The organism is Halorubrum lacusprofundi ATCC 49239, from assembly GCF_000022205.1.
In the GTDB taxonomy this organism is placed as follows: Archaea; Halobacteriota; Halobacteria; order Halobacteriales; family Haloferacaceae; genus Halorubrum; species Halorubrum lacusprofundi.
The window spans coordinates 2,694,697-2,735,295 of the sequence record NC_012029.1; the positions used below are offsets into that span (position 1 = coordinate 2,694,697).

At 68.0% G+C, this 40,599-nt stretch carries 46 protein-coding genes and 1 tRNA gene (1 of these 47 only partly in view); 21 read left to right on the plus strand and 26 right to left on the minus strand.

What is annotated here, in order from left to right; all coding sequences use genetic code 11:
• Both HLAC_RS13415 and cgi121 read left to right on the plus strand, forming a co-directional pair.
• Positions 1–1,867: the 3' portion of an ATP-dependent DNA helicase gene (locus HLAC_RS13415; protein WP_015911383.1), read on the plus strand. Its footprint begins 608 nt before the window's first position; the window shows 1,867 of its 2,475 coding nt (coding positions 609–2,475); its start codon lies beyond the left edge, outside the window; the stop codon is at positions 1,865–1,867.
• Positions 1,864–2,463 carry a KEOPS complex subunit Cgi121 gene (cgi121, locus tag HLAC_RS13420; RefSeq protein WP_015911384.1) on the plus strand — a complete coding sequence of 200 codons (600 nt, stop codon included), beginning with the start codon at positions 1,864–1,866 and terminating at the stop codon, positions 2,461–2,463. The genes HLAC_RS13415 and cgi121 overlap by 4 nt, the downstream gene beginning before the upstream one ends.
• A 177-nt stretch (positions 2,464–2,640) precedes the next feature.
• Here the strand turns inward: cgi121 and HLAC_RS13425 are convergent.
• A tRNA-Gln gene (locus HLAC_RS13425) sits at positions 2,641–2,713 on the minus strand.
• A 187-nt stretch (positions 2,714–2,900) separates the two neighbouring features.
• Between HLAC_RS13425 and HLAC_RS13430 the strand changes: the two genes are divergently transcribed.
• Positions 2,901–3,509, plus strand: coding sequence for an IMP cyclohydrolase (locus tag HLAC_RS13430; protein ID WP_015911385.1), 609 nt, complete (start codon positions 2,901–2,903; stop codon positions 3,507–3,509).
• A 197-nt stretch (positions 3,510–3,706) separates the two neighbouring features.
• On the opposite strand, the gene HLAC_RS13435 is transcribed toward HLAC_RS13430, so the two are convergent.
• From HLAC_RS13435 to HLAC_RS19990, 4 genes are all read right to left on the minus strand, one after another.
• On the minus strand, positions 3,707–4,084 hold the full coding sequence (locus tag HLAC_RS13435; RefSeq protein WP_015911386.1) for a helix-turn-helix domain-containing protein: 378 nt from the start codon (positions 4,082–4,084) through the stop codon (positions 3,707–3,709).
• A 75-nt stretch (positions 4,085–4,159) separates the two neighbouring features.
• Complete coding sequence (locus tag HLAC_RS13440; RefSeq protein WP_015911387.1) at positions 4,160–4,402, minus strand: DUF8001 family protein; 243 nt, start codon at positions 4,400–4,402, stop codon at positions 4,160–4,162.
• Positions 4,403–4,461: 59 nt separating this feature from the next.
• Positions 4,462–5,148, minus strand: coding sequence for a DUF5828 family protein (locus HLAC_RS13445; protein ID WP_015911388.1), 687 nt, complete (start codon positions 5,146–5,148; stop codon positions 4,462–4,464).
• 57 nt (positions 5,149–5,205) lie between these two features.
• Positions 5,206–5,499: a DUF8007 family protein gene (locus HLAC_RS19990; RefSeq protein WP_015911389.1), complete on the minus strand. Its 294-nt coding sequence runs from the start codon at positions 5,497–5,499 to the stop codon at positions 5,206–5,208.
• A 135-nt stretch (positions 5,500–5,634) separates the two neighbouring features.
• Here HLAC_RS19990 and HLAC_RS13455 point away from each other — a divergent pair, with 135 nt between their 5' ends.
• The gene (locus tag HLAC_RS13455) at positions 5,635–6,015 is read left to right on the plus strand and encodes a cupin domain-containing protein (RefSeq protein ID WP_015911390.1); all 381 of its coding nucleotides are present in this window, start codon (positions 5,635–5,637) and stop codon (positions 6,013–6,015) included.
• Complete coding sequence (locus HLAC_RS13460) at positions 6,008–6,658, plus strand: DUF8052 family protein (RefSeq protein WP_015911391.1); 651 nt, start codon at positions 6,008–6,010, stop codon at positions 6,656–6,658. Before HLAC_RS13455 ends, HLAC_RS13460 begins: the two co-directional genes overlap by 8 nt.
• A 59-nt stretch (positions 6,659–6,717) precedes the next feature.
• On the opposite strand, the gene HLAC_RS13465 is transcribed toward HLAC_RS13460, so the two are convergent.
• From HLAC_RS13465 to HLAC_RS13480, 4 genes are all read right to left on the minus strand, one after another.
• Positions 6,718–8,571 (minus strand): carbon starvation CstA family protein, encoded by a 1,854-nt coding sequence (locus HLAC_RS13465; RefSeq protein WP_015911392.1) that lies wholly within the window; start codon positions 8,569–8,571, stop codon positions 6,718–6,720.
• A gap of 216 nt (positions 8,572–8,787) precedes the next feature.
• On the minus strand, positions 8,788–9,813 hold the full coding sequence (locus tag HLAC_RS13470; RefSeq protein ID WP_015911393.1) for an ArsA family ATPase: 1,026 nt from the start codon (positions 9,811–9,813) through the stop codon (positions 8,788–8,790).
• On the minus strand, positions 9,813–10,109 hold the full coding sequence (locus HLAC_RS13475) for a DUF7990 family protein (RefSeq protein ID WP_015911394.1): 297 nt from the start codon (positions 10,107–10,109) through the stop codon (positions 9,813–9,815). The genes HLAC_RS13470 and HLAC_RS13475 overlap by 1 nt, the downstream gene beginning before the upstream one ends.
• A gap of 61 nt (positions 10,110–10,170) precedes the next feature.
• On the minus strand, positions 10,171–10,377 hold the full coding sequence (locus HLAC_RS13480) for a hypothetical protein (RefSeq protein WP_015911395.1): 207 nt from the start codon (positions 10,375–10,377) through the stop codon (positions 10,171–10,173).
• A 119-nt stretch (positions 10,378–10,496) separates the two neighbouring features.
• Between HLAC_RS13480 and HLAC_RS13485 the strand changes: the two genes are divergently transcribed.
• The 5 genes from HLAC_RS13485 to thrC all read left to right on the plus strand — a co-directional run bounded on the left by HLAC_RS13485 (position 10,497) and on the right by thrC (position 14,524).
• Complete coding sequence (locus tag HLAC_RS13485) at positions 10,497–11,792, plus strand: CobW family GTP-binding protein (protein ID WP_015911396.1); 1,296 nt, start codon at positions 10,497–10,499, stop codon at positions 11,790–11,792.
• Between the two features lie 64 nt (positions 11,793–11,856).
• Complete coding sequence (locus tag HLAC_RS13490; RefSeq protein ID WP_015911397.1) at positions 11,857–12,093, plus strand: DUF8107 family protein; 237 nt, start codon at positions 11,857–11,859, stop codon at positions 12,091–12,093.
• A gap of 88 nt (positions 12,094–12,181) precedes the next feature.
• Complete coding sequence (gene upp / locus HLAC_RS13495) at positions 12,182–12,859, plus strand: uracil phosphoribosyltransferase (protein ID WP_015911398.1); 678 nt, start codon at positions 12,182–12,184, stop codon at positions 12,857–12,859.
• A gap of 72 nt (positions 12,860–12,931) precedes the next feature.
• Positions 12,932–13,150 (plus strand): DUF7569 family protein, encoded by a 219-nt coding sequence (locus HLAC_RS13500; protein WP_015911399.1) that lies wholly within the window; start codon positions 12,932–12,934, stop codon positions 13,148–13,150.
• A gap of 90 nt (positions 13,151–13,240) precedes the next feature.
• On the plus strand, positions 13,241–14,524 hold the full coding sequence (gene thrC, locus HLAC_RS13505; protein ID WP_015911400.1) for a threonine synthase: 1,284 nt from the start codon (positions 13,241–13,243) through the stop codon (positions 14,522–14,524).
• A 16-nt stretch (positions 14,525–14,540) separates the two neighbouring features.
• On the opposite strand, the gene HLAC_RS13510 is transcribed toward thrC, so the two are convergent.
• The 3 genes from HLAC_RS13510 to serA form a co-directional block, all read right to left on the minus strand.
• Positions 14,541–15,854, minus strand: a complete 1,314-nt coding sequence (locus HLAC_RS13510; RefSeq protein ID WP_015911401.1) for a hydroxyacid-oxoacid transhydrogenase — start codon at positions 15,852–15,854, stop codon at positions 14,541–14,543.
• Entirely contained in the window at positions 15,851–16,657 is an 807-nt protein-coding gene (locus HLAC_RS13515) for an N-acyl homoserine lactonase family protein (RefSeq protein ID WP_015911402.1), read from the minus strand. The genes HLAC_RS13510 and HLAC_RS13515 overlap by 4 nt, the downstream gene beginning before the upstream one ends.
• Before the next feature lie 190 nt (positions 16,658–16,847).
• Positions 16,848–18,452 (minus strand): phosphoglycerate dehydrogenase, encoded by a 1,605-nt coding sequence (gene serA, locus HLAC_RS13520; RefSeq protein WP_015911403.1) that lies wholly within the window; start codon positions 18,450–18,452, stop codon positions 16,848–16,850.
• Between the two features lie 213 nt (positions 18,453–18,665).
• On the opposite strand from serA, the gene HLAC_RS13525 reads away from it, so the two are divergent.
• Entirely contained in the window at positions 18,666–19,982 is a 1,317-nt protein-coding gene (locus tag HLAC_RS13525; protein WP_015911404.1) for a hemolysin family protein, read from the plus strand.
• A gap of 15 nt (positions 19,983–19,997) precedes the next feature.
• Here the strand turns inward: HLAC_RS13525 and thpR are convergent, their stop codons facing one another.
• Both thpR and HLAC_RS13535 read right to left on the minus strand, forming a co-directional pair.
• Positions 19,998–20,570, minus strand: a complete 573-nt coding sequence (gene thpR / locus HLAC_RS13530; protein WP_015911405.1) for an RNA 2',3'-cyclic phosphodiesterase — start codon at positions 20,568–20,570, stop codon at positions 19,998–20,000.
• A 202-nt stretch (positions 20,571–20,772) separates the two neighbouring features.
• Positions 20,773–22,551, minus strand: coding sequence for an excinuclease ABC subunit C (locus tag HLAC_RS13535; protein ID WP_015911406.1), 1,779 nt, complete (start codon positions 22,549–22,551; stop codon positions 20,773–20,775).
• A 160-nt stretch (positions 22,552–22,711) separates the two neighbouring features.
• Here HLAC_RS13535 and HLAC_RS13540 point away from each other — a divergent pair, with 160 nt between their 5' ends.
• Both HLAC_RS13540 and HLAC_RS13545 read left to right on the plus strand, forming a co-directional pair.
• Complete coding sequence (locus tag HLAC_RS13540) at positions 22,712–24,382, plus strand: methyl-accepting chemotaxis protein (protein WP_049933611.1); 1,671 nt, start codon at positions 22,712–22,714, stop codon at positions 24,380–24,382.
• A gap of 78 nt (positions 24,383–24,460) precedes the next feature.
• Entirely contained in the window at positions 24,461–25,870 is a 1,410-nt protein-coding gene (locus HLAC_RS13545) for a cytochrome P450 (protein ID WP_015911408.1), read from the plus strand.
• 317 nt (positions 25,871–26,187) lie between these two features.
• Here HLAC_RS13545 and HLAC_RS13550 read toward each other — a convergent pair whose 3' ends face one another.
• On the minus strand, positions 26,188–26,766 hold the full coding sequence (locus HLAC_RS13550; protein ID WP_015911409.1) for a 2'-5' RNA ligase family protein: 579 nt from the start codon (positions 26,764–26,766) through the stop codon (positions 26,188–26,190).
• Between the two features lie 3 nt (positions 26,767–26,769).
• Positions 26,770–26,973 (minus strand): DUF7554 family protein, encoded by a 204-nt coding sequence (locus HLAC_RS13555; RefSeq protein ID WP_015911410.1) that lies wholly within the window; start codon positions 26,971–26,973, stop codon positions 26,770–26,772.
• Between the two features lie 124 nt (positions 26,974–27,097).
• Between HLAC_RS13555 and serB the strand changes: the two genes are divergently transcribed.
• The 5 genes from serB (at position 27,098) to HLAC_RS13580 (ending at position 30,761) form a co-directional block, all read left to right on the plus strand.
• Positions 27,098–27,742, plus strand: coding sequence for a phosphoserine phosphatase SerB (serB, locus tag HLAC_RS13560; RefSeq protein ID WP_015911411.1), 645 nt, complete (start codon positions 27,098–27,100; stop codon positions 27,740–27,742).
• A gap of 115 nt (positions 27,743–27,857) precedes the next feature.
• Complete coding sequence (locus HLAC_RS13565) at positions 27,858–28,667, plus strand: lycopene cyclase domain-containing protein (RefSeq protein WP_015911412.1); 810 nt, start codon at positions 27,858–27,860, stop codon at positions 28,665–28,667.
• Entirely contained in the window at positions 28,660–29,760 is a 1,101-nt protein-coding gene (locus HLAC_RS13570; protein ID WP_015911413.1) for a Brp/Blh family beta-carotene 15,15'-dioxygenase, read from the plus strand. The genes HLAC_RS13565 and HLAC_RS13570 overlap by 8 nt, the downstream gene beginning before the upstream one ends.
• 71 nt (positions 29,761–29,831) lie before the next feature.
• A complete protein-coding gene (locus tag HLAC_RS13575) occupies positions 29,832–30,425 on the plus strand; it encodes a GNAT family N-acetyltransferase (protein ID WP_015911414.1) in 594 nt (197 codons plus the stop codon).
• A 42-nt stretch (positions 30,426–30,467) separates the two neighbouring features.
• Entirely contained in the window at positions 30,468–30,761 is a 294-nt protein-coding gene (locus tag HLAC_RS13580; RefSeq protein WP_015911415.1) for a DUF7861 family protein, read from the plus strand.
• Between the two features lie 48 nt (positions 30,762–30,809).
• Here HLAC_RS13580 and HLAC_RS13585 read toward each other — a convergent pair whose 3' ends face one another.
• Both HLAC_RS13585 and HLAC_RS13590 read right to left on the minus strand, forming a co-directional pair.
• Positions 30,810–31,697, minus strand: coding sequence for a YkgJ family cysteine cluster protein (locus HLAC_RS13585; protein ID WP_015911416.1), 888 nt, complete (start codon positions 31,695–31,697; stop codon positions 30,810–30,812).
• Positions 31,698–32,130: 433 nt separating this feature from the next.
• On the minus strand, positions 32,131–32,808 hold the full coding sequence (locus HLAC_RS13590; RefSeq protein WP_015911417.1) for a class I SAM-dependent methyltransferase: 678 nt from the start codon (positions 32,806–32,808) through the stop codon (positions 32,131–32,133).
• Between the two features lie 118 nt (positions 32,809–32,926).
• Between HLAC_RS13590 and HLAC_RS13595 the strand changes: the two genes are divergently transcribed.
• Positions 32,927–33,370 (plus strand): membrane protein, encoded by a 444-nt coding sequence (locus tag HLAC_RS13595; RefSeq protein ID WP_015911418.1) that lies wholly within the window; start codon positions 32,927–32,929, stop codon positions 33,368–33,370.
• Positions 33,371–33,409: 39 nt separating this feature from the next.
• Here HLAC_RS13595 and HLAC_RS13600 read toward each other — a convergent pair whose 3' ends face one another.
• A complete protein-coding gene (locus tag HLAC_RS13600) occupies positions 33,410–33,925 on the minus strand; it encodes a magnesium transporter (protein WP_049933777.1) in 516 nt (171 codons plus the stop codon).
• Between the two features lie 97 nt (positions 33,926–34,022).
• Positions 34,023–34,595, minus strand: coding sequence for a magnesium transporter (locus tag HLAC_RS13605; RefSeq protein ID WP_015911420.1), 573 nt, complete (start codon positions 34,593–34,595; stop codon positions 34,023–34,025).
• 150 nt (positions 34,596–34,745) lie between these two features.
• On the opposite strand from HLAC_RS13605, the gene HLAC_RS13610 reads away from it, so the two are divergent.
• Positions 34,746–35,324, plus strand: a complete 579-nt coding sequence (locus HLAC_RS13610; protein WP_015911421.1) for a DUF7090 family protein — start codon at positions 34,746–34,748, stop codon at positions 35,322–35,324.
• Between the two features lie 24 nt (positions 35,325–35,348).
• Here HLAC_RS13610 and HLAC_RS13615 read toward each other — a convergent pair whose 3' ends face one another.
• Together HLAC_RS13615 and HLAC_RS20075 are read right to left on the minus strand one after the other, a co-directional pair.
• Positions 35,349–36,218 carry a DUF7089 family protein gene (locus HLAC_RS13615; protein ID WP_015911422.1) on the minus strand — a complete coding sequence of 290 codons (870 nt, stop codon included), beginning with the start codon at positions 36,216–36,218 and terminating at the stop codon, positions 35,349–35,351.
• Complete coding sequence (locus tag HLAC_RS20075) at positions 36,218–36,307, minus strand: hypothetical protein (protein WP_422652234.1); 90 nt, start codon at positions 36,305–36,307, stop codon at positions 36,218–36,220. The genes HLAC_RS13615 and HLAC_RS20075 overlap by 1 nt, the downstream gene beginning before the upstream one ends.
• Before the next feature lie 110 nt (positions 36,308–36,417).
• On the opposite strand from HLAC_RS20075, the gene HLAC_RS13620 reads away from it, so the two are divergent.
• Positions 36,418–36,843, plus strand: coding sequence for a hypothetical protein (locus tag HLAC_RS13620; protein ID WP_015911423.1), 426 nt, complete (start codon positions 36,418–36,420; stop codon positions 36,841–36,843).
• Positions 36,844–36,873: 30 nt separating this feature from the next.
• Here HLAC_RS13620 and HLAC_RS13625 read toward each other — a convergent pair whose 3' ends face one another.
• From HLAC_RS13625 to HLAC_RS13640, 4 genes are all read right to left on the minus strand, one after another.
• The gene (locus HLAC_RS13625) at positions 36,874–38,055 is read right to left on the minus strand and encodes an aspartate kinase (RefSeq protein WP_015911424.1); all 1,182 of its coding nucleotides are present in this window, start codon (positions 38,053–38,055) and stop codon (positions 36,874–36,876) included.
• A 540-nt stretch (positions 38,056–38,595) separates the two neighbouring features.
• Positions 38,596–39,318, minus strand: a complete 723-nt coding sequence (locus tag HLAC_RS13630; protein ID WP_015911425.1) for a Zn-ribbon domain-containing protein — start codon at positions 39,316–39,318, stop codon at positions 38,596–38,598.
• Positions 39,319–39,735, minus strand: coding sequence for a DUF2073 domain-containing protein (locus tag HLAC_RS13635; RefSeq protein ID WP_015911426.1), 417 nt, complete (start codon positions 39,733–39,735; stop codon positions 39,319–39,321).
• The gene (locus tag HLAC_RS13640) at positions 39,735–40,376 is read right to left on the minus strand and encodes an Era-like GTP-binding protein (protein ID WP_015911427.1); all 642 of its coding nucleotides are present in this window, start codon (positions 40,374–40,376) and stop codon (positions 39,735–39,737) included. The genes HLAC_RS13635 and HLAC_RS13640 overlap by 1 nt, the downstream gene beginning before the upstream one ends.
• Positions 40,377–40,599 lie beyond the last annotated feature (223 nt).

Here is a 40,599-nt window from a genome sequence, read left to right on the forward strand (position 1 = left end):
CATCGACCTCCGGATGGGCGTCCACTTCGGCAACGCCATCGACTTCGCCGACGGCAGCAAGCGGGAGGTACCCGTCGAGCGCGGCGAGGACCAGACCGCCCGGCTCGTCGCCGACGCGCTCGACACCGAGGAGGACGGACAGGGCGGCTCCTCGCTCGTCTTCGTCAACTCCCGGCGCAACGCCGAGTCCTCCGCCCGGAAGCTCACCGACGTGACCGGACCCCGACTCACCGACGACGAGCGCGATCAGCTCCGCGAACTCGCCGACGAGATCCGGTCCGGCTCCGACACCGACACCGCCTCCGACCTCGCGGACGCGGTCGAGCAGGGGTCTGCCTTCCACCACGCGGGGCTCCGGAGCGAGGACCGCGCCCGCGTCGAGGACGCGTTCCGCGACCGCCTGATCAAGTGCATCTCCGCGACGCCCACGCTCGCCGCCGGCGTCAACACCCCCGCCCGTCGGGTGATCGTCCGCGACTGGCGACGGTACGACGGGGAGTTCGGCGGGATGAAACCCCTCGACGTGCTGGAGGTCCACCAGATGTGCGGGCGCGCGGGCCGCCCCGGCCTCGATCCGTACGGGGAGGCGGTGCTGCTCGCGAACGACGCCGACACCAAAGAGGAACTGTTCGAGCGGTACCTCTGGGCCGACCCGGAGCCGGTCCGGTCAAAGCTCGCCGCCGAGCCCGCGCTCCGGACCCACGTCCTCGCCACCGTCGCCTCCGGGTTCGCCTCCACGCGCGACGGGCTGCTCTCCTTCCTCGACAACACCCTCTACGCGACCCAGACCGACGACGAGGGACGGCTCGCGGCCGTTACGGACACCGTCCTCGACTACCTCGCCGTCAACGACTTCATCGAGCGCGACCGCGACGGCGGGAGCGAGAGCCTGACCGCGACCGGCATCGGTCACACCGTCTCGCGGCTCTACCTCGACCCGATGAGCGCGGCCGAGATGATCGACGGACTCCGGTCGGTGGCTCGGGACGCCGCCGACACAGGCGCGAGTGCCGAGGCCGACAACGGCGAGTTCGTCAGAACTGGCGACGCAGACGACGCGAGCGGCGGCGACGAACCCGGGTTCGGGACCTACACGCGGGCCGGCGACGACGAGTCGGGCGAGAGGGAAACGGAGAACGAGGAGACGGACGAAGAGGAGACGGAGGCGTCCGAAGTCACCCCGCTCGGCCTCTATCACCTCATCAGCCGCACTCCCGATATGTACGAGCTCTACCTGAAGTCGGGGGACCGCGAGACGTACACCGAGCTCTGCTACGAGCGCGAGACCGAGTTCCTCGGCGACGTGCCCTCCGAGTACGAGGACGTGCGTTTCGAGGACTGGCTCGCCTCGCTGAAGACCGCCCGCCTGTTAGAGGACTGGGTGAACGAGGTCGACGAGGACCGAATCACCGAGCGGTACGGGGTCGGTCCCGGTGACATCCGCGGGAAGGTCGACACCGCCGAGTGGCTCCTACGCGCGGCCGAGACCCTCGCACGAGACGTGGAGGGGGTCGACGGCGACGTGGTCGTCGCGGTCCGCGAGGCCCGGAAACGCATCGAGTACGGCGTTCGCGAGGAGTTACTCGATCTGGCGGGCGTCCGCAACGTCGGCCGGAAGCGCGCCCGGCGCCTGTTCGAGGCCGGGATCGAGACGCGCGCCGACCTCCGCGAGGCCGACAAGGCGGTCGTCCTCGGCGCGCTCCGCGGCCGCGAGCGCACCGCCGAGCGTATCCTGGAACACGCCGGCCGCGAGGACCCCTCGATGGACGACGTGCGACCGGACAAGTCGGCCTCCGCGGCCGCGACTGCCGGCTCCGCGAGCGACGAGGACGGCGAGGGCCAAGCGAGCCTGGGTGATTTCCGATGAGCGACGCCGACGCCGAGTCCGACGGCGCACTTCCCGATCCGCCGGCTCCACCCTACCAACTGGTCACGGGGACCGCCATCATCGACGATCTCGACGCGTTCCTCTCGGCGCTTGACGAAATCGCCGCGGAGACGGGCGCGGTCGTGCAGGCGTTCGACGCCGACTTCGTCGTCTCGGCCGCACACCTCCGCGAAGCGACCCGCCTCGCCGCCCGCGCGATCGCCCGCGACGACGCCGTCGCCCGCGATCCGGGCGTCGAGATTCTGCTGTACGCGGCCGGGAGACGCCAGATCGACCGCGCGCTCGCGCTCGGTCTCTCGGAGGGGGAACAGCGCGCAGTCGTCCTCGTCACGGATTTCGGTAGGGTCCCGGGTGCGGACCGGCCCGACGCGGACCTCGACGCGGCCGCCGCGTCGGTGAGAGACCTGCTTGTGTCGACAGCGGGGTCCGCCGACACCGAGGAGTTCGAACCCGCGTTCGATTCGGAGCAGGTGCAAGAGTTCTACGACATCGGCGATCGAGAGATCGCCGCGACCATCGGCGGCGTCGCCGAAATCGTCCGCGAACGCGTCGCGCTCCTCGACGTCGAGAAGTAGGAGTTGCGAACCCCTTTGCTTCGCTTGGAAAACGCAGTACGTGGCGGGGTTTTCGTTCCAGTTGAAATGCGAACGGAGAGCGGATCGAGCCGCAACCCCAGTGGGGTCGAGACGCGGATCCGAGGGCAGGCGAATCGAGGGGCCGGACGGAAACTCGACCGAAGCGAACCGCGAGAATAGTCCATCCTGGATTCGAACCAGGGTCGTTGCCCCCAGAAGGCAACAGGATTGGCCACTACCCCAATGGACTGTGCGCACTCACCGATAGCCAGTGGGTCTTTGTAAGCGTTGCGCGTCGCCGGCCCTCTGTTACGCGTTCACAGTCCTTCGAGAGCCGAGCGGGACCAGTGAGGAAAGCGAGAAGAAGTCCCGCGAAACTGATCGCCGAACGTGCGTATATCGATGCGCTTTAGCCGGTTGAATAGCCACGAACCTGTATGTACGTCGGACGATTCGTCGTCGTCGCTCCCGGTATCGGCGCCTACCGCGTCTCCTCGCGTTCGTTCCCGAACCGCCGCGTGACCGATCGCGACGGGAGGCTCACCGTCGGCCCGACCCCGGACGCCCCCGAGACGGACAACCCGTACGTCTCGTACAACTGCGCGCGCGCGGTCCGCACGCCCACCGACGAGCCGTTGGCGGTCGTCGGCAACGGCTCGCACGTCGACCCGATCGCGGAGAAGCTCGAACTCGGGTACCCCGCCCGCGACGCGCTGGCGACGCCACTGCTCGCGCTCGACTTCGAGAAGGACGACTACGACACCCCCCGGATCGCCGGCGTGGTCGGCGCCGAGACCGCGACGATCGGGGTCGTCCGCCGCGACGGCCTCGTCGTCGAGGCCGTCGACGAGCCCACCATCGTCGCCACCTACGAGACGGACAGCCCCGAGCCCTACGCTCTCGCAGCCGCGGACGCCGAAACGCCCGACGCCGCCGCGGCCGCGACAGAGGTCCTCGGCGCCGACTTCGAGCACCCGGTGTGCGCCGCGGGCGCGACCGTCGACGCCGACGGCGCAACGCTGGCGTTCGACAACGACGCGGAGTAGCGAACCGGCCGAGACGGCTCCGATGGGGAGCCGCGCTGGACCCATCCGGAGACCGCATCGAGCGGATCATCCGCTGCTTCGACGGCTGCTCCGAACACCACGACGCGCCGCGCGCGCTCGACCGCTCCGACGAGGAGGGGCTGAGCGCCGGGAAAGAAGAGGACGAAGAATAAAACGAGGAGACGGCCGGCAGACGCTCACTCTCGGTCGTCCGGGTCGAACCCGTCGATCGCGGCGTGGACTCCCTCCACCCACTCGTCTAAGGCGCCGTGGAGTCGCTCTTTCGCCTCCGGAACCGGAATCGCGGTGTATTGGTAGACGTAGCCGCCCGAGTCGAGTAGCCGACGACGGCGCTCAACGAGCCCTTTCTCCCGCAGCGTCGACAGCGACCGATTCACGTTCGACCGGTCTCGGTCGAGGGTCTCCGCGAGTTCGGCGACGGTGCTCCCCGGATGATCGAGCAGCGTCAGGTACGTGCGGCTCTCGTGGTCCCGGACGCCGAACACGCAGGAGAGCACGTGATCGAAAGAGGGGGACACGTCGCCGACGAGGTCCTCGATCTCGGGATCGCTCATGGGCGCCGTTCGGCGGCGTTCGGGTTAAAAGTCGCCATCCGTGGTCTGCAATGTCGGCATCGCGGTCGTCGATGCTCAGTCGTCGCCCGCAGCGTATCCCATCCGGCGGATGCACCCGCGCATCCCCGACTCGTCGCTGTGACGGTGGAGATTCGTCGGCGTGTCACAGTGGTAGGTCTCCCCGTCGTACCGGAGGACGACCTCGTGGTCGCCGCCGGCAACTTCGACATCGACGAGGATCCGCCGCCCTTCGTTGAGGGCGTCGATGAGCTCGTCGACCGACAGATCGCCGGCCGCCACCCGGAGTACCTCGGACATTGGCGTTGGTTCGCGGCTCGGCGAGTTAAGTTCGGTGTGTTCGCGTCGGCGGATAGTTTTCACGTCATCGTCGAGTCCGGGCCACCCTCTTCTGCGGGTGGTTCGACCCCCTCAGCGGCGGCCACATCCTTGGTCCGTTTTTCGGCCTCGACGTGCCAGCGGTCGATCTCGGACTCGTAATCGGCGAGGATGTCGCTCACCTCGTCTTTCAGCTCGTCGTCGTTGACGTTCACCTCGAAGACGAACGTCTCGCCGTTCTCGCCGCGGCCGACCTCCTGAACGTTGGCGCTGACGAGTTCGTTGTCGAAGTAGTAGGGCGCCATCTGGGTCATCACCTTCCGGTAGACGGTGTCCTCGACCTTTCGAAGCGCCTTGCGGCTCGCCGAGTCGGCTGCGCGAGCGACGTGGCCGATCGACTCGCCCCAGCTCTCCATAGCGCTCTCGGTGTCGTTCTCCTCGACCTTCTCGTAGGATTCGGTGAGCTTCTCGCCGGCAGTCTGGAGGTCGCCACCCGGCGTCTTGCCGGCTTGTTCTCCCTCGCCCTCGCCGACGGACGCCTGTTCGGCGGTTTTCTCTGACACGTCCTCGTCAATGCGCTCGTGGGACTTCGGGCGCCAGTCGTCGAACTCGTAGAACGCATCGTCGTCGGTGCCCGTCTCTCGGAGCGCCAACGCGATTCGCTCGCCGTGTTCGACGATATCGCCCCAGTCCCCGCGCACCTTGAAGCCGGAGATGCTCTCTTCCATCGCTTGCCCCCGTTATGGCGCGAACGCGTATAAGTCTCTCCGACCTGACGTGAACCGCTACCGCCCGTACGTGAGCCGTCGACCGATCGCGTCGAAGCGCTCTTTGAGGTCGCTCAGGATTCCTCCGGGCGAGATACGCCGGATAGACGACTCCTCGACCTCGATGCGCTCGCCGGCGAACGGATCCCGCTCGGTGCGCTCCGCCGCCGACCGGTCCCCGCTCACCGCGCCGACGACCGTCGTCATCGAGCATCGTCCGCACGCCTCCGCGGGGACCTCTTGGCTGTGAGCCTCCTGAACTCTGGCCTCTTGGGTTCGGGCCTCTCGGGCTCGGGCCTCCTGATCAGTCATGGGTCTCTCTCTCGTGCGTAGTCGTCCCAGCGTCTTAAACCCGCACCTCGGGCACGCGATCGTCCCGCGGCCGGTCTCGGTCCGCCCCGAGCGCGCCCCGACGGCCTTTTTACTCGCACCGTGGAACGGCTTCACATGGGATATCGCGTCGTCGACACCGAGTCGGTCGATTCAGAGCCCGATCGCCCCTGCGAGTGCCGGAAACTCGCCGGGCCTGGCGGGCTCGACGAAGCGGCGATCAACCGGTTCCGCGCGGAGCCGGGCGAACAGCTGCCGCTGGCGTACCACTACCACGAAACCCAACAGGAGGCGTTCTACGTCCTCGACGGGACCCTCGTGGTCGAGACGCCGAACGAGACCTACGAGGTGCCCGCAGACGACCTGTTCGTCGTCGACCCCGAGAGTCCGCAGCGAGCGTACAATCCTGCGGACGCCGACAGCCCGGTAACCGTGCTCGCGATCGGAGCACCGCCGGCTGACGGCGACGCAGTCGCGTACGATCCGGCCGATGAGTAAAGCTGCCGAGTCGGAAGACGAAAGCTCGGCCAGCGACGCTGACCGCCGTGACCCCGAGGAGTTGCCGCCGGAGATCCGCGAGGCGGTCCCCGACTACGACGACGAGTACCTCGACCGCGTCTCCGACCGGCTGATGTACAGTTACGACCTCGGCGCGGACGTCGTCGTCGACGGCGAACACTTCGATCTCACCGCCGAGATGCGGGTGCGTAACCAGAAGCAGTTTCTCCATCCGGCGTTGAGCTACGCAGACCACGACATGATGGAGTACGTCTTCGCTCGTCGGGTATCGACGCCGAGCGTTACCGAACTGGAGCGGCTGGTCAAGTTCGGTCACGATATCGCCGACAAGCGGATCGACGGCCACGAAGAACACTACGGCACCGACATCACCGTCGCGCTCGTTGCCGACCGAGTCCCGGACGACGTCGCCGCGTTCGTCGACGGGTTCCGCGACCGGACGCTCCTGAAGTTCGGCTACTACGGCCACTACGAGGTTCACCTCGTCGTGGTCGCGCCCGACCGCGAGGAGATCGTCGCCAGCGAGAGTGCCGACACCGCCGCCGCCTTCCGCCTGTGGGAACGGGTCGACGCGCCGGACGAGGGGTTCTTCTCGCGGTTCGCAAAGCGCTTCTGGCGCTGAGCGTTGCGTCCGCGTTTGCGAAAAAATAGGCGTGAAAACCGCCCAGACGAAACCGCCGGTCAGTCGTCGCTCGGTTTGGCCGCCGGCTCGCTTCCGCTTCGCACGTTCGTGATGTTGTCGTAGCCGATACGCACCAGCGACAGCGCCAGGTAGATCAGCAGCACGGCGAGCAGGACGCGCACGCCGGCCGACACCTGAGCGCCGATTCCCTGCGCGCCACCCTGGATCAGCTGATCGTAGAGCTGCTCTTTAAAGGCGACCCAGGACAGCCCGAGCACGGTGACGACGACCATGAGGGCCATCGGGACACCGGTGCTGACGAGCTGCTTGGAATCGTCCCAGTTGGCGAGCCAGACCGTGCCGGTCAACAGCGCGAGCGCGGCGAGTAACTGGTTGGCGCCGCCGAACAGCGTCCATAGCGTCGCCCACTCACCGGAGATAACGAGCAGGTACGCGATGCCGCACTGGACGACAGGATTCGTGTATCGGCCGCGAGCGAACGAACCGATGCCCCCGGAGAGGCCAGTCTCGGAGCCGCTGCTCTGAGGGCCGACGATCTCCTCCATCATGTAGCGGCCGAGCCGTGCGGCCGTGTCGGTGGAGGTCAGCAGGAAGCTCACGAGCACCAGCGCCATGAACGGCGCGCCGTAGGAGGCGGGGAGACCGAGGCTAGTGAGGATGGTGCCGCCGCCCGCCGCGAAGTTGGGCAGGGCGCCACCGATGCCGCCGGCTGCCGCGTCGGACGCGACGCCGGCAACCGCGAGCGTTGACAGCGCGACGGCGGCGAGAAGGCCTTCACCGAGCATGCCGCCGTAGCCGATGAGGCGCGCGTCGCTCTCTTTGTTCAGCTGCTTCGCGGTCGTCCCGGAGGAGACCAGCGAGTGGAACCCACTGATCGTCCCGCAGGCGATGGTGACGAACAACATCGGGAACAACGGGAACGGGGCGACGCTCTCGACCCCCAAGAATCCGGTGAACGGTTCGATGCTGTCGGCGACCACGAGCGGCTCGGTGGACGTGTTGAAGATGGTGCCGACAATAATGGCGAGCAGCGCACCGCCGACGCCTGCGTACAGCAGGAACGACGAGAGGTAGTCACGCGGCTGGAGCAGCACCCACACCGGGAGGGCGCTGGCCAGGGCCGCGTACACCAGAATCACCGGGACCCAGGCGGCGGTGTTGCCGCCGAGGGCGCCCGCGCCGGGCACCCAAGAGCCAGTGCTGCTGAAGAGGACGAACGTGCCCGCGGTGTGCGAGGCGTCGCCCGCCAGCTCGAACAGCGCGAACGGGTATTGGATGCCGAGCCAGACGCCGGCGAACACGCCGGCGACGAACACGACCGTACCCGGGATGAATGGGCCGTCAAGCTGGTAGAGGTAGACGCCGAAGGCGAACGCGAGCGCGATGTATACGAAGCTCGCGGTCGCCGCCGACGGGTAGGCGTTCAGAACGATACCGACGACGAGCGCGAACACCGCCACCACGAGGATGATGGTGAGGAAGGCGAACCACAGCAGCATGTCCTTCCCGCGCTCGCCGACGTACTCGCCGATGATGTAGCCGATGGACTTCCCCTCGTGTCGCATCGAGCCGGACAGCGAGATGAAGTCGTGAACCGCCCCCATCAGTGGGTTGCCGATGGCGACCCACAGCAGCGCGGGGACCCACCCCCAGATGGCCCCCGCCGTGATCGGGCCGACGATCGGCGCGCCGCCCGCAATACTCGAGAAGTGATGCCCCAGTAGCACCGGCTTCTTCGCCGGTACGTACTCCTGTCCGTCTTCGTACTTGTGTGCTGGCGTCTCCCGCTCGTCGTCGATTTCGACGAACCGCGAAAGGTACCGCGAGTACCCCATATACCCAACGGTGAACGTGCCGAGCACGGCAACTACAATCCAGATTACGTTTGTCATAGGTGCCCTCCCTCATGAGATCGATTCACTATCGACCACTTAAGTATTATCTTCAATCGTGACACACTGGGAGAACCACCCGCCAGTGCGCGATTTCGCTCGGTCGAGGTAGGTTTGTTCCGTATCTCGTTTGATGAAATTCACAGTGATGGGGCCCAGCCCCTATCGCGCGCGATCGCACGTTACCGATATTACCGATCGGCGCGGGCGGGGCCGTTACCGATCGGCGCGGACGGGGCCACCGTCGTCACTTCGGGTGCGGTCGTCGTCCTCCCCGCTCACGTCGCTCGCCGTCTCGATGTCGAGCGCGGCCGCCACCTCCGCGAGCACGTCGCCGCGGACTTCCCGCGTCCGCGACTCAATCTCGGCGACGAGCGGGGGCTCGAACTCCTCTCGGACCTGCCGGAGCCGGTCGCGCTCGGTCGCGACCTTCTCGCGGAGGTAGGTGGCTCCGCGTCCCTCCTCGTCGTCGTCGGGCTCCGGGGTAAGCTTGTTCGCGACGAGCCCACGGACGCGCAAGTCGCGCTCGGCGAACCCCTCGATCGCCCGTCCTGTCTCGTTGACCGAGAGCTGGTCGGGGTTCAACACGAGGAAGAAGGCGGCCTCGTCTCGCATGGTGTCGCCCGCGAACTCGAAGAACTCCTTGCGGCGCTGGAGCCGCTCTAAGACGGGGTCGCCGTCCATCAACCGCCGGGGTTCCATGTCGCCGATAGCGGCCTTCTCGAACAGGTCGATCGACTGCTTGCGCTTGTACAGCAGCCGGTCGATCCAGTCGCCGAGGAACTCGGGGAGCCCCAAGAGCCGCAGCGTCGACCCGGTCGGCGCGGTGTCGAAGACGATCCGATCGTACGACTCACCCTCCTCGCGCATCACGCTCACGAACGCGTCGAAGAGCGCAGCCTCGTACGCGCCCGGCGTGCCGTGCGACATCTCCAGTTGGCGGTTGATCTCCGAGACCATCGCCGCCGACACCTGCTCGGAGAGCGCCTCGCGGATCTCCTGGAGGTGCCGCTGCATCTCGTCTTCGGGGTCGATCTCCATCGCGTCGAGTCCCTCGATCCCGTCGACGGGCGCCGGCTCATCGCCGAACGACTGGTCGAACACGTCCGACACCGAGTGTGCGGGGTCCGTCGAGACGACCAGCGTCCGCACCCCGTCGTTCGCACAGCGAGAGGCGTACGCACAGGAGACGGTGGTCTTGCCGACGCCACCCTTCCCGCCGAAGAAGACGAACCGTTCCATCAGAAGTGGTACTGCTGTCCCTTCCGCTCCATCAGGGTCTCACGATCCCACAGCCGTCGCTCCCACGCCTCAAACTCGTCTTCGAGGTAAGGGAGCAGCTCGGCAGTGTAGTACGAGACCGGCGAGGGGATCCCGAACGCGTCCGGGAAGCATGCGAGCATGAACTCGTCTTCCGTGTCCTCCGCTTCCTTCTCGATCTTCTCGTAGGCCGGATGGGTGATCATCCCGTGGTACAGCCCACGGAGCCACTCATCGAGGGCGGCCCGAAAGGCGGCGATCCGGTCTGCAACGGTCATGATTCATCGTGATACGCGGGCGCGGTAAAAGCTGTCGCGGGCCTGCGGATTGTCGGGCGGGTTAGGCCGAGTTGCTGTCGGCGGCAAGTTCGCCCTGCGTCTCGTCCGCATCGTCGCCCTCGCCGAGTTCCGGCTGATCGCCGTCGTCGGGACTCGGCGTGTGGGCGCTGTTACCGAGCGCGCCCCAGACGAGGTACAGCATCGCGGTGACCATGAGAAGGGTCATGATCGTCGCGACGATCCCCACTGCGGACACGTACTGGAACATGGTGCGCGGTCCGCGGGCGCGACGTATCAACGTATCGGCTTTCGATGGGGGTGGCGCTGACCGGCCTTCCGAGACCGCGTCGCCGCGGAGTTGAAGGGACCCGCCGACCGAGTGCCTCTATGGACGACCGGATCCCGGTAACCGTACTCTCGGGAAGCCTCGGCGCGGGCAAGACGACCTTGTTGAACCACCTCCTGCGAAACGCCGGCGACCGCGACATCGCGGTGCTGGTCAACGATATGGGCGACGTGAACGTCGACGCCGAGCTGATCGCCGAAGAGTCCGAGGTCGACGTCGAGGGCGTCACGGAGCTGTCGAACGGCTGTATCTGCTGTGAGCTACAGGACGACCTCGAAAGCGCGGTGGTACGGCTCGCGAACGAGCGCTCTTTCGACGCCTTGGTCGTTGAGTCCTCGGGGATCTCCGAGCCCGCGCCGGTCGCGCGGCTGTTCACGACCGAATCGCGCGCGGCGGCCCGATACCGCGTCGACGCGTTGGTGACCGTTATCGACACGCGGCAGTTCCTCGACGCCTTCGCGGGCGAAGGAACGCCGGAGCGGCGCGTCAACCCGGACGCTGACGGCGGGGACGGAGATGCCGACGGCGACACGACCGGCGGCGCGGCCGACGGCGCCAGCGACGGCGACCGTCCGCTCTCGGACCTCCTCGTCGAGCAGATCGAGGTGTCCAACCTCGTGGTGTGCAACAAGGCCGACCTCTGTACCGACGCGGAGATCGACGAGGCGGTCGACCTCGTGGGCGCACTGCAGCCCGACGCGGAGACGGTCGTCACGGAGTTCTCCGCGGTCGATCCCGATCGGATCCTCGGCGTCGGCCTGTTCGAGGAGCGCGAAATCGGCGACCTGCCGGGGTGGAAGCGAGCGCTGGCCGAGGACACCGCGGACGATAGCGGCCACGACAACCACGATCACCACGCCGACCACGACCACCGCCACCCCGACGAGATGTACGGCGTCACCTCCTTCACCTATCGCCGCCGGCGACCGTTTCACCCGAACCGGTTCGCCGCTCTCCTCCGCGACCTCCCGGACGATGTCGTCCGCTCGAAGGGGACGCTGTGGGTCGCCGGAACCGACCAGCGCCAGCAGGTCGGACAGGCGGGTCGGTCGGTCCGCGTCGAGGCGCTCGGCCCGTGGATCGCGAGCCTCCCGGCCGTCGAGCGCGACATGCTGCGCTCGAACCGGCCCGATCTGGCGTGGGACGACGAGCACGGCGACCGCCGGACCGAGTTCGTCGTCATCGGCACGGGCGTCGATGAGACCGCGCTCGTCGACCGACTCGACGACGCGCTCGTCACCGAAGCGGAGTGGAAGGCGTTCCGCGCCGACGAACCGACGACCGACCACCCGTTCCCGACCGAACAGGGCGAGTCGATCGCGCTCCGCGAGCCCTAATCCGATCGTGATGGTCCGGACGCGGTAGCGAAGAGCTAAGTGGGACTCTCCCGGGCGGTGACGTATGGGCGAGGACCAGAAGGGAACGAGCGAGGATCCGAAGGGGATCCGCGAGGGCGTCGAAGGATCGAAAGGCGACCTGCGGGTGGTGTTGCTCCTGAACGCGGTGCTTTCGGGGATGTTCGCGTGGACCGCCTTCTGGGGGTTACAACTGCTCGACGTCGCCGAGGTCACCGCGACCAACGTCGCGTCCCTCGCGCTGATCGTCTTCGCGCTGACGTACGTCACCGTGTTGCGGTGACTGTAGCGACGGGAGACGCCTCTCTCGCGATCCGACGAATTGGCGAGTTTCGCCATCTTTTAACCCGAACGCGGCGCTTTTTCCGACAATGACGATCGAAGACCGCGACGACGCGCACCTCATCACGCACGCGCTGGCGAAGGACACCCTCTCGCGGCTCCGCGACGTCGAGACCGAGCAGGTCGCGTTCCGGAAGGGGCTCGTGAAGCTCGGCCGCATCTGCGGCTACGAGATCATCGACGGTGCGATGGAGACAGAGTACGTCCCCGTCCAGACGCCGCTCCAAGAGACGACCGGTGAGCGCGTGAAGGGACTCGACGACGTGGTCATCATCAACGTGCTCCGGGCCGCGACGCCGTTCGTCGAGGGGCTGTTGAAGGCGTTCCCCCGCGCGAAGCAGGGCGTCATCTCCGCCGGCCGCGACGAGGAGGCCGGGATGACCGACGACGGTGAGTTTCCGATCACGATCGACTACGTGAAACTGCCCGAGATCCGGCCCGAGGACACCGTGATCGTCGCGGACCCGATGCTTGCCACCGGCTCGACGATGTGCGCCGTGCTCGACCACGTCCTCGACGAGGCCGACGCCTTCGAGGACCTGTTCGTCCTCTCGGCGGTCTCCGCGCCCGAGGGGCTCGTCCGGGTGAGCGAATCGGTCCCCGAGGCCGACCTACTCACGGTCGCCATCGACGACCGCCTCGACGACGACGGGTTCATCCTCCCCGGACTCGGCGACGCCGGCGACCGCGCGTTCCGGACGGTTTGAGGTCGCGGCGGCGGCAGCGACTAGCCGCTCCCGCCGACGTACTTTTAAGAGTCGCCCGCGCGACCGATCGGTATGAGCGACGCGCCGACGACCGAGCCCTGCGACGACTGCGGCGACCCCACCACGGACGCGCTCGCACGCACCGTCCGGCTGAGCGTCGACCGCGCGAACATCGACACCCAGCGGCTCTGTCCCGACTGCTTTGCCGACTGGATCCAGCGCTATCAGGATCGGCTCGGCTCCGGCCCCGACGACGACGACAGCGGCAGCTCCGAGATCATCGTCGACTGAGCGGTCGGGAGCCGTCCACGCTTCTCATCGACACGGCAACGTCCGTCCCGACCGCCCGTCTTAAGCCGCGGCGGCACGGACGACGACGTAATGGATCTCGCCATCGACGCCCCGACTCCGGCGGCGCCCGACTGCGCCGACGACGGGACGTGGCTCGCCTGCATCGAGTGCGACGAGACGTTCGCCCCCTTCGAGGCAGTCCGGTACACCTGCGACGAGTGTGACGGTCTGCTCGAAGTACGCTATGACGACCCGCCGACGTTCGACGACTTCGGCTCGGGCGCCGCCTCCGAGGGCCCCGATCGCGGCGTCTGGCGCTACCGCGAGGCGCTCCCGTTCGATCTGGGCGTGACGCTCCCCGAGGGCGGCACCCCGCTGCACACCGTTCCCCGAATCGAGGAGGCGGTCGGCGTCGAGACGCTCCGGGTCAAACACGAGGGGATGAACCCCACCGGCTCGTTCAAGGACCGCGGGATGACCGTCGGCGTCCGAGTCGCCGAGGAACTTGGCGTCGGCGCGCTCGCCTGTGCGTCCACCGGGAACACCTCCGCCGCGCTGGCGGCGTACGGCGGCCGCGGCGGGATGGAAACGCTCGTGCTCCTTCCGAAGGGGAAGGTCGCCGCCGGGAAGATCGCGCAGGCGAGTCTCCACGGCGCCCGCATCCTCGAAGTCGACGGCAACTTCGACGCCTGTCTCGACATCGTCCAAGAACTGGCCGCCCGCGGCGAGGCGTACCTGCTCAACTCACTGAACCCGTTCCGCTTAGAGGGCCAGAAGACGATCGGCTTCGAGATATTAGAGGAGTTCCGAGACGACTACGGGACCTTCCCGGACCGGATCGTCCTCCCCGTCGGCAACGCGGGTAACACCTCGGCGCTGTACAAGGCGTTTCGCGAGCTGGTCCAGTCGGGCGCGCTCGACGTCGACGAGGTCCCCAAACTGACCGGCGTGCAGGCCGAAGGCGCCGCCCCGATGGTCGAGGCGATCGAGGAGGGCAACGACGAGGTTCGGCGCTGGGAAGAGGTCGAGACGCGCGCGACCGCGATCCGCATCGGGAACCCGGTCAACGCCCCGAAGGCGCTCCCGGGGATCCGGAACACCGGCGGCACGGCGGTCGCCGTCAGCGACGACGAGATCACCGACGCGCAGCGCGACCTCGCCGAGGAGGGCGTCGGCGTCGAACCCGCCTCCGCCGCGAGCCTCGCCGGACTCAGGAAGCTCCGCCGCGAGGGCGTCGTCGAGGACGACGAGCAGGTCGTCTGCCTGACGACGGGGCACCTTTTAAAAGACCCCGACGCCGCCTACGAGGCCGGGAGCGACCCCGAACCCGTCCCGAACGACGTGGACGCGGTCGTCGAGCACCTGCGCGACTGATCGGGCCGTTCGCACGCTATTCCCAGTTGTACAGCGCGTCTTGGAACACCTCCTCGACGTCCTCTTTCGTCACGGGTCGCGGGTTACACCGAAGTAGCCGCTGCTGGCTCTCGACGGTGCTTTCGGCGAGCGTGCCGGTGTCGTCGACGGTGATCCCCGCCAGCTCGTTGAGCCCGCTCGGGAGCACGTTGAGGTCCCGTTGGAGCCGCACGAACTCCTCGCGGGCCTCGTCGGCGGCCTCGCGGGTGCTCATCCCGGAGGTGTCGGCGCCGAGCATCTCCGCCACCTTCGCGAACCGCGGCGGGTCGCTGGCGACGTTGTAGCCGAGGGTGCTCGCTGGCGTGAGCGCCGCGATGGTCTCCCCGTGGTACGTGTGATAGTTGTTTCCGACGGGATACGCCATCGCGTGCGCGAGGCTCGCGCCCGCGGTGAGTCCGGCGATCGCACCGAACAGTGCGCCCTTCAACATCGCGCCGCGAGCCTCGATGTCGTCGCCGTTGTTGACGACGCGTCGTACGTTCGACGAAAGGAGGTCGATCGCCTTCTCGCTGAACATCTCTGTGAAGCCGGTTCGTCCGGCGTACACCGGACGGTCTGCGGGATTTTCGGGGCGAAGCAGGTCGTCGTACTGGTGGGTGGTGTACCCCTCGATCGCGTGGCCGAGCGCGTCCATCGCGGTCTTCGCCGTGAGGTCCGGCGGCAGCGTCGTGGTGAGCGTCGGGTCGAGCACCGCGGCGTCCGCCCGGACGTGCGTGCTGGAGATCCCCTCTTTAATTCCCTTTTCGGGTACCGAGAGGATCGCCACGGGCGAGATTTCGGAGCCCGTCCCCGCGGTCGTCGGCAACAGGATCAGCGGCGGCCCCGATTCGGTGAGGTTCTTGCCCGCGCCGGTCGGCGCGGCCACGTAGTCGAGCACCTCGCCGCCGTTGGCGACGATCGCCCGCGTCGCCTTCGCGGTGTCCATACAGCTACCGCCGCCGAGCCCCAGGTAGAAGTCGTACCCGTCCTCGCCCATCTCATCGCGGACGAACGCGATGCACTCCTCGACCGCCTCGATGCTGGGTTCGCGTTCGACGCCGTCGTACACGTCGACGTCGAACCCGTCGGCCTCCAGCTCGTCGGCGACGCGATCGACGTGGCCCAACGAGACGAGGTCCGAATCGGTGACGATCAGCCCGCGACCGTCGCCGGAGAGCCCGAGCTGGCCGAGCTGGTAGCCGAGCTCGTCGGCCGCGTCGGCTCCCACGCGGATCGCCGGCATCCGCACCTCCCAGACGGTCTCCGGCGAGAGTCGGTGCGGGTCGGCGGAGACGGAGCGCTCGTAGCTCACACCCCCCACCCCGGCTGGATCGCCTCGAACTGCTCCGGGTCGTGGCCGAACACGATCTCGGCGTCGTGGCGTCGCTCCAGCTCGCGGATCCGATTCATGCTCTCGGCCCACTCCGTTTTCCCCCACACGAGGGGGCCGCCGAGCGGGGTTCCCTCCTCGTAGTTCTCGTCCATGTACACCTGATCGCCGGTGAACACGACGGTGCCCTCGGAATCGAGGTGGATCACCGAGCCGGTGAGCCCCGGCGTGTGGCCGGGGAACCGGACGAACTCCAGATCGGTGAAGCGCTCCTCGCGGTCGCGATGGAGCACCTGCCAGTTCAGGTCGTGGTCGAAGTCGTCGAGCACGTACGCGGCGCTCCCCTCGTCGGTCTTCGCGCTGTAGTAGGCGAACTTCAACTCCTCCTCGTGGACGTACACGGGCGTGTCGGTGCCCGCGAAGAACTCCAGCCCGCCGGCGTGGTCGAGGTGGAGGTGGCTCTGGAACACCGCGTCGATGTCGTCGAGCGAGTAGCCCGCCGCCTCCAGGTCGTCGTCGAGGCGGTGGTCGCTCGCGTCGTGCGGGTAAAAGGCCTGTACGAGCCCCTCGGGCCAGTGGCCGTCGGCGGCGTCGTGATGCGAGCCCGTGTCCCAGAGGATCGTCGCCTCGGGATGGTCGATGACGAGGTTCCACACCGGAATCTCGTCGTACTCGGTGTCGGGATTCGGCTCGTCGTGGCTCCCGATCGTGTTCGCCTCCATCATGTAGTTCATGTCGCAGTACAACCCGCCGCGGTCGATGACGTGGACCTCCGCGTTTACCATACGATCAGGTGTCCATCATGAATATTGATAAACATGATCCCGGGGCGGAGTTCCGCTTCTTCGGCTCGCCGAGCGGTATCTCAGCGCCGCCGCTCTGCGTTTCCGTCGGTCTTCGTCAAGTCGTCGATTCGAGAAACGTTAGACCACAGTCTTCAGACTGCGACCCGCTCAGGTCGCGGCGCGAGGTTCTTTACTCCGCCGGCCGCTCGTCGGCGTCGTCCAGCGTGATCTCGGTGACCTCGACGATCCGGTCGTCGGCGAGCAGCGCCTCGATGGCCTCGTCCGGCACGTCCTGATCGAGGTTGTAGACGGTGAGCGCCTCGCCGCCCTGCGTCTCGCGGGCGTTGTACATCCCGGCGATGTTCACGTCGTAGTCGCCGAGGACGGTACCGATGAGCCCGATGACACCCGGCTCGTCGGTGTTGCGCGCGACCAGCATGTGGCCGTACGGGACCGCGTCGACTCGGAACCCGTCGATCCGGACGATCCGAGCGTCCTCGCCGGCGAACAGCGTTCCCTCGACCGCGATCTCGTCGTCGCCGTTTCGGACGGTGACGCGCACGAGGCTCTGGAAGTCCTCGGTCTGGCGGGTCTTCGACTCGGTGACCTCGATGCCGCGTTCCTCGGCGAGCCGAGGCGCGTTCACCGCGTTCACCTGCCACTCCAGCGGCTCGAACACGCCCTTGAGCGCGCTTGCCGTGACGAGGTCTACGTCCTCCTCGGCGATGTCGCCTTCGTAGGTCGTCTCCACGCCCGTGATGCGGCCGTCGAGGAGTTGCGCGGCGACCTTCCCGGCGGTCTCGGCCACGGCGATGTACGGCTTGATCCGCGGGAACGCGGTCTCGTCGACGGAGGGCGCGTTGAGTGCCGTGAGTACGGGCTCGTCGTCGAACGCCGCGAGCACCGCCTCCGCGGTGTCGATGGCGACGTTCTCCTGTGCGGCCTCCGTCGAGGCGCCGAGGTGGGGCGTCAAGACGATGTCCTCGACGTCGAGCAGCGGCGAGTCCTGGGACAGGGGCTCCTCGGCGAAGGAGTCGAGCGCGGCGCCCGCGAGAATGCCGTCGTCGACCGCCTCGGCGAGCGCGTCCTCGTCGACGATGCCGCCGCGGGCGCAGTTGATGAGGTAGCCGCCCTCCAGCTGGGCCAGCTCGTCTTCGCCGATCATCCCCTCGGTCTCGGGGAGGAGAGGCGTGTGGACCGTCGCGAAGTCGCCGCGGCCGAGCGCCTCGTGGAGGTCCTCGACCAGCTCGGCGCCGAGCCGGTCGGCGCGCTCCTCGGAGATGTACGGGTCGTAGACGACGAGATCCATCCCGAGCGAGTCGAGCCGCTTGGCGACCTCCTGACCGACGCGACCGAGGCCGACGATGGTCAGCGTCTTGTTGTTCACTTCGGTGCCGAGGAACTCCCCTTTCGCCCACTCGCCGCCGAGGAGGCGGCCGTGTGCCTGCGGGATCGAGCGCGCGACGGCGAACGTCATCGCGACCGTGTGCTCGGCGGCGGCCCGGACGTTCCCTTCGGGCGCGTTGGCCACGATGACCCCGTGGTCGGTGGCGGCCTCGATGTCGATGTTGTCGACGCCGATGCCGGCGCGCCCGACGATGACGAGCTCGGAGGCGGCCTCGAACACCGCCTCGTTCACGTCGGTCCCGGAGCGAACGATCAGCGCGTTGGCGTCGCTCACAGCGTCGAGCAGCGCGTCGCCCTCGACCTCGTAGTCCGTTACGACTTCGTGGCCGGCGTCTCGGAGTCGGTCCAACCCCGCATCTGCGATGGGGTCGGTCACGAGTACCTTCATGGGCGTTTTCACCGGCGGCGCGAGGTTAACCCTTTCCTCATCGCTCCGTTTTGCCGACCGAGACGATCCGCGATCGAGGATAGTGAACCCCTTCGTTTCGGGTGGAAACCCCTCGTTCGTGGGTACCGCTTTCCCGTTCGATCGACCGTAGGACGCTCCAAGCGGGTGGCCGCGCAGCGGTACTACCTTTTATATCCGGGCGCACGTTCCACCATGGATCTCACGATCGCGCTCGTCGGCGTGGCCGCAATCCTCGTGTTGACGGGGATCAGCGCCTTCTTCTCCAGTTCGGAACTCGCCGTGTTCTCGGTCCCGAGCCATCGCGTCGACTCGCTGCTCGCCGCCGACGTACCCGGCGCGCGGGCGCTATCGGCGCTGCGCGCAGACTCGCATCGCTTCCTCGTTACCGCCCTGGTGAGCAACAACGTCGCCAACATCGCGGCCGCGTCGGTCGCGACTGCGGTGTTCGTCCGGTTCGGCTTCTCCGGTGGCGAGGCGGCCACGGGCTCGACGCTGGTCACCTCCGTGTTCGTCATCGTGTTCGGCGAGATCGCGCCGAAATCGTACGCGGTGGCGAACGCGGAGAAGCACGCCCTCCGCGTGTCGCGACCGGTGGTCGCGATCCAGCGCCTTATCCGACCCGTGTTATACATCTTCGAGGCGCTCTCCGGCGTCGTCAATCGCTTCACCGGCGGCGAATCCGACATCGAATCGTACCTCACGCGCGAGGAGATCGAGACGCTCGTGCTCTCCGGCGAGGCGGCGGGCGCGCTCGACCCGGACGAGGGCGCGATGATCCGCGGCGTCCTCGATCTGGAGTCGACCCGCGTGTCGGCGGTGATGGTCTCTCGGACCGACATGGTCGCGCTGCCGGACACCGCCACGCCCGCCGAGGCGGTCTCGACCGCCGCCGCGGAGGGCGTCACGCGGATGCCGGTGTACAGCCAGAACCGCGACGACGTGGTCGGCGTCGTCGACCTGCGCGACGCGATCGGCGCCAACGAGCGCGGAGAGCCCCTCGCAAGCGCGCTCCACGAGCCGACCTTCGTCCCGGAGACGCAGCCGGTCGACGAGCTGTTCGCGACAATGCGGTCGAGCGCTCTCCGGATGGCGATCGTCGTCGACGAGTTCGGCGCGGTGGTAGGGATCGTGACCTTGGAGGATGTACTCGAGGAGATCGTCGGCGAACTGGTCGGGGGATGGGAGACCGACCACGTCGACGTGGTCGCGCCCGACGCCGCGGTGGCCCGCGGGTGGACCACCGTCGCGCACCTCAACGAGACGCTCGGGCTGGACCTCCCGATCGACGGGGGCACCGAGACCGTCGCGGGACTGGTGACCCGGCAGCTCGGGCGGGTCCCCGCTGAGGGCGACCGCGTCGAGATCGGCGACGTGACGCTCGCGGTCACGGGCGCGACCGCGACGCGAGTGACCCGAGTGCGGGTGGAGCATCCGGGGATCGGAACCGAGGGCGAAAGCGGATCGGACATCTCCGGGTCCCCGGACGCGACGGGCGACGACACCGAGTGATCGCGGTCGCTCCCGCTAGAGCCCGAACGACGCGACGGTCTCGTACGCCGGCCCGTCGCTCGTCAGCGTCGACGAGACGAGTCGGACCGCGTCGACCTCGAACCGGCCGATCTCCGGGTCGCGCTCGCGGACGGCTTCTTGTACGAGTTCCTTCCCGCGGGCGTCGTTCATCCGGGCGAGCGTGACGTGCGGGGTGAATGCGTGGTTCTCGGGGTCGACGCCGAGCGCGGTCGTCTCCACTTCGAGGGCCTCGTGGAGCGCGGTCAGTTCCGCGCTCCCGGCGTCGACCCCCGCCCAGACGACCGAGATGTAGTCGAGGCTGGGGAAGACGCCGAATCCCTCGACGGCGCACTCGAAGGGGTCGACGTTAGCGGTCTCGACCGCCTGTTTGCCGGCGGCGATCACGTCGTCGAGTGTGGGTGTGGTGTCGTCGTTGTCCTCGGCGATATCTCCCAAGAACTTCAGCGTGACGTGCGTCTGTTCGGGATCGACGAGTGCCAGTCCCGCTGCGTCCCCGAGCGCGGCCTGTGCGTCCGCGACGCGAGGCGCGAGGTCGTCCGGGAGGTCGACGGCGAAGAACGCGCGCATGACGGGTGGGAAGTTGGGCGAGAGTGCTTATAAATCGTTGATGGCGCGAAGGATACCTGCGAAATGCCAGCCGATCACTTATAAACGGATGGCTGCTGATCGCTGGCCAACACTGCCAAAGCCCCAGCCTCGTCGGCCGCCCTCCGCGTTGCTCCGGGCGACCGACTCCCTCACACCGGGGCGCGCCGACCGCGTCATTCACTTATAAGCGTTCGCGGAGCGTGTCGGCGGTCGCGTCGCCGACGCCGTCGACGTCGGTGAGGTCGTCGAGGGAGGCATCGCGCACGCTCTCGACCGATCCGAACCGGCGCAGGAGCCGGCGGCGGGTCTGGGGGCCGACGCCGGGCACGTCGTCGAGGACCGTCTTGACCTCGTCGCGGACGGTCTGGTGGTAAGAGACGGCGAAGCGGTGCGCCTCGTCGCGAACGCGCTGGAGCAGGTGCAGTTCGGGGGCGTCGTCCGGCCACCGGCGGGTGCCGGTCGGGGTCACGACCAGTTCCTCGGCCTTCGCGAGCGCGACAACGGGAACGTCCCAGCCGGTCTCCGCGAGCGCGTCGCGAGCGGCCCCGAGCTGCCCCCCGCCCCCGTCGATCAGGAGAAGGTCGGGGTCGGGGCGGTCGTCCTCGCCGGCGACCGCGCGCTCGGCGCGCCACCGGACCAACTCGCGCATGTTCGCGTAGTCGTCGTTGCGGTCGGTGAGCTTCTTCCGGCGGTAGTCGCTCGTCTCCGCGCTTCCGTCGACGAAGCACACGTCGGAGCCGACCACCGCGGTCCCCTGCGCGTGGCTCACGTCGAACCCCTCGATCCGGGCCGGGCGGTCGATTCCGAGTCGCTCGCCGAGCGCGCCGACGGGGTCCTCACGGCCGCCGCGCTTGCGGGCGTTTTTGAGGGCGAGTTCGACGAGCTTCGCCTCCCGCCCCGCACCGGGGACGCGGACCGAGACCCCCTCCGCCTCCAGCCAGTCGATCACGTCGGGGTCCGACGGGCGCTCTGCGAGGAGGATCGCGTCCGGGAACTCCCGCTCGGCGTAGTACTGCGTGAGGAACGCTGACAGCACCGCGGCGGGCGTGTTGGCGTCGGGGTCGGCGAAGCCATCTTCATCTCCCTCGCCGTCGTCTCCCACCGCCGCCGCGTCCAGCCGGTGCCGACTGCGGTCGACCAACTGGCCGCGCTCGCTGTGAAGCCGGGCCACGCGAGCGGTGTCGCCCTCGACGGCGGCCGCGAGCACGTCGACGGTGCGGTCGTCGGAGTGGTCGCTCACGGCCTCGCCGCCCTCACCGTGGAACGCCTCGACCGCTTCGAGCCGGTCCCGGAGGTTCGCGGCGCGCTCGAACTCCGCGTTCTCGGCGGCGGCCTCCATCCGCCGACGCAGGGGGTCAGCGAGGACGCCCGTCTCGCCCTCGAAGAACCGGCGGGCGGCCGCAACGTCCTCGGCGTAGCTCTCGGGGTCGATCTCGCCGGTACAGGGGGCCGAGCAGATCCCCATCTCGTAGTCGAGACAGGGACGGTCCCGGTTCGCGTACTTGTGGTCGGAGCAGCCGCGAAGCCGGTACTCGTCGCGGATCGCTTTCACCACCGTCTCCACGCGACCCTTGCTCGTGAACGGGCCGTACGCGACCGCGCCCTCCTCGGGGTCGCGGGTCACCTCGATCCGCGGGACGGGGTGGTCCGTGATCGCAACCAGCGGGTACGACTTGTCGTCTTTCAGCCGGACGTTGTACCGCGGCCGGAGCCGCTTTATCAGGTTCGCCTCCAACAGGAGCGCCTGCGTCTCGGTGTCGGTGACCGCGAACTCGATCCGGTCGGCGCGCCCGACCATCCCCCGTATCCGCCCCGAGCGCGGGTCGGCGTACGACCGCACCCGATTCCGGAGGTTGACCGCCTTGCCGACGTACAGCGTCGTCTCCCCGGCCCGGAACTGGTACACACCGGGTTCAGTCGGGAGGTCTGCGGCCCGCTCGCGCACGGCGTCGGCGTCCATCGAATCCTAGTAGCCGCCGAACGCGTTTGAACACTGCGGGCGAGCCGTGCTGCGGGCGGGCTCTGCGACCTAGCTCGTCGTCCGACAGCGCAGTCGATTATCAAACATGAATAGCGGGGGGAACCGTTTATGCGGGCGCTTGGGAGAGCCCCACGTAGAAATGACGGGACTTCGAGGGCTGCTCCGACGCGCGTTCGGTCGGGACCGGAACTCGCGATCGGTCCCGGACGGCGGGGTCGTCGTGAGTGACTCCGCCGATGCGGGATTGTCGGGTGACGCCCCCGGCGACGCGGCCGAGACGGAGACGGGCACAGCCACGAGCGAGGGCGAGGAGTACACCATTGCGGAGGCGGAGGGCGTCGATCGCGCCGAGACCCTCGCCGCCGCGGGCTTCGAGCAGGTGTTCAACGCCACCGGCGTCCCGACGTTCATCCTCGATAGCGAGGGGAACGTCGCCGAGTGGAACGAGTCCATCGCGTCGCTCACCGGGAACGAGCGTGAGGACGCGGTCGGCCACGCCCACGTCTCGGAGCTGTTCTACCCCGACGGGCGGCGGGCCGACACCCTCGCCGACAAGGTGCTCGACGCGCCGGAGACCGCCGACGAGGTGTACGGCGTCGAGCGCTGCGACTCGGCGCAGACCCGCTACCGCGACACCAGCGCGATGGTCGACCGCCACGGCGACGAAAAGCACATCGAGTTCACGGCGGCGCCGCTGTACGAAGGCGACGACCTCGTCGGCGTGACGGAGGTCGTCATCGACCGGACGGAGAACATCAACCAGCGCAACGCGACCGAGGCGCTCGTCGCCGAGGTCCGCGAGACGGCGGAGGCGATCGGCGAGGGAGACCTCGACGCACGCGCGGCCCGTCGCGAGGAGTGCGAGATCCTCGACGAGGAGCTGTTGAGCGTCATCGGCGTCGTCAACCAGATGGCGGAGAACCTCCAGGACCTCTCTGAGGGCGTTCACGAGCAGGCCCGCGAGATCGACCGAACGGTCCAGAAGGCCAGCACCGCGGCCGCGAACATCGCGGAGAACGTCGACGAGCAGAACGAACTCCTCGAAGAGAGCGTCTCCGAGATGCAGTCCTTCTCGGCCGGAATGGAGGAGGTCGCCGCGACCGCCGATCAGGTCGACTCGGCCGCGGTCGCCGCCAGCGAAGCGGCAGACGAGGGGCTCGACGCCAGCGAGGACGCCCGCGAGGCGACCGAGGACGTGGTCGATATCGGCGACGAACTCGTCGAGAGCGTCGGCGCGCTCTCCGAACGCATGGACGACATCGAGGAGGTCATCGAGGTCATCTCCGACGTGGCCGAGCAGACGAACCTGCTCGCGCTCAACGCGAACATCGAGGCCGCCCGCGCCGGCGAGGGCGGGGACGGCTTCGCGGTCGTCGCCGAGGAGGTGAAGAAGCTCGCCGACGAGACCCGCGGCTACACCGAGGAGATCACGGAGAGCCTCGCGGAGCTGCAGGCGCAGTCGGACGAGACGAGCACCGCCGTCGAGCGCTCGCACGAGCGGATCGAGGACGCCGGCACCGAGATCGAGACGGTACTCGACTCGCTCGAAGAGATCGCGGACGCGGTCGACGAGGCCGCCGCCGGCGTCGCCGAGGTCGCCCGAACCACCGACGACCAGGCCGCCACCGTGGAGGAGCTCACCTCGTCGCTGGAGGCGGTCCGAGAGCGCTCTGATCGTACCGAGGACGCGACCGAGCGCATCGTCGACGCCACCGACGACCAGGAAGTCGCCGTCGACGAACTGATCACCCGCGTCGAGCGGCTGGACGCGAGACAGGAGCGGAAGCGGGAGCGAGAGCAGCCGCAGTAGCCCCCGACGAAACCCCGAGACGCCCGCGAGTTCTCCCCGCCGCCGAATGTTTAACCCCGACGAGACCCTGTTTCTCGTATGTCCGCCACGCCGCCCGGACCCATTGGTGACCCCGTCTTCGGCAACGGTCGCCAGTACGCCGACGACCCGTTCTCGTTCATGCGTGCCTGCGCAGACAGCTACGGCGACGTCGTTCGCTTCGACCTCGGCCCGCGCGAGACGTACATGCTCACGAACCCGGCCGACGTCGAGCGCGTGCTCGTCGCCGACGCCGAGCGGTATCGCAAACCGGACTTCGGCGACGACGCCATCGACACCCTGCTCGGGAACGGCCTCCTCATGAGCGAGGGGGAGACGTGGGAGCGCCAGCGCAGGCTCGCGAGCCCCTCGTTCCACAGCCGCCGGATCGGGGCGCTCGCGGGGACGATGGTCGAGCACACCGAGTCGCAGCTCGCGGACTGGGCCGACGGCGAGGTCGTCGACGTGCAGCTGGAGGTCGCCCGCCTCACCGTCAAGATCATCGTCTCGGCGATGTTCGGCGCCGACATCACCGACGAGGAGGTGAAGACGGTTCAAGAGAAGCTGGAGCCGCTCGGCGCCCGGTTCGAGCCGGACCCGCGCCGCTTCCTGATCCCGAACTGGATGCCGACCCGCGAGAACCGCGAGTTCGACGCCGCGATCGGCACCCTCGAATCCGTGATCGACGGGATCGTCGACCGGCGTCGCGGGACTGAGTACGACCCCAGCGTCGACCCGGCCGGTCCCGGGGGCGTCGCGGTGCGAGGCCCCGTGGGGGATGGTCCCGACGGGGACGGTGCGGGCGACCTGCCGATGGACCTCCTCTCGGTCCTGCTGCGCGCCCGCGACCGCGGCGAGCAGACCGACGAGAACCTCCGCGACGAGCTGGTGACGATGCTCTTGGCGGGTCACGACACGACCGCACTGGCGCTCACGTACACCTTCTACCTGCTCTCGAACCACCCCGAGGCCCGCGAGCGCGTGGCACGGGAGGCCGCGGCGGCGACCGCCGACGGCCCGCCGACCGCCGCCGACGCCCGCGAGATGAAGTTCACCGAGCGCGTCCTCAACGAATCACTGCGATTGTACCCGCCCGTCTACACCCTCTTCCGCGAGCCGAAGCTCGACGTGAAACTGGGGGGGTACCGGATCCCCGAGGGCTCCGCGCTCATGCTCTCACAGTGGGCTATCCACCGCTCGCCGCGGTGGTACGACGACCCGGAGACGTTCGATCCGAGCCGCTGGGAACCAGAACGCCAGAGCAAGCGCCCGCGATTCGCCTTCTTCCCGTTCGGCGGCGGGCCGCGCCACTGCATCGGGAAGGCGTTCTCGCTGCTGGAGGCGAAGCTGATCCTCGCCGAGGTCTGCTCGCGGTACGACCTCGACTACGAGGGCCCCGACCTCTCGCTGCGCGGGTCGCTGACGATGCATCCCGACCACCCGGTGCCGATGCGCATTCGCGAGCGGTGAGCGCACTAGCGGAAGGGCCATCGACGACCTCGATCGAGAGTAACTGTTCACGGAACGGGATTTATAACTGAACGGTGCGGTCGGCGCGTGCCGACGAGTGGCCGACAGGCCACGAGTCGCACGCGCGAGGGAGTCGGACCGGCGCGGCTGCGCCGGTCCGACGAGGCTGGGGAGGCGTGAGGCTGCGGTTGCGGTGCGGTCGGGTGGGCCTCGCTGGCTGGGGCTTTGGAGGCCTTCACCGTCGATTCGCGATCAGTCATTTATAAGCAAGCAGCTGGCACTCCGCCCGTATCTACCGACGATCCGCCACCAACCAGTTATAAGTCGATCGTCGCGGCGACCTCCCGAAACTCGGGATCGTACAGGTCGAGCGCGTGGACGCGCCACCGGATCGGCTCGAACTCGGCGCCGACGAGGTCGGCGACGACGCCCGGCTCGGGGTTGCCACCACGCGCCACGGTAATGTGCGGAACGAAGTCGTCACCCTCGATCCCCGCGATCGCGCCGTAGGCGGCGCAGAGCCGCCGGTGGACTCGGACGAGCGCGTCGCTCTCGATGACCAGATACAGCACCGGAGCCGACCCCGACGCGGGCGCGTCGAAGATGTCGATCCCGATCACGGCGACCGGGAAGGGGTCGGTCCCCGCGAGCAGCGGGTGGAGGTCCTCGCGTAGGGCGTCGAGTGCGTCGGGCTTGGGGGGTGACGGGCCGCCGGCCGGAGCACCGCCCCCGGCGCGGTCGTCACTCGCGACGCGGTCGGGCACGTCATCGACGCCGAACCGCTTGCAGACGAGCGTGTGTCGGTCGCGCACCCGATCGAACCCCGACAGTTTCGACTGGAGATCCGCCGCGAGCCGGTCGACGGCGGGTGCGAGCGGGACGTTCAGGCTAAACATGTCTCAGATCCGATCGGTGAGCCGTAAGGCGATCAGCACGACGATCGCGACGACGATCAGCATCGGGAGAGCGTCCAAGAGCGCGAACGTGAGATCGAGTACCGCCCCGAATATCTCCAGAAGAAGCCACGCGATCGCGAGCACGAGAATTATCTTCAGGAGGTCGTCGACATCGACATCGGCGCGGTCCACGTCTGTTCCGTCCATAGCGGAGGGGACGGTTCGGATCGGGAAAAAGGCCACCGAGATACAGCTCCCCGAGGCGACCCGTCCGTGAGGAGTCCCTTGCGCGATCAGGTGCTTCAAAACCCTGCCGCGCCCAACGGGAGCCATGAGTCTCATCGCGTTCGACTTCGACGGCACGCTCTCCGACTCCGAGATGACGGTCCTGCTCGCGAAGCGCGCGGGCGTCGCCGACGAGGTGGCCGAGATCACGGAGCGAGCGATGAACGACGAGCTCAGCTACGCCGAGAGCCTGTATCAGCGCGCGGAACTGCTCGGCGGGCTCGACGAGGACGAGGTCGCGGCTGCGTTCGACGAGGTGGCGCTCCGGCCGGACGCCGGGGAGCTGATCGAGCGCCTACAGGCCGAAGGGCACCACGTCGCCGTGCTGACGGGCGGGTTCGAGCGCGGGGTGGAGCGCGCGCTCGCGAAGGAGGGCGTCGAGGCCGACACGATCGTCGCCAACCGCCTCCCGACGGCCGGCGGGACGCTCACGGGCGACGCCGAGGGGCCGCTCATCGAGGGGACGAAAGATGACGCGCTGGCCGAACTCGCCGACGACCTCGGCATCCCGATGGCCGAAACGGTCGCGGTCGGCGACGGCGCGAACGACCTCCCGATGCTGGAGGTCGCGGGACTCGCGATCGGGTTCGCCCCCAAGGACGCGGTCCGGCCCGTCTGCGACGACGTCGTCGACTCGATGTTCCGGCTCGGGAAGGTGCTGGAGGGGTACGACATTCTCCCCGCGGAGTAGCCGGCGACTGCCGACCCCGATCGCGCTGACCGCCGAACGCGACACTGTTTGGACCGGCCCTTAATAAGCGGCGGAGCGAACGCGGAGCCATGAACGGCGCCGATAGGGTGATCGGATGCTGCCGACGCTGACGTATCTGCAGTTCCACCTCGTCTTCAGTCTCCCCGTGATCGCGGCCCTGTGGTACGTCGCGCCGCGGTACGGGGCCGTCCGCCAGCGGCGCGCGACGATCGCGATCGCGATTCTCGTCGCCATCGCGTACACCTACACGACGCCGTGGATCAGCTACATGATCCGTCGGGGCGCGTGGTCCTACGCGGACGGCGCGGTACTCGTCCGGGCGCTGTCGATCCCCCTTGGCGAGTACCTCTTCTTCACCGTCCAGACCGTCGTTACCGCGTTCGCGCTCCACCGGATCGGGTTCGACCCGACGTTTCGGGAGGGCGACTTCGACCGAGGGCCCCGGATCGCCGGCGTCGTCGCCGGCGTCGCGATGATCCTCGGTGGACTCTGGCTGGTGACGATCGGCCCGTCGTACCTCTACCTCGGCGGACTGATCGCGTGGGTCGGCCCCGTCGTCGCGATCCAGTGGGCGGTCGGCGGCGGCTACCTGATCCGGACGCCGCGGACCTGGATCGCCGCGACGCTGATCCCGGCCGCGTACTTCTGGATCGCGGACCGGATCGCGATCGAGATGAGGACGTGGCAGCTCTCTCCCGACCTCACGACCGGCGTGGCCGTTCTCGGACTTCCGATCGAGGAGCTGCTCTTCTTCGTCTCGGCCGGCGTGATGACCGTGAACGGACTCGTGCTGTTCGAGTGGGTGCTCGACTGGAACGATCGCCGCGAGCGACCGACCGAGTCGCTGGCGGACGCGCTCGAACCGGAACCAGAACCGGAGTCGGCCGAACCCGTCGATGACTGAGACGGCGACGCGCTCGGCGGCGCACCGCGGAACGACGGCGGTCGAAGGCGACGACCGCGCCCGATCGGCGGTCGACCGGTGGTTCGCGCTGTATCCGGCGCTAGCGCTCGCCGCGCTGCTGCCGGTCGGCGCCGTGACCCCTCTGTTTCCGGTCGAACTCGGCGTCGCGGTGTTCGCACTCGGCACGCTCGCGGTCGGCATGGTTCACGGCGCCGTCGACCACCTCATTCCGATGCGGGCGGCACCGAATGTGTCGGTCCGGCGGTCTATCGCGGTCGTCTCGGTCGCCTACGCGGTCCTCGGCGGGGCGGTCGTCGCGGCGTTCTTCGTCGCACCGGTCGCCGCGTTCATCGGGTTCATCGCCCTCACGTGGCTCCACTGGGGGCAAGGGGACGTGGCCGCGCTCGGGCTCGCGGGCGTCGAGCACCTTCCGACCTCGGCGGAGCGCTGGCTGAGCCTCGTCGTCCGCGGCGGGCTCCCGATGGGCGTCCCTCTCCTCGCCCATCCGGAGGAATACCGACTGGTCGCGGAGTGGGTCGTGAGACTGTTCGTCGTCGACGGGAGGACCGCGACCGCCGCGGTCGACCCCCTCTTCGTCCCGGAAACGCGGGCGGCCGTCGGCGCGTTCATGATCGTCGCGACGGCGCTGTCGGTCGGGGTGGGGTACCGGCGAGTCCGCGCCGGCGCCTCCCGGCGCGGCTGGCTCCGCGACGCCGGCGAGGTCGCGGTGTTGTGGGCGTGGTTCCTGCTCGCCGCGCCCGTGTTCGCGATCGGGGTGTACTTCGCGCTCTGGCACGCGCTCCGACACGTCGGTCGGCTGGTCCTCGTCGATCCGGACGCGGCGGCCGCGCTCGGGGAGGGCGACGCCCGGCGGGCGCTCGCCCGGTTCGCCCGCGACGCAGCCCCGCTCACGCTCGGGGGGTTCGTCGTGGTTGGCGCGGTCGCGATCGCGGCTCCCGCCGGCGTCGCCTCGCCGGGCGACCTGCTCGCGACGTCGCTCGTCGGTATCGCGGCGCTGACCCTCCCGCACGTCGTGGTCACCGCGTGGCTCGACCGACGGCAGCGGGTCTGGCGACCGGGGACTGGTGGATAAGGACCGTGGATCGGGAGCGGAGTGTTCCGACACCGCGCCCCTCTTGCCCACGGGAGGCGTATCGCGCACGAATGGACGAGATCGCGATTCGCGACCCGCAACCGGGCGACGCCGACGAGCTGGAGGCGCTGATCACCGCGCACTTCAGCGAGGGAAGCACCTACGGCGTCGACCTCGGGCCCGACGACCCGACGTACCACGTGCTGGTCGCGGTGGAGGCCGAGGGCGACGGCGACGCGGACGCCGAGCCCGACGATGACGACTTGATCCTCGGTGTGATGGCGCTCCGGGAGTTCGAGGACTCGACCGCTGTCGCCGACGAGATGTACTTCTTCGACGACCCGGATCTGATCCCCGCCGCGGAGCGGTACGGACACCTCGAAATGGGCTATGTCCGGGACGGGGCCACGGGGCGCGGGATCGGGAGCCGGCTCCTCGAACGGCTCCATGAGATCGGAGTAGACGCCGGCGTGGACCTGTTCCTCGCGGACTCGTGGTACCACGGCGGCGACGACTCGCCGGAGAAGCTGTTCGACCGCCACGGGTACGAGACGATCCACCGGGAGCCGATCGACCGGCCGGCGTCGGAGTGCCCCAAGTGCGAGACCGAGTGCACCTGCGAGGCCGCGCTCGCCGTGCGGCGGGTCGAGGGGGACAAGCCGTGAACGCGAACGGAGGACCGGCGTGAACGGACCCCGAAGTCCACCATGAACCACGACCGCGTCCACGCTCGGGAGCCCTCGCACCACGTCGACCGGTGGTCGGTCGGGGTGATCGAATCGATCGACGAGCGCGACGGTCACTGCGTCGTGGCGGTTCGACCGGTCGAGTCGGAGGAAGGCAGCGGCGAGAGTGAGGACGACGAGGAAGACGGCGACAGGAGGCCCGTCGAACTCGTGATCACGCTCGCCGTCCGCGATCTGTTCGTGGGTCGACTGCCGATCGGCGACGGCGAGTCGCCGGTCGGCGAGCGCGTTTGGTACCGGAAGCGCGGCGGGTGAGGGAGACGCGAGCCACCCTCGTCGGACGAGCGGACCCGCAGCGGTCCGTCAGTCCCATCCCGACGTCTCGGGCGCGCCGGCGTCGTCCTCTAGCTCGTGGACCAGTCGCTCGCGCGCCGCCGCATCGAGCGCGACCGGGTCGCCGTCGCCAGTGGCTCGCTCGCTCCACGACCGGATCGCCCGCCCGGCCCACGAGTCGGCGTCACGGGCGAGGGAACGGGCCTCGGCCATTCGGTCGCGGTCGACGGAGAGCGATCCGGGGCTTGAGCCGACCGCAGCCCCGACGAACCGAGCGCGGTCGTCGGGGGTGAGCCGCTCCCCGCGGATCCGGTCGATCACGCCGTCGAGATCGTTGGGGTCGGGGTGCGCAAAGACGGTCGCGCCGGCCGCGTGGGGGCCGAACGGGAGCGGCGGGGTGTCGTCGGGGACCGCGTCGTCGAGGAGGCGGTCGCCACCGCCGGCGGTCTCGACGCGCTCGCACTCGGTCTCGGCGTCCAGTTCGAGGTTGTGAGCTGGATACGTCGAGCAGGTTCGCGGGTAGCGCTCGTCGCCGTGAATCCGGCACTGGAGCGTGGTCGGGTCGAGGAAGACGCAGGCGTCGAGCCAGCGATGCTCGTCGGTGCCGATCGGCGCGACCGGTTTGGGGGGTTTCCGCAGGCCGATCGCGAAGACGGGGCGGTCGCCGGCGGCGGCGATGTCGACGCCGTCGATCCGGACCGCGCTGTCGCCCTCGGCAGGCTCGAACAGCCGAGGGACCAACACGTCACCGAGGCCGTCGTCGACGAACCCGGCGATCTCGTCGCGCGTGAGCGGCACGAGGTCGTAGGCGTCGTCGAGGGGTGGGCGACGACCGGTGCGGTCGGAGCCGGCGGCGTCCGGCGCGAGCGGCCGCCAGTCGACGCAGCAGCCGGCGCAATCCTCGCAGCGGAGTTCCATCGTGATCGGCTGTGCGAACGGCTCGCACACTTAAAAAGGATCGCCGGATGTGAGGAGTGCTTGTAAACGTGGTGCGGTGGCGCGTACCGAGGAGCGCCCGAAGGGCGCGACTCGCACGCGCGAGGGAGTCGGAGCGGCGCTTATGAGCGCCGCTCCGACGAGGCTGGGGAGGCGTGAGGTGCTGTGCGGGGCGGGACTCAAAGGGGGCAGTCGGCGAGGCGGGCGCAGGGGACGTAAGGACCGCAGGGAGCGAACAAAATGAGCGACTGAGGACCGCAACGAGCGTGCGTCCGCCTCGCCGACTGGGGCTTTGGAGGTCGCGGTCGTCGCCACCGATCCGGTAGCAACCACATATAAACGATCGACGAGAGAGCCGAACGCGTTCACCGCCGATCCGCGGACACCAACGATCGCTTATAAATAACCGACGGAGTCAGGGAGCGACGCCGACCGTCAACAGCGTCCCCCACGTCCGGTACCGATCGACCATCGCCTCGCGGGAGTGCCAACTGTCGGTCGGAAACGCCGAGGCGTCCGGAATCTCGATCTCGCGGTCGGGGATCGCGTCCTGTTCGGCGACGTATAGCCCCGCCTCTCGGAACGCCTCGCGGTACTCCGCCCGGCTCCACAGCGTCATGTCGATCGCGATGTTCTCCTGCCACGCGTGGGTCTGCTCGCTCTCCGCGAAGTAGTTGACCGCGCAGTAGAAGGTGCCGCCGGGCTTCAGCACGCGCCGGATCTCTTCGAGCGTGTGGTGCGGGTCGGCCGCGTAGTAGAACGCCTCCATCGAGAAGACGTGATCGAGCGAGTCGTCGGCGAAGGGGAGCGCGTCGAAGTCGCCGACGAGGAAGCCGACCGCGTCGTCGTCGGTGTAGCTCCGGGCGTTACACGCCATCTCGGGTGCGCCGTCGAGACCGTACGCCCGACCGATCCCCCGCTCGCGGAGCGCGCGGAGCGCGTAGCCGGAGCCGGTGCCCAGATCGAGGACGGCGTCGCCCGCCTCGACCGGCATCCGCGCGAGGACGTGTTTGGCGGTGTGCCAGTGCCGGTCCTCCATGCCGCGGTCCTTCCCCGCCGCCGCCCACTCGTCGAACTCCTCGCGAACGCTCATACGCGGGTGAACGAGCGGGCGGGTGAAAACCGGTTCGGAGGGGAGCGACAGCAGTGAAACCGATCGCCGACGATCAAAAGCGGCGCCGTTTTACCGGCCGATGCCCCTTCGATCAGGTATGAAACGACCGCGGGGCCTCCGTCGCCCAAACTTTCGGATCGCGGACTCCGCGCAGCAGGCGGTCGGGGGGTTCCTCCTCGCTGGCCCGTTCGTCGTCACCGAGGAGGTGTGGGTGCTGGCCGCGGGCATGAACGTGGGGCAGGGCGCGCTGACCGCCGGGCTCGTCGCGCTGATCGGGTACGCCGCGCTCTACCGCGCCGACACCGACCGCGACCCCGATGTCGAAAAGGAGATCGCGGGGATCCCCGCCCGGTTCGTCTCGCTGATGATCGTCGCGTTCGGCTCCGTGACCCTCCTCGCGCTGCTGTTCGACGCGCCCGGGACCTTCCTCATCGAGGAGGGCGTGGTCGGCGTCGAGCTGTGGACGACGACATTTAAGGCAATCTCCGTCGGGGCGGTGTTCAGCGTGGTCGGCGCCGCGACCGCCGACAGCGTGTTCTGAGGTTGGGGGCGTTTCGAGCGTCGAGCGAACCTTCGGCAGTCACACGACCACCGAGACGACCGCGAAGAGGATGAGCACGCCGGCGACGTCACAGAGGTTGGTGACGACGGGGATTGTCGTGTCGTCGGGGTTGAGCCCGATGCGGTACGAGAGTTCAACCGCGGTGACACTGGCGACGACCACGAGGACGGCGAGCAGCATCCCCGACACGAGCGAGACGAGCAGCACGCGGCCGAGTCCGAGGGTCCCACCGAGCGCGACGCCGATCCCCCACGCGGCGACGCCGACCGCGCCGAAGACGGTCCCCGCGAGCGCGAACACGGCGCCGACGTTCGCGCGGAGATCCGGATTCGACGGGTCCAGCTCGTACGTACCGAGGTAAAGCTGGGTAGTGAGCCGCGAGCAAGTGATCGACGCGAGGTTCCCCGCCGTCCCGATCTGGACCGGGACCAACACGAGGAGCGCGGGGTTCCGCACGAGCGTCTCCTCGTACGTTTGAAGGACAGTCCCGGAGACGAGCTGGAGCACCGACAGCGCGGCCAACAACGGGATCATCGTCCTGACGATCCGGGGGATCGACCACTCATCAACATACTCGCGGTCGGCGTTGGAACCGGAGTCACTCTGGCTCACAGGACCGCCCCCGCGACGTTCATACTACCGTCCCCACGACGTAGATCCCGACGAGGAGGAAGAAGACCCCGAACACGTCGCCGAGGGTGGTGACGACGGGGCCGATGACGTTGTCAGGATCAAGTCCTCGCCGGTAGCCCACGAAGATGACGGCGATCAGCACCGAGATCATGAGCACCGCCGAGAGGAAGCCGGAAACGACCATGATCCCGACCAGTTCGAGGAGGTTCCCGGCGTTTCCGAAGAGCCGCAGCCAGAGGAACGTGATCACGGCGATGAAGACGGAGACGGTCATCCCGTTGATGAAGGAGGCGAGGATCGCGTTTGTGAGCCGGCGGTCGAGGCGGAATCGCGGCTCGATGAGCCCTTGGTGGAGCCCGGTCGAGAGGCGTGCGCCAAGCGAGCCATAGACGCCCCCGCGGGTAGCGAGGAACGCCGGGAGCAGCAGGAGGAGCCCCGGAACCTCCGAAATCCCGGCCCGCATCGTCTCCGATCCGAGGATCGTGCCGGAGAACAGCCCCGCGACGAGACTGACGAGGATCACCGGGAGTGCCTGCCGGTAGACGTCGCGGGCGGTGTCGTGGCCGGGCATCGACCGTGTCGACGGAGCCGACGGTGAAAAAACCGGCCGGGAGCGGGTCGGTCACAGAACGCGACCGCCGTGGTCCGCTGTGGCCCGCCGTGGTCCGCTGTGGCCCGCCGTGGCCCGCATCGTTAAGTCAGTCGGGCGGTTTCCGATCCCATGGACTACTCGCTCGCCATCGAGAACGGGCCGGAAACCATCCCCGGCGGAACCGGACTTCTCCTCGTTCACCCGAGCATCGGCGAGACCGACCGGATCGACACGAATTTTCTGAAGACCGACACAGACGCTTTCCTCGTCGTCTCCACGCGAACCACCGCGCGCGAGGTCGAGCAGAAACTGGAGTACTACGACGTCGACGAGACGAAGGCGACCATCCTCGACACGCTCTCCGTGGAACGAGGATACTCCCGCCGCTCCTCCGACGACGTGTACTACGTCTCCGCCCCGGACGACCTCGACGGGGTCGTCGACCGGGTGGAGCGGTTCCTCACCGAACACGAGGGGAAGCGACGCGTCTCCGTGGACTCGCTCACGGAGATGGCGTACTACGCCGACGATGATGCGGTGTACGAGGCGGCCGCGGACATCCTCGATCTCCTCGACGAACACGACGCGGTCGGCATCTTCCACCTCTCCGAAGAGGTCCACGAAGTCGCGACGCTCGACCGGTTCCGAGACCTGTTCGAGGGTGTCATCGAACTCGACGGCGACGGGAACGTGACCGTCGACGTGTGAGGGAGGAGGTTTCCGATTACTCGGCTACTCCGCGGCGTCGACCATCGACGCCACCGTCTTCTCCGCCCACGTCACCGCGTAGGGAGCGCCGCGGTCGCGGTACGCCGCGGTGTCGAGCGCCGCAAACGGCGCAGGCAGATCGAGGCCGTGACGGACCGCCGAGCAGGCGTACTCGGTCGCGCTCGCGAAGTCGGTCTCACCGCGGGCGACCTCGCCCGCGAGTTCGCCGAGCCGCCCTTCGAGGCTGTCGCCGGCGTCGAGCCACGCGTCGAACAGCCGGGGATGACTCCCCTCCCACGAGGCGAAGACATCACGGGTGTACAGCCCGATCCACGCGTCGAATAGCGCGGTCGCGATCTGAAAGACGTCGGTGGGCCCCAGCCCGGTCGTAGAGGCGCCCGTGTCGGGGTCGGGGCGCCGAATCGCGGCGTCAAGGTCGCGGTAGCGCTCGCCGAAAAACGGGAGGAAGCTCTCGGGGAGGCGAGAACTCGGCGTGTCGTCGGGTAGCGAGCCCGGCGTCGGCTCGACGCCGATCTGAACCAACCGATCCGCGATCAGGAACGCGAGGAAGTCGTCGGGAGTCCCCTCAGCGCGGTGCTTGACGAGCACGGTCTGCGGGTCAGTCTGGGTCGTTCGGACGACGGTTCCGTCCCCCGGAAGTCCGACGGTGAAGGTCGGACCGGCGTACTTGCGGAGCAGGTCGGGCACTTCGTCGGGGAGCCACTCGACCGGAAACGACGCGGGCGAGAGCCCGTCAACGAACAGGCCGAGGTCCTCCGCGGCGGCCGGAGGGAGCGTCTCGAAATCCGCGTCGACGTCGAGCACCGGAGATCCCGGCGCGTGGGCCTCGCGAACCGCGTCGAGGTCGTCGTCGAGCGGACGCGTCGAGAACATCAAGCGAAGACGTACGAGAGAATGATGAGGACCGACAGGACGGCCGAAACGCCGATCGTGCCGGTGACGATCTTGGTGGGTTTGCTCATGGGAGTTTCTGTGTCCGCCGGTCGTTTAAAGCTATATTTTTCGGCGAAGCGGCGCACCGATGCCGCTACGCCGACACCGCATTTATACCTGAACACCGGATACGCGTAGTATGCGAATTCGTGACGCGCTCGAGTCGGACGCCGAAGCGCTGGCGACGGCGACCGATCGGCCGCGAGGGGTCGTGAAGAACATGATCCACGACCGATCGGTCCGCGTCGCGGTGACGGGGGACGGAGAGGACAGTGGCGATGACGACAAGCCTGCCGTCACGGGATTTATCGCGTTCGACGTACGAGGCAAGACGGTTCACGTGACCGATTTCGACGGCGACGAACAGGCGATTCGCCGGCTGTTTGAGGAGCCGCGGCGGTTCGCGCGACGGGAGGGAATGAGTGTCGAGGCTGTCGTTCCGAACGACGAGCAGACCGGAGCGATCCTCGAAGACGCTGGGTTTGAGCAGTCCGGGACAGGACCGCGGTTCGAGGGGCGGCAGACGACGCGATACGTGATCGATTCGGCCGAACTGGACCGATAGGTCAGCCAGACTCCGGCGAGCGTGGGTCGGTCAGTCGAACCGGCTCTGAACGATTTCGAGCGCGTCTTCGCGATCGTCCCAGTCGACGAATACCGCGACGGAGGTCGCGCTCGTGATCAGGTCGATGATGTTGATCCCGTCGTCGGCGAGGGGCGCGATGATCTCCTGGATGACGCCGGACTGGTTCGGGAGTTCGCCGCCGGTCACCCGAATGACCGCGATCGGGTCGGCGACGGTCACCGAGGAGAGCGCCTCGTCCTCGACGACGGCCTCGTGGAGTAGCGCCTCGGCCGTCTCGGCCACGTCGACGTCGACGTAGAAGGTGACCGAGTCCATTCCGGAGGCGACCGCATCGATGTTGATCTCCTCCTCGCGGAGCGCGTTCGCGAGCTGCGAGAGGATACCCGAGCGGTTTCGGATCGCGCGACCGGCGATGGTGAGACACGCGAGCGGTTCTTCGCGCATGTCGATCAGACTCTCGAACTCGCCTTCAATCCGGGTACCGCCTCTGAGCAGGTCGCCGTGCTGGTAGTGGACGACTCTGACTGCGAGGTCCTCGTCCTTGTACGAGAGCGCGGACGGCGCGACGACCTCCGCGCCGCGGAACGAGAGGTTCCGTAGCTCGTCGACGGTGATCTGCCCGACGTTGCGCGCGCCCTCGACCACCCGCGGATCGCCGGTCATTACGCCCTCGACGTCGGTGACGATCACGACCTCGTCGGCGTCCATGTAGTTGCCGAGCATCACGGCAGTGGTGTCGGACCCGCCGCGCCCGAGCGTCGTGACGTTCCCGTCGTGGTCCTCCGCGAGGAACCCGGTGATGATGGGGACGACCCCATCCATGCGGGCGGCGATCTTGCGCGCGCGTTTCTTCGTCTCCTCAACGTCGACCTCGCCGACCTCGTTCGTGATGACGGGCCAGTCCGGGTGGCCGGGTTCGAGGAAGACGGCGTCGACATCGCGAACCGAGAGCGCCGCCTTCAGCATTCGGACGCTGGTGCGCTCGCCCATCGAGACGATCTCGGCGCGGTCGGCGTCGTCCGTCTCGAAGGTGATGTCGTCGAGGAGGTCGTCGGTCGTCGACCCCATCGCGCTCGCGACGACTGCGATCTCGTGGCCCGCCGCGACCGCGTTCGCGACCGAGTCCGCCGCGCGCTCGATCCGGTCGCCGCTCCCGAGGCTCGTGCCGCCGAACTTGGCGACTACGCGCATACGGTCACCTCGCTATTGAGCGGTCGAGTCGGCCGATGCGACCGATGCGGCTGCTCCCCGAGAGAGAGCAAACGAGACGCTGCACTGAGAGTGTGATCGATAGACATGGGCGCCCGTAACGGAGGAAGCCGCATAACTGTGTCTTCTTCGACAAGGGTCGCCAGACGGTTTGGAACGATCGCGAAAAGAGGTGATGGTCGGCAGATTTTGATCGGCTGATCGCTGAGCGGGGAGCAGGGAGTGGGAAGTAGGAAGTGGGGAGCAGGGAGTGGGGAGCGGGAAGTGGGGAGCAGGGAGTGGGAAGTAGGAAGTGGGGAGCAGGGAGTGGGGAGCGGGAAGTGGGGAGCAGGGAGTGGGGAACGGGAAGTGGGGAGCAGGGAGTGGGGAGCGGGAAGTGGGGAGCAGGGAGTGGGGAGTGGGGAGCAGGGAGCAGGGAGTGGGGAGCGGGAAGTGGGGAGTGGGGAGCAGGGAGTGGGGAGTGGGGAGCAGGGAGTGGGGAGTGGAGAGAGGAGACGAGCGCGGACTACTCGTCAGAGATCCCTACTCGTCGGAGATGCCCCACGCGTCGGGCATCTCGATGACGTATCGACCGTCTTCCTGGAGCGAGATGATGTACTCCTGTCGGTCGTACAGCTCCATCAGGTTGAGCTCGTACTTCCCGGGGCTCACGATCCGAATGCTCTCGAACTGCTCGTTGAGCTCGTCTCGGAGGTCGTCGATATCGGGACGCGGGCCCTCCGGATCTGTCGGTGTGTCGGGATCAGACCCGGTCGAGGACGAATCCGTTTCGATATCTCGACTCGCCCGATCGAGCTCGTCGGGCGAGACGACATCCGAGCGCGCGCTCGCTTGCGCGACATCCTCTTCGGTCCGGTCGCGGACGTGTTCTGAGTCGGTCTTCTGAGCGTCCGGTGTCTCGGATTCTGGTGTCCCAGCGTCTGGCGTCCGAGCCTCGGACGGTTGGGAGTCAGACCGTTGGGAATCGGGAGCGGGAGTGTCGGTGACACGGCCGGCACTCTCGTCGGGAGCGCCCTCGTCGACGGGGGCGGACTGGCGGTTGGCGTCAGGTGACTGGCGGTTGGCGTCAGGTGACTGGGGGTCGGTATTCGACGGCTGGTTCCCGGCGGGTGACCGTTGCTCGGCGCTCGTCTCACCGGCGGGTTTGAACTGGAACTTATTCCCCCCGCAGTCCGGACACCCGGAGAGCATCTCTTTCGAACCGTCGGGGAACGTCCGACCGCAGGTGGTACATTGGTGTGGCATTTACTTACGGGAGACGAGCGTGCTGATGAGGTTCTCGTCTTTGTGCAGGGTTTCGATCTGATTGGCCGGGCCGATGACGGTGAGCTTCTGGGTCGAGTTGCGGCCCATCAGCTTGTCGAGGAAACTCTGATCGCCCGTCTCCGCCTTCGGGTACGTCTCGATCTCGATGCCGGTGAAGTCGTCTGGACTGATCTCGGTCATCGTTACCTCGATGAGCTTCGACTCCTCGTCCGGGGAGAGCCCCTCTTCAAGGATGACGATGTTACCGTCGCGGACTCCGTCAAGGATGAGCCGGATCTTCTCCATTCCGGTGAGTCCGTCCATCCGGGCCCCGCTTATCATGTCGATCCGGACCCCGTCATCGGAGTCGTCGGACGGGGCGTCGTCGCCGCCGACGTTTGGGGTTGGGCCCGGCATTAGCCGAAGTACTCCGCGATCTTCGTGTACACTTCGTCCATATTCTCGCCCTCCAGCGCGGACAGCGGGATCGTCTCGTGTTGTGGGAAGGCGTTCGCGATCTTCTGGACGTCCGACCCCGGGAGGTCCGTTTTGTTCGCGAGAATGAGCGCGGGGAGATCCTGCGACTCGATGATCCCGATGAGCATCGTGTTCACCTGCGTGAACGGGTCCGTCGTGGAGTCAAGCACGTAGATGACGCCGTCGACGTCCTCGCGGAGCCAGTGCATCGCCTCCGCGACGCCTTCGGTCGCCTCGCGCGACCGACGGACGGCGTCGTCTTTGTCCATGTCGTGATCGAGGAACTCCTTGTAGTCGACCTTCGTCGTCACGCCCGGCGTGTCGACGATGTCGATCGTGACCTTGCGCCCGTTGCGCTCGATCTCCACGTTCTCCTTCCGGCGCGCCCGGCGAGTTTCGTGTGGAATGTGGCTCTCCGGCCCGACGGCGTCACCCGTCCAGTCGCGTGCGATCCGATTCGCGAGGGTCGTTTTTCCGGCGTTCGGCGGTCCGTAGATCCCGATTCGCTTGGGTTCGTCGGCCGTGAACAGCCCGTCGGTGACCCGTGATATGCTGTCTTTGAGATTCGTGAGCAGTCCCATCCTAACCTCCAGTCCTGTGTTCTCTCCCAGATACACTGTGCGGTGTGGTAACGCCCGATGCTGCGCATCCAGCGTGTGTACGGGGAATTACGATAGAATCCACGCCCCTCTCACTTAAGAACTGCGTCAGACACGGGCGATTTGGTGATATTCGGGTCGTGCAGTTGTTAACACGCGGGATATCGGTTGTTTACTTATTCGAGCTTATTTATATATTCTTAAT

Coding starts and splice junctions, on each gene's coding strand:
- cgi121 (WP_015911384.1), top strand. CDS start 1,864: ATGAGCGACGCCGACGCCGAGTCCGACGGCGCACTTCCCGATCCGCCG.
- HLAC_RS13430 (WP_015911385.1), top strand. CDS start 2,901: ATGTACGTCGGACGATTCGTCGTCGTCGCTCCCGGTATCGGCGCCTAC.
- HLAC_RS13435 (WP_015911386.1), bottom strand. CDS start 4,084: ATGAGCGATCCCGAGATCGAGGACCTCGTCGGCGACGTGTCCCCCTCT.
- HLAC_RS13440 (WP_015911387.1), bottom strand. CDS start 4,402: ATGTCCGAGGTACTCCGGGTGGCGGCCGGCGATCTGTCGGTCGACGAG.
- HLAC_RS13445 (WP_015911388.1), bottom strand. CDS start 5,148: ATGGAAGAGAGCATCTCCGGCTTCAAGGTGCGCGGGGACTGGGGCGAT.
- HLAC_RS19990 (WP_015911389.1), bottom strand. CDS start 5,499: ATGACTGATCAGGAGGCCCGAGCCCGAGAGGCCCGAACCCAAGAGGCC.
- HLAC_RS13455 (WP_015911390.1), top strand. CDS start 5,635: ATGGGATATCGCGTCGTCGACACCGAGTCGGTCGATTCAGAGCCCGAT.
- HLAC_RS13460 (WP_015911391.1), top strand. CDS start 6,008: ATGAGTAAAGCTGCCGAGTCGGAAGACGAAAGCTCGGCCAGCGACGCT.
- HLAC_RS13465 (WP_015911392.1), bottom strand. CDS start 8,571: ATGACAAACGTAATCTGGATTGTAGTTGCCGTGCTCGGCACGTTCACC.
- HLAC_RS13470 (WP_015911393.1), bottom strand. CDS start 9,813: ATGGAACGGTTCGTCTTCTTCGGCGGGAAGGGTGGCGTCGGCAAGACC.
- HLAC_RS13475 (WP_015911394.1), bottom strand. CDS start 10,109: ATGACCGTTGCAGACCGGATCGCCGCCTTTCGGGCCGCCCTCGATGAG.
- HLAC_RS13480 (WP_015911395.1), bottom strand. CDS start 10,377: ATGTTCCAGTACGTGTCCGCAGTGGGGATCGTCGCGACGATCATGACC.
- HLAC_RS13485 (WP_015911396.1), top strand. CDS start 10,497: ATGGACGACCGGATCCCGGTAACCGTACTCTCGGGAAGCCTCGGCGCG.
- HLAC_RS13490 (WP_015911397.1), top strand. CDS start 11,857: ATGGGCGAGGACCAGAAGGGAACGAGCGAGGATCCGAAGGGGATCCGC.
- upp (WP_015911398.1), top strand. CDS start 12,182: ATGACGATCGAAGACCGCGACGACGCGCACCTCATCACGCACGCGCTG.
- HLAC_RS13500 (WP_015911399.1), top strand. CDS start 12,932: ATGAGCGACGCGCCGACGACCGAGCCCTGCGACGACTGCGGCGACCCC.
- thrC (WP_015911400.1), top strand. CDS start 13,241: ATGGATCTCGCCATCGACGCCCCGACTCCGGCGGCGCCCGACTGCGCC.
- HLAC_RS13515 (WP_015911402.1), bottom strand. CDS start 16,657: ATGGTAAACGCGGAGGTCCACGTCATCGACCGCGGCGGGTTGTACTGC.
- serA (WP_015911403.1), bottom strand. CDS start 18,452: ATGAAGGTACTCGTGACCGACCCCATCGCAGATGCGGGGTTGGACCGA.
- HLAC_RS13525 (WP_015911404.1), top strand. CDS start 18,666: ATGGATCTCACGATCGCGCTCGTCGGCGTGGCCGCAATCCTCGTGTTG.
- thpR (WP_015911405.1), bottom strand. CDS start 20,570: ATGCGCGCGTTCTTCGCCGTCGACCTCCCGGACGACCTCGCGCCTCGC.
- HLAC_RS13535 (WP_015911406.1), bottom strand. CDS start 22,551: ATGGACGCCGACGCCGTGCGCGAGCGGGCCGCAGACCTCCCGACTGAA.
- HLAC_RS13540 (WP_049933611.1), top strand. CDS start 22,712: ATGACGGGACTTCGAGGGCTGCTCCGACGCGCGTTCGGTCGGGACCGG.
- HLAC_RS13545 (WP_015911408.1), top strand. CDS start 24,461: ATGTCCGCCACGCCGCCCGGACCCATTGGTGACCCCGTCTTCGGCAAC.
- HLAC_RS13550 (WP_015911409.1), bottom strand. CDS start 26,766: ATGTTTAGCCTGAACGTCCCGCTCGCACCCGCCGTCGACCGGCTCGCG.
- HLAC_RS13555 (WP_015911410.1), bottom strand. CDS start 26,973: ATGGACGGAACAGACGTGGACCGCGCCGATGTCGATGTCGACGACCTC.
- serB (WP_015911411.1), top strand. CDS start 27,098: ATGAGTCTCATCGCGTTCGACTTCGACGGCACGCTCTCCGACTCCGAG.
- HLAC_RS13565 (WP_015911412.1), top strand. CDS start 27,858: ATGCTGCCGACGCTGACGTATCTGCAGTTCCACCTCGTCTTCAGTCTC.
- HLAC_RS13570 (WP_015911413.1), top strand. CDS start 28,660: ATGACTGAGACGGCGACGCGCTCGGCGGCGCACCGCGGAACGACGGCG.
- HLAC_RS13575 (WP_015911414.1), top strand. CDS start 29,832: ATGGACGAGATCGCGATTCGCGACCCGCAACCGGGCGACGCCGACGAG.
- HLAC_RS13580 (WP_015911415.1), top strand. CDS start 30,468: ATGAACCACGACCGCGTCCACGCTCGGGAGCCCTCGCACCACGTCGAC.
- HLAC_RS13585 (WP_015911416.1), bottom strand. CDS start 31,697: ATGGAACTCCGCTGCGAGGATTGCGCCGGCTGCTGCGTCGACTGGCGG.
- HLAC_RS13590 (WP_015911417.1), bottom strand. CDS start 32,808: ATGAGCGTTCGCGAGGAGTTCGACGAGTGGGCGGCGGCGGGGAAGGAC.
- HLAC_RS13595 (WP_015911418.1), top strand. CDS start 32,927: ATGAAACGACCGCGGGGCCTCCGTCGCCCAAACTTTCGGATCGCGGAC.
- HLAC_RS13600 (WP_049933777.1), bottom strand. CDS start 33,925: ATGATCCCGTTGTTGGCCGCGCTGTCGGTGCTCCAGCTCGTCTCCGGG.
- HLAC_RS13605 (WP_015911420.1), bottom strand. CDS start 34,595: ATGCCCGGCCACGACACCGCCCGCGACGTCTACCGGCAGGCACTCCCG.
- HLAC_RS13610 (WP_015911421.1), top strand. CDS start 34,746: ATGGACTACTCGCTCGCCATCGAGAACGGGCCGGAAACCATCCCCGGC.
- HLAC_RS13615 (WP_015911422.1), bottom strand. CDS start 36,218: ATGTTCTCGACGCGTCCGCTCGACGACGACCTCGACGCGGTTCGCGAG.
- HLAC_RS20075 (WP_422652234.1), bottom strand. CDS start 36,307: ATGAGCAAACCCACCAAGATCGTCACCGGCACGATCGGCGTTTCGGCC.
- HLAC_RS13620 (WP_015911423.1), top strand. CDS start 36,418: ATGCGAATTCGTGACGCGCTCGAGTCGGACGCCGAAGCGCTGGCGACG.
- HLAC_RS13625 (WP_015911424.1), bottom strand. CDS start 38,055: ATGCGCGTAGTCGCCAAGTTCGGCGGCACGAGCCTCGGGAGCGGCGAC.
- HLAC_RS13630 (WP_015911425.1), bottom strand. CDS start 39,318: ATGCCACACCAATGTACCACCTGCGGTCGGACGTTCCCCGACGGTTCG.
- HLAC_RS13635 (WP_015911426.1), bottom strand. CDS start 39,735: ATGCCGGGCCCAACCCCAAACGTCGGCGGCGACGACGCCCCGTCCGAC.
- HLAC_RS13640 (WP_015911427.1), bottom strand. CDS start 40,376: ATGGGACTGCTCACGAATCTCAAAGACAGCATATCACGGGTCACCGAC.